General features: G+C 70.6%; 41 protein-coding genes. 16 read left to right on the top strand and 25 right to left on the bottom strand.

The annotated features are described in order from the left end of the window. Positions 1 to 450: 450 nt before the first annotated feature. From ACIREI_RS44390 to ACIREI_RS44375, 4 genes are read right to left on the bottom strand one after another with little or no spacing between them, the layout of a single operon-like run. Entirely contained in the window at positions 451 to 1,677 is a 1,227-nt protein-coding gene (locus ACIREI_RS44390; RefSeq protein WP_403345918.1) for an MDR family MFS transporter, read from the bottom strand. Continuing rightward, the gene (locus tag ACIREI_RS44385) at positions 1,674 to 3,509 is read right to left on the bottom strand and encodes an ABC transporter permease subunit (protein ID WP_403345916.1); all 1,836 of its coding nucleotides are present in this window, start codon (positions 3,507 to 3,509) and stop codon (positions 1,674 to 1,676) included. The genes ACIREI_RS44390 and ACIREI_RS44385 overlap by 4 nt, the downstream gene beginning before the upstream one ends. Before the next feature lie 3 nt (positions 3,510 to 3,512). After that, entirely contained in the window at positions 3,513 to 5,018 is a 1,506-nt protein-coding gene (locus tag ACIREI_RS44380) for an ABC transporter substrate-binding protein (protein ID WP_403345914.1), read from the bottom strand. Positions 5,019 to 5,021: 3 nt separating this feature from the next. Beyond that, positions 5,022 to 5,558 (bottom strand): GNAT family N-acetyltransferase, encoded by a 537-nt coding sequence (locus tag ACIREI_RS44375; RefSeq protein ID WP_403345912.1) that lies wholly within the window; start codon positions 5,556 to 5,558, stop codon positions 5,022 to 5,024. A 179-nt stretch (positions 5,559 to 5,737) separates the two neighbouring features. Between ACIREI_RS44375 and ACIREI_RS44370 the strand changes: the two genes are divergently transcribed. Continuing rightward, a complete protein-coding gene (locus ACIREI_RS44370; RefSeq protein WP_403345910.1) occupies positions 5,738 to 6,685 on the top strand; it encodes an ATP-binding protein in 948 nt (315 codons plus the stop codon). A gap of 58 nt (positions 6,686 to 6,743) precedes the next feature. Next, positions 6,744 to 7,136, top strand: coding sequence for an SCO5389 family protein (locus ACIREI_RS44365; RefSeq protein WP_403345908.1), 393 nt, complete (start codon positions 6,744 to 6,746; stop codon positions 7,134 to 7,136). A gap of 90 nt (positions 7,137 to 7,226) precedes the next feature. Here the strand turns inward: ACIREI_RS44365 and fusA are convergent, their stop codons facing one another. Continuing rightward, positions 7,227 to 9,284 (bottom strand): elongation factor G, encoded by a 2,058-nt coding sequence (gene fusA, locus ACIREI_RS44360; protein WP_403345906.1) that lies wholly within the window; start codon positions 9,282 to 9,284, stop codon positions 7,227 to 7,229. Positions 9,285 to 9,903: 619 nt separating this feature from the next. Between fusA and lanKC the strand changes: the two genes are divergently transcribed. The 4 genes from lanKC (at position 9,904) to ACIREI_RS44340 (ending at position 16,337) form a co-directional block, all read left to right on the top strand. Beyond that, positions 9,904 to 12,516 (top strand): class III lanthionine synthetase LanKC, encoded by a 2,613-nt coding sequence (gene lanKC / locus ACIREI_RS44355; RefSeq protein ID WP_403345905.1) that lies wholly within the window; start codon positions 9,904 to 9,906, stop codon positions 12,514 to 12,516. A 6-nt stretch (positions 12,517 to 12,522) separates the two neighbouring features. Beyond that, positions 12,523 to 12,642, top strand: a complete 120-nt coding sequence (locus ACIREI_RS44350) for a SapB/AmfS family lanthipeptide (RefSeq protein WP_403345903.1) — start codon at positions 12,523 to 12,525, stop codon at positions 12,640 to 12,642. A 93-nt stretch (positions 12,643 to 12,735) separates the two neighbouring features. Beyond that, positions 12,736 to 14,547: an ABC transporter ATP-binding protein gene (locus tag ACIREI_RS44345; protein ID WP_403345901.1), complete on the top strand. Its 1,812-nt coding sequence runs from the start codon at positions 12,736 to 12,738 to the stop codon at positions 14,545 to 14,547. Continuing rightward, the gene (locus ACIREI_RS44340; protein ID WP_403345899.1) at positions 14,544 to 16,337 is read left to right on the top strand and encodes an ATP-binding cassette domain-containing protein; all 1,794 of its coding nucleotides are present in this window, start codon (positions 14,544 to 14,546) and stop codon (positions 16,335 to 16,337) included. Before ACIREI_RS44345 ends, ACIREI_RS44340 begins: the two co-directional genes overlap by 4 nt. Positions 16,338 to 16,385: 48 nt before the next feature. Here ACIREI_RS44340 and ACIREI_RS44335 read toward each other — a convergent pair whose 3' ends face one another. The 4 genes from ACIREI_RS44335 to ACIREI_RS44320 form a co-directional block, all read right to left on the bottom strand. Then, a complete protein-coding gene (locus tag ACIREI_RS44335) occupies positions 16,386 to 16,991 on the bottom strand; it encodes a response regulator transcription factor (protein WP_403345927.1) in 606 nt (201 codons plus the stop codon). A 456-nt stretch (positions 16,992 to 17,447) separates the two neighbouring features. Next, positions 17,448 to 18,062: a succinylglutamate desuccinylase/aspartoacylase family protein gene (locus tag ACIREI_RS44330; protein ID WP_403345897.1), complete on the bottom strand. Its 615-nt coding sequence runs from the start codon at positions 18,060 to 18,062 to the stop codon at positions 17,448 to 17,450. Further along, the gene (locus ACIREI_RS44325) at positions 18,059 to 18,424 is read right to left on the bottom strand and encodes a succinylglutamate desuccinylase/aspartoacylase family protein (protein WP_403345895.1); all 366 of its coding nucleotides are present in this window, start codon (positions 18,422 to 18,424) and stop codon (positions 18,059 to 18,061) included. Before ACIREI_RS44325 ends, ACIREI_RS44330 begins: the two co-directional genes overlap by 4 nt. 82 nt (positions 18,425 to 18,506) lie before the next feature. Next, positions 18,507 to 21,545 carry an aminotransferase class III-fold pyridoxal phosphate-dependent enzyme gene (locus tag ACIREI_RS44320; RefSeq protein WP_403345893.1) on the bottom strand — a complete coding sequence of 1,013 codons (3,039 nt, stop codon included), beginning with the start codon at positions 21,543 to 21,545 and terminating at the stop codon, positions 18,507 to 18,509. A gap of 626 nt (positions 21,546 to 22,171) precedes the next feature. On the opposite strand from ACIREI_RS44320, the gene ACIREI_RS44315 reads away from it, so the two are divergent. From ACIREI_RS44315 to ACIREI_RS44295, 5 genes are all read left to right on the top strand, one after another. Continuing rightward, on the top strand, positions 22,172 to 23,389 hold the full coding sequence (locus tag ACIREI_RS44315; protein WP_403345891.1) for a helix-turn-helix domain-containing protein: 1,218 nt from the start codon (positions 22,172 to 22,174) through the stop codon (positions 23,387 to 23,389). Between the two features lie 619 nt (positions 23,390 to 24,008). After that, the gene (locus ACIREI_RS44310) at positions 24,009 to 24,677 is read left to right on the top strand and encodes a haloacid dehalogenase type II (protein ID WP_403345890.1); all 669 of its coding nucleotides are present in this window, start codon (positions 24,009 to 24,011) and stop codon (positions 24,675 to 24,677) included. Positions 24,678 to 24,750: 73 nt separating this feature from the next. Continuing rightward, positions 24,751 to 26,040, top strand: coding sequence for an NAD(P)/FAD-dependent oxidoreductase (locus ACIREI_RS44305; protein WP_403345888.1), 1,290 nt, complete (start codon positions 24,751 to 24,753; stop codon positions 26,038 to 26,040). Positions 26,041 to 26,412: 372 nt separating this feature from the next. Beyond that, positions 26,413 to 26,904 (top strand): aldehyde dehydrogenase family protein, encoded by a 492-nt coding sequence (locus tag ACIREI_RS44300; protein WP_403345925.1) that lies wholly within the window; start codon positions 26,413 to 26,415, stop codon positions 26,902 to 26,904. Between the two features lie 5 nt (positions 26,905 to 26,909). Then, on the top strand, positions 26,910 to 27,041 hold the full coding sequence (locus ACIREI_RS44295) for a hypothetical protein (protein WP_403345886.1): 132 nt from the start codon (positions 26,910 to 26,912) through the stop codon (positions 27,039 to 27,041). Between the two features lie 173 nt (positions 27,042 to 27,214). On the opposite strand, the gene ACIREI_RS44290 is transcribed toward ACIREI_RS44295, so the two are convergent. Beyond that, positions 27,215 to 28,384: an ROK family transcriptional regulator gene (locus ACIREI_RS44290; protein ID WP_403345884.1), complete on the bottom strand. Its 1,170-nt coding sequence runs from the start codon at positions 28,382 to 28,384 to the stop codon at positions 27,215 to 27,217. Between the two features lie 445 nt (positions 28,385 to 28,829). Here ACIREI_RS44290 and ACIREI_RS44285 point away from each other — a divergent pair, with 445 nt between their 5' ends. Both ACIREI_RS44285 and ACIREI_RS44280 read left to right on the top strand, forming a co-directional pair. Further along, positions 28,830 to 30,179 carry an aspartate aminotransferase family protein gene (locus ACIREI_RS44285; protein WP_403345882.1) on the top strand — a complete coding sequence of 450 codons (1,350 nt, stop codon included), beginning with the start codon at positions 28,830 to 28,832 and terminating at the stop codon, positions 30,177 to 30,179. A 22-nt stretch (positions 30,180 to 30,201) separates the two neighbouring features. Next, positions 30,202 to 31,281 (top strand): phosphotransferase, encoded by a 1,080-nt coding sequence (locus ACIREI_RS44280; protein WP_403345880.1) that lies wholly within the window; start codon positions 30,202 to 30,204, stop codon positions 31,279 to 31,281. Positions 31,282 to 31,416: 135 nt separating this feature from the next. Here the strand turns inward: ACIREI_RS44280 and ACIREI_RS44275 are convergent, their stop codons facing one another. After that, positions 31,417 to 31,665, bottom strand: coding sequence for a hypothetical protein (locus tag ACIREI_RS44275; RefSeq protein WP_403345878.1), 249 nt, complete (start codon positions 31,663 to 31,665; stop codon positions 31,417 to 31,419). Positions 31,666 to 31,999: 334 nt separating this feature from the next. Between ACIREI_RS44275 and ACIREI_RS44270 the strand changes: the two genes are divergently transcribed. Both ACIREI_RS44270 and ACIREI_RS44265 read left to right on the top strand, forming a co-directional pair. Then, positions 32,000 to 33,097 (top strand): extracellular solute-binding protein, encoded by a 1,098-nt coding sequence (locus ACIREI_RS44270; protein ID WP_403345876.1) that lies wholly within the window; start codon positions 32,000 to 32,002, stop codon positions 33,095 to 33,097. Between the two features lie 155 nt (positions 33,098 to 33,252). Further along, entirely contained in the window at positions 33,253 to 35,934 is a 2,682-nt protein-coding gene (locus tag ACIREI_RS44265) for a SpoIIE family protein phosphatase (RefSeq protein WP_403345924.1), read from the top strand. A 52-nt stretch (positions 35,935 to 35,986) separates the two neighbouring features. Here ACIREI_RS44265 and ACIREI_RS44260 read toward each other — a convergent pair whose 3' ends face one another. From ACIREI_RS44260 to solA, 14 genes are all read right to left on the bottom strand, one after another. Continuing rightward, positions 35,987 to 36,721: an SDR family NAD(P)-dependent oxidoreductase gene (locus ACIREI_RS44260; protein ID WP_403345874.1), complete on the bottom strand. Its 735-nt coding sequence runs from the start codon at positions 36,719 to 36,721 to the stop codon at positions 35,987 to 35,989. Between the two features lie 56 nt (positions 36,722 to 36,777). After that, complete coding sequence (aspA, locus tag ACIREI_RS44255; RefSeq protein WP_403345872.1) at positions 36,778 to 38,187, bottom strand: aspartate ammonia-lyase; 1,410 nt, start codon at positions 38,185 to 38,187, stop codon at positions 36,778 to 36,780. Positions 38,188 to 38,277: 90 nt separating this feature from the next. After that, positions 38,278 to 39,561, bottom strand: a complete 1,284-nt coding sequence (locus ACIREI_RS44250; protein WP_403345870.1) for an NAD(P)/FAD-dependent oxidoreductase — start codon at positions 39,559 to 39,561, stop codon at positions 38,278 to 38,280. A gap of 49 nt (positions 39,562 to 39,610) precedes the next feature. Continuing rightward, positions 39,611 to 40,276, bottom strand: a complete 666-nt coding sequence (locus tag ACIREI_RS44245; RefSeq protein WP_403345868.1) for a haloacid dehalogenase type II — start codon at positions 40,274 to 40,276, stop codon at positions 39,611 to 39,613. Positions 40,277 to 40,322: 46 nt separating this feature from the next. Continuing rightward, complete coding sequence (locus ACIREI_RS44240) at positions 40,323 to 41,261, bottom strand: aldo/keto reductase (protein WP_403345866.1); 939 nt, start codon at positions 41,259 to 41,261, stop codon at positions 40,323 to 40,325. Further along, positions 41,258 to 42,718: an aldehyde dehydrogenase family protein gene (locus ACIREI_RS44235; RefSeq protein ID WP_403345864.1), complete on the bottom strand. Its 1,461-nt coding sequence runs from the start codon at positions 42,716 to 42,718 to the stop codon at positions 41,258 to 41,260. Before ACIREI_RS44235 ends, ACIREI_RS44240 begins: the two co-directional genes overlap by 4 nt. After that, entirely contained in the window at positions 42,715 to 43,668 is a 954-nt protein-coding gene (locus ACIREI_RS44230; RefSeq protein WP_403345862.1) for a succinylglutamate desuccinylase/aspartoacylase family protein, read from the bottom strand. The genes ACIREI_RS44235 and ACIREI_RS44230 overlap by 4 nt, the downstream gene beginning before the upstream one ends. 23 nt (positions 43,669 to 43,691) lie before the next feature. Beyond that, positions 43,692 to 45,074: an aminotransferase class III-fold pyridoxal phosphate-dependent enzyme gene (locus tag ACIREI_RS44225; protein ID WP_403345860.1), complete on the bottom strand. Its 1,383-nt coding sequence runs from the start codon at positions 45,072 to 45,074 to the stop codon at positions 43,692 to 43,694. Then, entirely contained in the window at positions 45,071 to 45,937 is an 867-nt protein-coding gene (locus ACIREI_RS44220) for an ABC transporter permease (protein ID WP_403345858.1), read from the bottom strand. The genes ACIREI_RS44225 and ACIREI_RS44220 overlap by 4 nt, the downstream gene beginning before the upstream one ends. Further along, a complete protein-coding gene (locus tag ACIREI_RS44215; protein WP_403345856.1) occupies positions 45,934 to 46,830 on the bottom strand; it encodes an ABC transporter permease in 897 nt (298 codons plus the stop codon). Before ACIREI_RS44215 ends, ACIREI_RS44220 begins: the two co-directional genes overlap by 4 nt. A gap of 3 nt (positions 46,831 to 46,833) precedes the next feature. Continuing rightward, complete coding sequence (locus ACIREI_RS44210; RefSeq protein WP_403345854.1) at positions 46,834 to 47,973, bottom strand: ABC transporter ATP-binding protein; 1,140 nt, start codon at positions 47,971 to 47,973, stop codon at positions 46,834 to 46,836. Further along, complete coding sequence (locus ACIREI_RS44205; RefSeq protein WP_403345852.1) at positions 47,966 to 49,069, bottom strand: extracellular solute-binding protein; 1,104 nt, start codon at positions 49,067 to 49,069, stop codon at positions 47,966 to 47,968. The genes ACIREI_RS44210 and ACIREI_RS44205 overlap by 8 nt, the downstream gene beginning before the upstream one ends. A gap of 76 nt (positions 49,070 to 49,145) precedes the next feature. Next, a complete protein-coding gene (locus ACIREI_RS44200; protein WP_403345850.1) occupies positions 49,146 to 50,213 on the bottom strand; it encodes a succinylglutamate desuccinylase/aspartoacylase family protein in 1,068 nt (355 codons plus the stop codon). Then, the gene (gene solA, locus ACIREI_RS44195) at positions 50,210 to 51,349 is read right to left on the bottom strand and encodes an N-methyl-L-tryptophan oxidase (protein WP_403345848.1); all 1,140 of its coding nucleotides are present in this window, start codon (positions 51,347 to 51,349) and stop codon (positions 50,210 to 50,212) included. Before solA ends, ACIREI_RS44200 begins: the two co-directional genes overlap by 4 nt. Before the next feature lie 284 nt (positions 51,350 to 51,633). On the opposite strand from solA, the gene ACIREI_RS44190 reads away from it, so the two are divergent. Beyond that, a complete protein-coding gene (locus ACIREI_RS44190; protein WP_403345922.1) occupies positions 51,634 to 52,380 on the top strand; it encodes an IclR family transcriptional regulator in 747 nt (248 codons plus the stop codon). The last annotated feature ends 137 nt before the right edge of the window (positions 52,381 to 52,517 follow it).

Here is a 52,517-nt window from a genome sequence, read left to right as displayed (position 1 = left end):
GGGTGTCCGTCCTCGGTCCGGTGCTGGACCTTGCGCGAGAGGTGCCGTCCCTTGACACCGGACTCTGCGGGCGGACACCCCCCGACCCGTCCCCTCCCGCCGTACGCGACCGCGGGCCCACGGGGCTACATGCCATTGCCGGTCGGCCACAGCAGCCCGCGCAGCCGCATAGCTGCGGGCAGTCGTGCCGCTGGGGCGGCACGGGTGGGCGCAGCGGCACCCCGTCAGCGCCGGGCCGCGCGACCCGCCCCCGCATCACGGCAACCCGCTCAGCCGCGTAGCTGCGGGCAGTCGTGCCGCTGGGGCGGCACGGGTGGGCGCAGCGGCACCCCGTAGCGCCGGGCCGCGCGACCCGCCCCCGCCCAGTCCCACGCCGGGCAACCCGCGCAGCGAACGGCACCAGTGGCCCGACCCAGCCGACGCAGTCACCCCGCGCACCCTCCCACCCACTTATCTGCGCGGCAGCAGGGCTATCGCCGTGATCGGTACGGCCGCCAGCACCAGCCAGGGCACGGCGGCCGGCAGGCCGGGGTCGAGCAGCGTGCCGGTTGCCGAGCTGCCGAGCAGGACGATCAGGCCGGAGACCGAGGACAACGCGCCGGTGTAGAGGCCGAGTCGGCCCTCCTCGGCGAGGTCGGGGACCCAGGCGCGGGCGACCGGCGCGACGAGCATCTGGCCGAGGGTGAGCAGGACGACGAAGACGGCCGCGGGCAGCAGACCTGCCGTGCCCGTCCAGTCGGCGGGCCGCGCGGCGGCCACGACCGCGAACCCCGCCGCGATCAGCAGCAGTCCGGCGACCATGGACCGGCGCAGGGTCAGCCGCTCCCCCACCCAGCGGGTGACGGGCAGCTGGGCGACCACCACCAGCAGCGAGGACAGGGCGAACAGCCAGGCCAGCGCCGCCTGGGAGCCCGTGGCGCGCTCCACCTCGTCGGGGAGGGCGAGGTAGAGCTGGTTGTAGGCGAGCAGGTAGGCGCCGTACGCGCAGCACAGGGCGAGGAAGCGGCGGTTGCGCAGCAGCTTCCCCATGCCGCCGCGGAACCGGACGCCCCCTCGCCCGGGTATGTGCTGCGGCAGCAGCCACGCGTGCCCGGCGAGGACGAGTACGAAGATGCCGGCGCCGGCGAGGCAGACCGTACGGAAGTCCACCGAGAGCAGGAGTGCGCCGAGCAGTGGTCCGACGAAGGCGCCCGCCTGTCCGGCCACGGTCAGCAGCGCGAGGACGTGGGTGCGGGAGCCGCCGCCCGACTCCTCCCACACCACGGCCTGCCGGGCCACCTCGGACTCCACGGCGGGTGAGAAGAGCGCGGCGGCGAATCCGATCAGCAGGACGGCCGCGATGACCGCCCAGGTCTCCCGCGCGTACCCGAGCCATGCGAACCCCGCGATCCGCAGCACGCAGCCCGTGAGGACGACCGGCCGGATGCCGTACCGGTCGGCCAGCGCCCCGCCCACGACGAACAGCCCCTGCTGGCTGAAGGTCCGCAGCCCCAGCACGAAACCGACCAGCCAGCCCGCCATGCCGATGGCCTGTCCCAGGTGCTCGGAGAGGAAGGGCAGGACGGCGAAGAAGCCGATGTTGAAGGCGAGTTGGGTGAGGATGAGGAGGCGGAGGAGGGGAGAGAGGCGGGGGCGGTCCGGCGCCTTGCGGAGGCCGCGTGACAGCAGCGAGGTCATCCGGTCTTCACCAACTCCCTGGTGGCTGAGGGCTGTTCGGGCAAGGGGAGGGTGGGCTCGGTCCTCCGGCGCCGTCGCCGACCCCACCGCACCCCTCCCCCAGCCTTCGGCCGGGGGGACCCCCATCTCGCTCCGCTCGCCGCCGTCACCGCCAGCGCGCCCAGCAGGGCGAGTACGGCGGCGGGGGCGAGGACCGCCCAGGGGGCGCGCTCGGCGTAGGGCTGGTTCTCGGCGAGGAGGAGGCCCCATTCCGGGGAGGGCGGCTGGGCGCCCAGGCCGAGGAAGGCCAGCGAGGCGAGCGCGAGGGCGATACCGGGCAGGCGGAGCAATGCGTGGCGGGTGACGGGGGGCAGGACGGCGGGGAGGAGTTCGTGGCGCAGCAGGTACCAGGGGCCGGCGCCCATCGCGCGGGTGGCGGTCAGGTGGAGCGCGGCGCGTTCCTGCCGTAGCAGGGCGGAGGTGTGGGCGGCGAGCGGTGCCCAGGCGACGGCGGCCACGGCGAGCGCGGGCGTGGCGGTTCCGCTGCCGACGACCGCGGTGACGAGCAGGGCGACCAGGACCGGCGGCAGCGCGGTGACGGTGTCGACGAGCGGGCCGGACAGGCGGGGCAGCAGGCCGAGGGCGAGGCCGGTGAGCAGGGTGGCGGCGGTGATCGCGAGGGCGAGCAGCAGGGTGTCGAGGGCGCCGTGGGCGACGCGGGCGAGGACGTCCCGGCCGAGGGCGTCGGTGCCGAACGGGTGCGCCGGGGAAGGGGCCGCGAGTCGTTCGGTGGTGTCGAGGGCCAGCGGGTCGCGGGGCAGGCCGACGGCGATGACGGCAACGAGCAGGCCGCCGTAGAGGAAGGGGAGGAAAGTGTGGGCGGGCGGTGACGGCCGGTGCAGGGACGGCAGTGCGCCGTCGCGCAGGGCGGGGCCGATCAGCAGGCGGGCGAGGAGGTGGGCCAGTCCGGCGGCCACGGCGGCGAGCAGGATGAGGGCGAGCGTGCCGGCCTGGAGGACGGGCAGGTCCTGGGCGAGGGCGGCCTGAAGGGTGGTGCGGCCCAGGCCGGGGATGTCGAAGATCTGCTCGACGGTGACCGATCCGCCGGTCAGTCCTACGACGAACAGGCCGGTGTTGGGCAGCAGTCCGGGCAGGCAGCGGCGCAGGGCCTGGCGGGCGACGGAGCGGCCGGGCAGTCCGCGTGCGGTGGCGGCCAGGGCCCAGGGCTCCGCGAAGGCGCCGGGCAGCAGGTCGTCGAGGAGACGGCCGAGGACGGCCCCGGCGGGGAGGCCGAGGGAGAGAGCGGGGAGGATCGTCCACTGGAGGCCGTACCAGCCGAGGGCCGGGAGCCAGCCGAGTTGGACGCCTACGACGGTGGCGAGCACGGACGCGGTGAGGAACTCGGGCAGTGCCGCGAGGACGGCGGAACCGCTGCCGCCCGCGCGTCGCCCGTCGAGCCGCCGCTGCGCGCCGAGCCACAGAGTGCGGGCGCAGATCAGCGCGGCGGTGACGGCGGCGACCGCGAGGGCCACCGCCATCAGCAGCAGGGACACGCCCAGGGCCTGGAGTACGTCGGGCGTGACCTCGCTGCCGGAGATCCACGACCGGCCGGCGTCCCCGTGCCACAGCCCGCCCAGCCAGTCCCCGAGGAGGTGGAACGGTCCCTTGTCCAGGCCGAGTTGGGCTCGGATGTCCGCGAGCACCTCGGGGGTGGGGTCGCGGTCGGCCGAGCGGGCCTTGAGCACCGTGAGCGCCGGGTCGGTGCGCGAGAGCCAGGGCAGGACGCCGATGGCGGTGACGAGCGCGACCGCGATCCCGAGCCGCCACAGGAACGTGGCCGTGCGCTGCCGCATGGGTCAGCGCCGGGTGCCGATGCCGACGAGGGTGCGCTCGTACGGGTCGAGGAGCGCGCCCCGGACGTCGGTCCCGACGCCGGTGATGATGCGCTGGTGGACCAGCGGTACGACGGCGTCCGTGCCGAGGATGCGGGCCTCGGCGGCCATCGCCGCGTCCTGCCGCTCGGCGGTGTCGGCCGTGCCCTCGGCCTTGGCCACGGCCCGGTCCACGTCCTTGTCGCACAGCTGGGCGATGTTGTAGCCGCCGTCGCAGGTGTAGTCGCTGGCCAGGACGGAGACGGGGTCGCCGGTGTCGACGAGGGTGTTGCGGGCGAGGACGAAGGCGTCGAACTTGCCGTCCAGCGCGTCGCTCTCCAGCCGCGAGTACTCGCGCACCTCAAGCGTGACCTCGAACCCGGCCTTCTCCAGCTGCTGCTCGAGCACCTGGGCGACTTCCGGGAGTTCGGGCCGGTTGTCGTAGGTGGCGAGCGTGATACGGGCCCCCTCGGGCTTCGCGGGCGCCGTACGTCCGACCGGTTCGGTCCGCTTGCCGGCGGCCCAGGTGACGGCGGGCCCGTAGATGCCGACGCCGGCGTCGGCGTACCCCTCATAGACGCCCTTGGCGAACGCGGAGGTGTCGACGGCCTGCCGGGCGGCGGCCCGGAGCGCGGCGTTCTTGAAGGCGCCCTTCTCGGTGTTGAGGAGCAGGCTCGTGGTGCGGGTCGTGGCGGTCGCCTCGCGGGTGGCCTTGTCGAGGGTGGCGGCCTGGGCTACGGGGATCGCCTCGGCGAGGTCGACCTGGTTCGTGCGCAGGGCGGCGGCGCGGGCGGTGCCGTCGGCGACGAACTTGACGTCGATGCCGGTGGCCTGGGCGCGGCCGCCCCAGTAGTCGTCGTAGCGGTCGAGGGTGGCGGCTGTGGCGCCCGTGACCTTGGTGAGTTCGAAGGGCCCGGTGGCGGTGCCGACCGGGTCGACCTTGTCCTGGGTTCCGTACGCCTTGCCGGAGAAGACGGCGAGGGCGGGGCTGGACAGGCGCAGCGGCAGGACGGGGTCGGGGGCCTCGGTGGTGATCCGTACGCCGGTGCTGCCCTCGGGCTTCGCGGTGAGGGTGACGCCGGAGAGGGCGGCCGGGACCGGCTTGGCCTTCGTGGCGTGGGTGAGGGCGCCGGCGACCGCGGCCGGGGTGACGGCGGAACCGTCCTGGAAGGTGGCCTCACGCAGGGTGAACAGCCAGGTGCGGTCGTTCTCCTGCCGCCAGGAGGCGGCGAGGGCGGGAGCCGCGGCGCCGTTGGCGTCCAGCGCGGTCAGGCCCTCGGTGACGCCGAGGCGGCTGAGGATGGTGGAGTCGGCGCCGTACGGCGAGAGGTTCTCGGCGGGCGGGAAGGCGAGGGCGACGCGGAGGCGGGAGCCGTCCTGGGCGTCGCCCGCGGCGTCGGTGCCGCCACCGGAGGCGAAGCAGCCGGCGAGGACGGGGGCCAGCGCGAGGGCGATGAGCGGGCGGAGTCGGCGCCACACGTTCTGTCCCACGTTCTATCGCTCCATCGGTATCTCGAAGTGGACGACGCCGTTGCCGCCGTCGGTGTCCTCGCGCTCGTCGTGCACGACCTTGCCGAGCGAGCGCCAGAAGGCCTCGGCGCCGGGCACGTTCGGGTCGGTGTGCAGATAGACGGACCGGTAGCCGCCGTCCGTCGCCGCGAAGGCGAGCAGCTCGTCGACCAGTCGCCGGGCCAGTCCGCGCCTGCGGTGCTCGGGGCGGACGTAGACGCGGCGCAGCTGTGCGGTCTCGCCGCAGGGGTAGCGCTCGGCGAGGTGGCGCGGGTTCGGCGGGTGGGCCGGGCCGCGGGAGTCCAGGGCGGCGGTGGCCACGACACCGTTGTCGCGCGGGTCGAGCGCGACGAGGAGGGTGTGGCGGGGCGGGGCGAGGTAGGCGGCGGCCGGGTCGATGATGTCCGCGTGCCAGCGGGGCACATAGCCGGTGCCGAAGTCGCGGTAGACGGTGTCGAGCATCAGGGCTCGCGCACCGTCGAGGTCGTCCGGGCTCGCCGCCCTGATGCTGTAGTCGTGCACTTGCACATCATATGCATTAAGAGCAAGAGGTGATTACGGCCTCCCTGCCCTCACTCAACGCCCTTACAGCTCGGGTGATTTGACAGTGATCACGGCCGCCGACACCCTAGCCACATGACATCCATTTTCAACAAGGGTAGCCTGAAGGCCGCCTCGACCGCGAAAGCGGGCGGCTGCTGATGCGTATCGCTTTCGTCGGCAAGGGCGGCAGCGGCAAGACCACCCTGTCGGCACTGTTCTCCCGCCACCTCGCCCGCGCGGGCGCGCCCGTGCTGGCCATCGACGGCGACATCAACCAGCACCTCGCCGAGGCGCTGGGCCACGACGGCGACGCCCTGGACGCACCGCCCCTCGGCGCCCACCTGAGGGACATCAAGGAGTTCCTGCGCGGCACCAACCCGCGCATCCCCTCCGCCGACGCCATGATCAAGACCACCCCGCCCGGCAGAGGCTCCCGCCTCGTGAACCTGCTCGGCGACGACGAACTGCACGCGCGGCACGTCCGGCGCGTGGGGGACGTGCCGGTGATGGTGACGGGCGAGTTCGACGAGAGTGACCTGGGCGTGGCCTGCTACCACTCCAAGCTCGGCGCGGTCGAGCTCTACCTGGGCCACCTGGTCGACGGCCCGGGCGAATACGTGGTGGTCGACATGACGGCGGGCGCGGACGCCTTCGCGTCGGGCCTGTTCACCCGCTTCGACATGACGTTCCTGGTGGCGGAGCCCACGCGGAAGGGCGTCTCGGTGTACCGCCAGTACCGGGACCACGCGAAGGAGTTCGGCATCCGCATCGCGGTCATCGGCAACAAGGTGACGTGCGAGGACGACCTCCTCTTCCTCAAGGAAGAGGTCGGCGACGACCTCCTCACCCACCTGGTCCACTCCTCCTGGGTACGGGCGGCCGAACAGGGCCGGGAGCAGGGCGAGTTGGAGTCCCACAACGTCCACGCCCTCAACCTCCTGCGCGAGGCGGTCGACGTCCACCCCAAGGACTGGCCCACGACCCACCGCCACGCCGTCGAGCTCCACCTGCGCAACGCGCGCGCGTGGGCGGACGACCGGACGGGCCACGACCTGGCCTCTCAGGTGGACCCGGAGTTCGTGCCCGGCCCGACGGCACTGACCTGACGACGACGTATCCCCCAGCACCGAGCATCGCCACACCACCGGACAGGAACACACGCACATGTCTCTCGACGTCTCCCCGAAGCTCCTCGCCGAAGCCGAACACGGTGACATCCGCGAGGAGGACTTCGTGGACACCGTCCGCACCTCACTGCCGTACGCCTACGATCTGATCGCCTCCCTCGCCGAGGAACTCAAGGGCGGCACGGCCGAGTTCACCGACAACCAGACCCCTCCCCCGTCCGAGAAGGAGCGCGGCCAACTGCTGCGCGCCCTCGCCAGCGACGCGATCCGTGGCAGCCTGGAGCGCCACTTCGGGGTCGCCCTGGCCTTCCAGAACTGCCACCGGGTTGCGGCGTTCCGGATGGAGGGCCGGGACGGGGAGACGTACGCGCGGTTCACTTCGGTGCGGTCGCAGGTGCTGAACCAGTCGCCGGAGTTCCGGGACTGCTGAACTGACGCCCCCACTCGCATGGCATGGTCTACTCGACGCCGGTCGCGTCGAGTAGACCATGCCCCTCCCGAGGGGACGGGCCCCGCTGCGCTACCGCGGTGCGGCGGCCACCGGCGCCGCCGCGTACCCCGTCGGCCGAGCCGTGAACGTCCCCCGACCCTGCGTCCGGCTCCGCAACCGCGTCGCGTAGCCGAACAGTTCGGCCAGCGGCACGGTGGCCGTCACGACCGCCGCGCCCGCCCGTGTGGTCGAGCCCGTCACCCGGCCCCGCCGGGCCGCCAGGTCGCCGAGGACCCCGCCGACCGCGTCCTCGGGCACGGTGACCGTGACCTCGACGACCGGCTCCAGCAGGACCATCGCGCAGGTGCGCAGGGCGTCCCGGAGGCCGAGTCGGCCGGCCGTGCGGAAGGCCGTGTCGGAGGAGTCCTTCACGTGGGTCGAGCCGTCGGTGAGGGTGACGCGCAGCCCGGTCACCGGGTGGCCGCCGAGCGGGCCTTCGGCGAGGGCGTCCCGGCAGCCGGCCTCCACTGCGCGTACGTACTCCTGCGGCACGCGACCGCCGACGACGGTCGAGCGGAACTCGAAGCCCGCCTCCGTTTCCAGCGGCTCCACGTCGAGGACCACGTGCGCGAACTGCCCCGCCCCGCCGTCCTGTTTGACGTGCCGGAAGACGAAGCCGGACACCCCTCGGCCCACCGTCTCCCGGTAGGCGACCCGGGGGCGGCCGACGTTGACGTCCAGCCCGGCCTCCCGCCGGATCTTCTCCATCGCGACCTCCAGATGCAGTTCTCCCATGCCGGACAGCACCGTCTGCCCGGTCTCGGCGTCGGTCCGCGCGACCAGCGACGGATCCTCCTCGGCCAGCCGGGCCAGCGCCGAGGCCAGCCGGTCGGTGTCGGTGGACCTGCGGGCCTCGACCGCCACGGACACCACCGGGTCGGCCACGCTCGGCGGTTCGAGGACGAGTGGGGCGTCCGGCGCGCAGAGCGTGGAGCCGGGGCGAGCCGACTTCAGGCCGACCACGGCCACGATGTCCCCGGCGACCGCCCGGTCCACCTGGGCGTGGCGGTCGGCCTGGACCCGCAGGATCCGCCCGATCCGCTCACCGCGGCGCGCGCCCGCGTCGAACACCGTGTCTCCCTTCTCGACCGTTCCCGAGTACACGCGCAGGTACGTGAGCCTGCCGGTCGACGTGGCACTCACCTTGAACGCCAGCGCCGCGAACGGTGCCGACGGGTCCGCGGGCCGGTCCTCCTCCACCCCGTCGCGCAGACCGCGCACGGCCGGTACGTCCAGGGGCGACGGCAGATACGCCACGACCGCGTCGAGCAACGGCTCGATCCCGCGGTTGCGGTAGGCCGAGCCGCACAGCACGACCACGCCGTCGCCGCTGCCGGTCAGGTCACGCAGGGCGGTGACGAGGGTCTCCGGCGAGAGCGCCGACCGCGCGCAGAACTCCTCCAGCGCGCCGGCATGCAGTTCGGCCACCGCCTCCTCCAGGAGCCGTCGACGCCGGTGCGCCTCCTCCCGCAGATCGTCCGGCACATGCTCTTCCACGAAGGTCTCGGCGCCGTCGGCCCACACCAGTGCCCTCATCCGTACGAGGTCCACGACGCCGCGGAAGCCGTCCTCCGTACCGATGGGCAACTGCACGACCAGCGGCGCCGGATGCAGCCGTTCCCGGATCGATGCCACGGCCGTGTCGAGGTCGGCCCCGGCCCGGTCCAGCTTGTTGACGAAGGCGATTCTCGGCACGCCGTGCCGGTCGGCCTGCCGCCATACCGACTCGCTCTGCGGTTCGACTCCGGCCACGGCGTCGAACACCGCGACCGCGCCGTCGAGGACGCGCAGCGAACGCTCCACCTCGTCGGCGAAGTCGACGTGCCCCGGGGTGTCGATGAGGTTGATGCGGTGACCGCCCCAGGCGCAGCTGACCGCCGCCGCGAAGATGGTGATCCCGCGATCGCGCTCCTGCGGGTCGAAGTCGGTGACGGTGGTGCCGTCGTGGACCTCGCCGCGCTTGTGCGTGGTCCCGGTGGCGTACAGGATCCGCTCGGTGACGGTGGTCTTTCCCGCGTCGACGTGGGCGAGGATGCCGAGGTTGCGGACGGCGGTGAGGGTGGTGAGGGTGGTGAGGTCGGTGCGCACGGCCCTTGGCCTTTCGGATGATCCGGAAACGGAACGGAAACGGGGCAGCGCGATTCCCGGACGGCATGCAGGCGCACGTGAGCGTGACCTGCCGCCCCGTCGGACTGCGGGACGGCACAGAACGGCAAGGAACGGCAAGGGAGTTGACGTACCTCAGGCGCGCTCTCGGAGCTTCTCAGGTGCTCTCAGGCGTTCGTCGCGGGCATCCGGTGCCGGCCGCGCAGCGGGCACCGGGCGGACGAGGACACGAGGATCACCACGTACCGGCAGGGGGAGACGACGACAGCGGTGCGGTCACGCACGGCCCGGCTCCCCTCGACTCGTCACGGCGACGCGCCGCCGGGTGGTGGGCGGCGCGCGATTGCGTGGTGAGTCTAGGGAGCCGGGCCGGGTCGGAGCACGCGATTTTCCTGCCGGCCGCCATCGACGGCGCGCGGACGCAAGCCGGCGATGCAGGCGGCCCATGCGATTCGTACAGGCGCCCGGTGTGAATCTCATGGGCTTCCCGTGACAGACGAACGATGCCCCGCGGTCCCCTCTTCTGCCATCGTGGGAGGTCGGAGGCGCAGGTGAGGGGCCCGACCCCCGCCGTTCGCCCGTCCCCCGCGGGAGGCAGACCGTGGACAAGCGGTACGAGGTGTACTGCCTCACTCACCCGCACTTCTACGACACGCCGTCCCACGGCCGGACGCGCGGCCGCTTCCATCAGACGCTCCGCCCGCCCCCTGCCTCGTGGTCGCGCGAGGAACTCGGCGACTGGGTGGTCTGCCGCCCCGTAGACACGCAACTCCCCGCACAGGGCTGGAAGATCCACGCCTCGGCGTGTCCGGACAACGCGCAGGCGATCCTGGACGCGGTGTGGGACTACTGCGTCCAGCGTCGTATCGCCTTCAAGTTCCTGCCCGGCGTGGACACCCTGTTCCTCGCCAACGCCAAGTACGCGCATCGCGGGTCCAGCGGCAAGTTCGTGACCATCTACCCGGCGGACGAGGCCGAGTGCGAGCGTGTGCTCACCGAGCTCGGCGCCGCCCTCGACGGCCTGCGGGGGCCGTACATTCTGAGCGATCTGCGCTGGGGCGACGGTCCGCTGTACGTCAGGTACGGCGCCTTCGCCGACCGGTACACCATCTCGGCCGACGGTGTGCTGCAGCAGGCGGTGGAGGACCCTTCCGGACGGCTGGTCCCCGATCTGCGTGGCCCCACCTTCCAGGTACCGCAGTGGGTGCCGCTGCCCGCGTTCCTCGAACCCCACCTCGCCGAGAGCCGACGGACCACGGTCGCCGATCTGCCCTACCGGATCGAGAAGGCGCTGCACTTCTCCAACGGCGGCGGGCTGTACGCCGCGGTCGACACCCGCACCGAGGAGCGCGTCGTCCTCAAGGAGGCCCGGCCCCACGCGGGACTCACCGCCGACGGCGCGGACGCCGTCACCCGGCTGGAACGCGAGCGGACGGCCCTGGAGCGGCTGCGTGGCCTGCCCTGCGTCCCCGAGCTGCGCGATCACTTCGAGCTGGGCGGTCACCGGTTCCTCGTCGAGGAGTTCATCGAGGGAAGGGCCCTGCACGAGGTGTTCGTCGAACGCTATCCACTGACGGACCTGGACGCCGACGCGGCGGCCTTCGCCGACTACGCGTCCTGGGCCCTCGACATCCACCGGCAGGTGGAGGAAGCGGTCGCCGCGGTCCATGAGCGGGGCATCGTGATCGGCGACGTGCACACCTTCAACGTCCTGGTCCGCCCCGACGGCAGGGTGGTGCTGATCGACTTCGAGGGAGCGTCGGACGTGGCGCAGGCGGGGCGCCAGGTCCTCGCGGCCCCGGGATTCACCGCCCCCGGCGGGGCCACCGGCTTCGACATCGACCGGTATGCGCTGGCCTGTCTGCGGATCTTCCTCTTCCTGCCACTGACCGGCCTCATCGAGCTGGACGGTGGGAAGGCCGGGCAGCTCGCCAGGGAGGCCGCCCGGCTTTTCCCTGTTCCCCGGCCGTTCCTCGACGAGGCCGTCCGCACACTCACCGGCGACGGCGGCATGGCCGCGGGGGCGGACGAAGGCCCCCGCTTGGAGGCCGATCACTCCGGCTGGCTGCGCGCCCGCACCTCGATGACCGATGCCGTCCTGGCCTCCGCCACGCCCGAGCGCAACGACCGGCTCTTCCCGGGCGACATCGATCAGTTCCTGCTCCCGGGCGGCGGCCTCGACGTGGCCCATGGCGCTGCGGGCGTGCTGTACGCGCTGGACGTGACCGGCGCCGGACGGCGGCCCGACCACGAGGACTGGCTGATCCGGCACGCGCTGAACCCCCAACCGGGAACCCGCCTCGGCTTCTACGACGGACTGCACGGCGTCGCGTACGTCCTTGAACACCTCGGGCACCACGAGGAGGCCGCCAAGGTCCTCGACATGTGCCTGGGCGAGCACTGGGAGGCCCTCGCCCCGGACCTCAAGGGCGGCCTGTCCGGCATCGGGCTCAACCTGCTGCACTTCGCCACCACCCTCGGTGACGCCGCCTGCGGTGACGCCGCCGTGCGCGTGGCACAGACCGTCGCCGACCGCCTCGGCCCCGTCGACAGCGTGCCCGCGACCAGCGGCGGAGCCCATCCGCGAGCGGGGCTGATGTACGGCTCGTCGGGGCCCGCGCTGCTGTTCCTGCGTCTGTACGAGCACAGCGGCGACCCGGCGCTGCTCGACCTGGCCGCCACCGCGCTGCGCCAGGACCTGCACCGCTGCCTGGAGCGCTCGGACGGGTCGCTGGAGGTGAACGAGGGGTGGCGGACCATGCCCTATCTCGCCGACGGCAGTGTGGGCATCGGCATGGTCCTCGACGAGTACCTGGCGCACCGCGCGGACGAGGGGTTCTCGGCCGCCGCCGACGCGATCCGCAGGGCCGCGAGCGCGTCGTTCTACATCGAACCCGGGCTCTTCGACGGCGTGGCCGGAATGATCCTCCACCTCAGCCGCGCGCACCCGCCCGGCACTGCCGCCGCCCGCGACCCGGTGATCGCGGACCACGTACGCCATCTGGAGCGCCACGCCTGCCTGCTCGACGGCCGACTCGCCTTCCCCGGCGAGCAGTTGCTGCGGCTGTCCATGGACCTGGCCACCGGCACGGCGGGCGTCGTCCTGGCCCTGGGCGCCGCCTTCCACTCCCGGCCCGTCGGACTGCCGTTCCTGACGCCGGGCCTGCCCGCTCACGACCTCCCCGTCCCCACGCGAGTACGAGAGAGGAGGTGAGCACACATGTCGCTCCTCGAACTGCAGGGTCTGACCATCGAGTCGGAGACCGGTTACGCGCCGCCGCCTGGCAGCCGGGCAAGCAAGGGCTGTGGTGGCAGCCGCCTCAGCCTGCTGATCTGCTAGTCGTTCCGACTGGTCAGCACCGACACGGCGGGGGCAGGCACACCGCGCGCCCCCGCCCCATTCGCTGGAACCGTACGTCGACGGGAGCAGCCCGTGGACCGACGCGCGGCGGACCGTCTGCTGCTGACGACGGTCCGGCGAGGCGGTGTGTGGGCCGGGGCCCAGGCCGCCGTGGCACTGCTGCTGGCAGGCGTCCACGTTCTTCTGCCCGCCGTCGTGGGCCGCACGGTCGACGCCGTGCTCGGGCGCGGCGACACCACCCTCTGGCTGACCCTGTCCGCCGTCACCGTCGCCCTGCTGGTGGTGTGCGACGCCGCGGACGACTACGCGGGCGCCGTGGCCAACGCCCGCTGCACGGCCTGGCTGCGGCACACTCTGCTCGCCCATGTCCTGGACCTGGGCGCTTCCGCCGGCCGTCGGCACACCCCCGGCGACCTGGTGGCCCGTCTCGTGGGCAACACCGCCCGGGCCGGCAGCGCCCCGTCGGGCATCGTGTGGGCGGTGACCGACCTGGTCCCCCCGGTCGGGGCCGTGGTGGCCCTGGCCCTCATCGACCCCTGGCTGTGTCTCACCTTCGTGGCCGGACTGCCGCTGATCGCCCTCATGGTGCGCGCCTTCGTCCGCGACGTCTCCGACCTCAACGACCGCTACTTCGCCACGCAGGGCCGTATCGCCGCCCGGCTCGTCGACGCCCTCACCGGAATCCGCACCATCACGGCCGCCGGGACCATGACCGGCGAGACCGAACGGGTACTGCGGCCGCTGCCCGAGCTGCACCGCCACGGCCTGGGCATGTGGCGAGCGGTCGCCCGGGTCTCGGCGCGGGACGCGGCGATCGTCCCCCTGCTGGAGATCGCCGTACTGGCCGTCGCCGGGCTGGGGCTCGCCCAAGGCCGTATCACCCCGGGTCAGATGCTCGCCGCCGGCGGGTACGTGGCGCTGGCCACCGGCGTGAGTTCGCTGGTGGCCTCGGTGAACCGGCTGGCCTTCGCACGCGCCACCGCCGGCCGGATCGCCGAGGTGCTGGGCGAGCCCACGGTCGCCTACGGCGAGGCGCGCCTGCCCTGCGGGGGCGGCGGGCGGCTGGAGTTCCGCGGGGTCACGGTACGCACCGCCGAAGGCGACACCGCGCTGGACGGCATCGACCTGGACCTGCCGGCGGGCGCGCTGACCGCCGTCGTAGGACGCTCGGGAGCCGGCAAGTCCGTGCTGGCCGCGCTGGCCGGACGGCTGGCCGACCCCGACGAGGGCGAGATACGGCTCGACGGAGTTCAGCTGCGCGACGTGGACCGCACGGAGCTGCGGCACGCCGTCGCCTACGGCTTCGAACGCCCCGTGCTGCTGGGCGAGACCTTCGCCGACGCGATCGGATTCGGGCCGCGCACGCCCAGGGGCGGGGAGGTCCGCGCCGGGGCCACCGCGGCCCGCGCCGACGCGTTCATCCGGACCATGCCCGAGGGCTACGGCACCCGGCTCACCGGGGCGCCGCTGTCCGGCGGCGAGTATCAGCGCATCGGCCTGGCACGCGCCTTCGTCCAGTCCGCTCCCTCCGGTCGCCTGCTGGTGCTGGACGACGTGACGGCCAGCCTGGACACCGTCACCGAGCACCACATCAGCCAGACCCTCACCGGCACCGGGCCCCTCGCCGGCCGGTCCCGGCTCGTCGTGACCCACCGCGCCTCCACGGCCGCGGACGCGCAGGTCGTGGTCTGGCTCGACACGGGGCGGGTGCGGGGGGTGGGCACGCATCGGGAACTGTGGCTGGAGGAGGGGTACCGGGCGGTGTTCCGTCCGGAGTCGGGGGGTGACGGGGAGGCGGGTCCTGGGCTGGATCGGCACCGGGACATACATCCGGCACCGGGACCGGATCGCGACGCAGGGGTGTGGGACGGAGGCGTGTGGTGAGCCCGGCACCCGGGGCCCTGCTGCGCTCCACACTGCGCACGCGGCGCCGGGAGTACGTACGACTCACCGGCTGGTCGCTGGTCCAGGGCATCCCCGCGCTGCTGTCCGGCTGGCTGGTCGCCCGGGCCGTCGACGAAGGCTTCCTCGCCGACCGCACCGCGGAGGGCCTCGGCTGGCTCGGCCTGCTGGCCTGCGCCGTCCTCGTCGGTGCCTGGGGCACCCGGCAGGCCACACTCCAACTGGCCGCGGTCGTCGAGCCGCTCCGCGACGACCTGGTCACGCTCGTCACCACCGGCACGCTGCACCGCTCCGCCCGCGTGGGGCAGAGCGCCGACACGGCGGGCGTGGCACGGCTGACCGAGCAGGTGGAGATCGCCCGTGAGTCGTACGGAGCGGTCGTGATGTTCGTGCAGAGCTTCGCGGTCACGACGGTGAGCGTGCTGCTCGGGCTCGCCGCGCTGGATCCCGCGCTGCTGCTGTTCGTCGTGCCGCCCCTCATGGCCGGGCTCGTCCTCTTCCTGCTGGCCCTGCGGGCGATGGCGGCCCGGCAGCGGGCGGTCGTCCTCGCGGACGAGGCCATCGCCGAGCAGGTGAGCACGGTGGCCGGTGGCCTGCGGGACGTGATGGCGTGCGGCGCCGAGGCGACGGTACGTCGTCGAGCCGGCGCCCGGATCGACGAGGCGGCGCACGCTGCCCGCGCCCTGGCCCGGCTCACCGCGTTGCGCACGGCCGCGCTGGGTGTCGGCGGCTGGCTGCCGATCGTGCTCATCCTGGCCGGTGCGCCCTGGCTGGTACGGGGCGGGGTGACGGCCGGCGCGATCCTGGGCGCGCTGACCTACGTCGCGCAGAGCCTGCAACCTGCCCTGCGCGGCTTCGTCCAGGGGCTCGGGGGCAGCGGGCTGTGGCTGGTGGTCACACTCGGCCGCATCCTGGAGGCGGCGGGGCCTGCGGGGGTGGCGGGTACTGCAAAGGCAGCGGGGATGGTGAGGCCGGCGGGTCCGGCGGGGTCGTCGGCGGGGACAGCGACGGCGGAAACGTCGGACGACGGACTCCCCCGCGACGGCCGTGTCGAACTGCAGGGCGTCACCTTCGGCTATGCCCCCTCCGCCGAACCGGTCGTCCGGGATCTCGACCTGTCCCTCCCCTCGGGCACCCACCTGGCGGTCGTCGGCCCCAGTGGCGCGGGCAAGTCCACGCTCGCCGCGCTCATCGCCGGAATGCTCGCCCCGCAGACCGGCGACGTCCACCTGGGCGGCGTCCCGGTCCGCTCCCTGGACGTCGGCCGGCTCTCCCGGTCCCGCGTGCTGATCCCGCAGGAGGCGTACGTCGTCGCCGGCACCCTGCGCGAGAACCTCGCCTATCTGCACCCCGCGGCCACCTCACCCGACCTCGACGCGGCGGTCCACGCGATCGGCGCCACCGCCCTCGTCGAACGCCTCGGCGGCTACGACGCACCGGTGAACCCGGCCCTGCTGTCCGCCGGTGAGCGCCAGCTGATCGCCCTTGTCCGTGCCCTGCTCCCGCCCGCCCCGCTGGTCCTGCTGGACGAGGCCACCTGCCACCTCGACCCGGCCGCCGAGGCCGGCGCCGAACGGGCCTTCGCCTGCCGCCGGTCCACTCTGATCGTCTGCGCCCACCGGATCAGCTCCGCCCTGCGCGCCGACCTCGTCCTCGTCATGGACGGGCCGCGTTGCCGCCTCGGCACCCACGAGCAGCTGCTGGCCGACTGTGCTCTGTACCGCGACCTGATCGGCCACTGGGACCAGATGGCGAGTGACGTCCGACGCTGATGGCCGAGGTCCAGGGCAGCAGGCAGCAGGCCCATGCCGCCGGCCCGACTACAGCCAGCCCGACTCCCGGGCGATGCGGATCGCGTCGATGCGGTTGCGTGCGCCGGCCTTTCTGGAGACCGCGTTCAGGTGATTGCGGACCGTTCCCACCGACAGCGACAGCTGGTCGGCGATCTCACGCGTGGGCGTGCCGTCCGCCGCCAGCCGCAGCACCTCGAGCTCCCTCCCGGTCAGCGGGTTCTCCGCCGAGGAGAGCGCCAGCAGCGCGAGCCGCGGGTCGATGAACCGTTCGCCCGCCGCCACCTTGCGGACCCCTTGGGGCAGGATGTCGCAGGGGCTGTTCCGGCCGATGAGGCCCGCGACCCGACGCGCCAGCGCCTGGCGCAGATACTCGGGAGTCGCCGACCCGACCACCAGCAGGGTGCGGCACTGCGGGAGCCGCGTGGCCAGCTCCAGGGAGGTACCGAGGGCACGGTCCTCCTCGCCGTCGACGTCGATGACGATCACGTCGGGCCGGTACGACAGCGCCTGAACGACTGTCTGGCTGTGCTCCGGCGACGCCGGGACCACCTCGATGTCCTTCTCACGTGTGAGCAGGGCGGCGAGTGCCCCGCGCACCAGGTCTGCCTCCTCGACGAGAAGAACACGGATCAACATCGCTCCTACCCGGCCGAGCCCGGCCTCCATGACGCAGCGCGCCCCGGACACTCCGACGGCGCCATACGAAGTATCTCCACCTTTCCACCCATTCGCCGGGAGCCGCCCCGACCGGGCAATCCGGCCCACAAAACAGTTCATGCGGGGCGAGGTGACCCTCGACCCGCATGGACAGGAACTGAACTATTTGTGGGACATTCACGAGCTCCTTTGACCAGCCGCAACAGGGCTGATTGGCCAGGTTCCGCAAAACGGCCATCGCCCGCGGCGCGCTGCCAGTGTGGACGGTGGAGGCATCCTCGACGTACACCACATCTCCGACGGTCTCGGCGTCGAAGCCCCGTAACGTGCACCTGGCCGGCGGCGCGTCATGACAGATCTCATGGATGTAGCGCAATGGGGGCCCGCTCGGTGGGGTAGGGGGGTGGAATCAGTGGGCGGGCATGCGGCCCGTCAGTGGTGCGGGGCGGCGATGGCGGCGAGTTCCGTGCCGGGGCGGACGGAGAGCCCGTTCATGCCGTAGATGATCGTTCCGGTGGCAGTGGCGGTGACCTTGTGCTCGGCGCCGTCGACCGGGTCGATGATGCGGCCGATGGTCTGTCCTTCGGTCACCTCGTCACCGGTGACCGCGTCCGGGTACCACAGACCGGTGACCTGGGAGGCGACCTCGCCCGCCCAGATCCAGTCGCGTGGCTGCACGGTCGCCGGCTTGACGTGCTCCGACGCATCGACGACACCGAGGTGGTGCAGGATCCGGTACAGGGCGTCGAGCAGCCTGCGCACGGTGGCGGGGTCGCGGTCGCCGAGCTTTCCGGTCTCGACGAGGATCGCGGGGACACCCTGCCGGTTCGCCGCGGCGTGGCTGTTGCCGCCGTCCGGGCTGGTACCGAAGATGACCAGCTCGTATCCGACCGCGTGGGCCATTCCCCTGTTCTTCGCGTCCAGTTCGTCGTCGCCGGTCAGGCGGTAGCCGACGAAGTCGAGCAGATGCTGGTCGATGCCGCCGCTGTGCAGGTCCACATAGGCGTCGGCGCCGTCGATCAGGTTCTCGAACAGCCAGGCCGTCATCCGGTCGGTGGGGCCGCCCTCCTTGTCGCCGGGGAGACGCGGTTGATGTTGACGCCGTCCAGCGGGGAGATGTTGAGCCTGCCCCCGTAAACGGCCGGCGGATTGGCCACGGGGCAGATGACCAGCTGGCCGGCGATGTCGTCCGGTTCCAGCAGCCCGGCCAGGCGGGTGGCGGCGTCGACGCCGATGAACTCGCCGCCGTGGACGCCGCCGGTGATCACGACCCTGGGGCCCGGACGGGAGCCGTTGACGAGGTTCAGGGGAACCTCCGCCGTCGTGGTGCCGAGGTCGGCGGGGAGAAACCCGCGGGTCTTCTGGCCGGGCGCAGCCCTCAGCGGGCCGATGGTCAGGGTCATGGTCATGTCTTTCCTGTTTCTGGCTCAGTCCGCGGTGCGGCCGCTTGAGGTGATGAAGTCGGTCGGCTGGGAGGTGCGGTTGTCCGTCTCAGGGCTGAACGGCCGAGCGCAGCTCGGGCAGGGACAGGACCTCGTCCAGCGCGTCGACGTAGAGGTCCACGTGCTCGCGGCGGAAGGTCATGGGCGGTTTGATCTTCAGTACGTTGTCGTGCACACCATTGGGGAAGACGATGACGCCTCGCTCTTTCATGAGCTCGGTGACCATGAAGGCCTGCTCCGTGGCCGGCGTTTTGGTGGTGCGGTTACGGACCAGTTCGACGCCGAGGTAGAGCCCTTGTGCCCGCACGTCACCGATGAGCGGTTGGCGCCGCTGGAGTTCGCGCAGCGACTGGGCGAAGTACCCGCCCACGCTCACGGCGTTCTCCCTCAGCCCGTCCTGCTCGACGATGTCGAGCACGGCCTCGCCGATCGCGCAGGAGACCGGGTTGCCGCCGAAGGTGTTGAAGTACTTCATGCCCGTGTCGAACGCGTCGGCGATCTCCCGGCTCGTGACCACCGCCGCGAGGGGATGCCCGTTCCCGAGCGGCTTGCCCATCGTGACGATGTCCGGGACCACCCCCTGGAGCTCGAAACCCCACCAGGGTCCGAGACGTCCGACGCCGACCTGGACCTCGTCGGAGATGCACAGGGCGCCCGCCCGCCTGGCAGCGGTGAACACGCCATCGAGGTAGCCGTCGGGGAACACGATGTTCCCGCCTGATCCCATCAGCGACTCGGCGATGAAGGCGGCCGGGGGTCGGCCGTCGGCCGCGATCCGCTCGATGACGGCCGCGGCGTCGCGCGCGTACTTGGCTCCGGCGTCCGCGTCGTCGTACCCATAGGTGCCGCGGTAGCGGTCCGGGATGACGACCTCGTGGGTGGTGGGGGGTGCACCGGCGCCGCCGGGGCCCTTGTAACGGTTCGGGCTGATCCCGGTCACCACGCCGGTGTTGCCGTGGTACGCGCCGTCGATGTTGACGATGTGCTGACGACCTGTCACCTGGCGGGCGATCCGCAGCGCCAGGTCGTTCGCCTCGCTGCCCGTGCACACGAGGAAGACGACCTCGAGGGGGTCGGGCAGCGTGGCTACCAGCTTCTGCACGTAGCTGGCGATCTGCGGGTAGACGAAACGGCTGTTGGTGTTGAGCTTGCGCAGCTGCCGGGTGGCGGCGGCCGTCACCCGTGGCTCGGCATGGCCGACGTGGGTGACGTTGTTCAGCGAGTCCAGATAGGCCAGGCCGTCCTCGTCGTGGAACCACACGCCCCGCCCACGCACCAGGTTCATCGGGTCGCGGTAGTAGTTGCGCTGGGAGCGGGCGATGTGGCGACGGCGCACGGAGACGACGTCGTCGATCGTGGGGACTGCGGCGGGGGACTCGGTGAACCCGAGGAGCCGGGCGGGGTCAGGTGACAGGTGGCTCCACACCTGCCGTGCGGAGGGCGGCACGGCGCGAGGCGGCGGCCACGTGGCCATCCGTGCCGTGCGGTGGACCTGCACCTGGATGCAGGGCCCGAGGGGGTCCGTCTCATCGCTCGCTCCGGCGCGTCCCAACGGCGCCCCGGCCGGGACTCTCGCCGCAACGGGCGGCGAGCCGTCGAGTCCCCACCAGCAGGTCCAGAACTCCACGCCCTGGACCGCATGTCGCAGCACCAACGGCATACCGGGCCCGCCCTGGGCCTCGACGACGCCGGACAGCGGACTGGCGACCTCCTCGGCGTCTGCCACGATCACCGAGCCGCCGACCTGAACCGTCGCGGGCTCGCCGGCCCCTGGGCGGCGCCGGCCCCCCAGGAGCAAGGAGGCGCCGAGGTGAGGCAGGTAGCCCCGCCGTCGCCGTCCGTCGAGGGCGTCGTCGATGCGCGCGCGCACCGCCCTCGCGTCGTGCCAGTCGACGTCGTCGTAGAGATCACTTGCCGGTCGCAGGTCGAGCAGCCGCGGGGCCGGTGTGTGCGGGGCACCGTCTCGGGCCGCCTTTGCCAGGACCTCTGCCAAGACCTCTTCCAAGCCCTCTTGCTCCGGTGTCCGGGGGAGCCCACAGGCGACCCGGAACGTCGCCTCGGCGACGTCGGGGCAGACCTCGGCCACCTGCGCGATCGCCGGCCAGGTGTGTTGCACGCGGGTCCGCCCGTACGGCGTGTCGCTCTCGGCGACCCGGCGCGTCCACGTCACGGCGTTCATGCACAGCCGGGCGGCCGCCAACGGATAGACCGCCGCCAGTTCCTCCGCCGTGAGGGGGAGCACCGAGTGGAAACCGGCCACCACTTCGGCCGCCGCGGCGAGCGGGTCGGCCTTGCGGACCATGGCGTAGCCCGCCGCGATCGCCACCTCTGCCGCGCGCACACCGTAGAGCGAGTCGCCCAGGTCGACGATGCCCGAGATCCGCAGCATCCCGTCCTCGTCGGCGTCGGCCATGACGTTGGCGTCGTTGAGATCCTGATGCAGGACGCTCCGCGGCAGTCGGTCCAAGGCCGGCAGGAGATCGTCGTACCAGCCCATGATCGTGCGCACCGACTCCCGCCGGTCCGCGTCCTGTACGGCGTGCAGCGACGCCTCGACGATCTCGGCGGCCCGGCGCATGTCCCAGTCGTGCGGTTCCAGGCCCACCGGTGGCTCCATGCTGGAGAGTCCGAGGCTCAGCCGCCCAGCGGCTTCTCCCAGCTGACGCAGAAGCGCCGTGGGATGGTCGTCGAGCTCCGCCAGGACCCGGCCCTCGAGCCAGCTCATCACGCGGACCACATGCGTTCGGCCCTCGTGGACGACGCCGGCAAGGTACTTCCCCTCGCGTGTCGGGACGAGTCGTGGCACCGGAAGGTCGGGAACGGTGGCGGCCAGATGCTGGAGGAGTGAGTTCTGCCAGAGGACGTCGACTGAGTCCGGCTCCGCGCGGGTGACCCGTACGAAGTAGCGCGTGCCGTCATCGCCGGTGATCCGGACGTTCTGGTCGACCTCCCCTCCCAGTGGGTGCTGGACATATCCCTGGAGTCCGAAGGACTGCCGCAGTACGTGGTCGAGGAGCGAGCCCGGCAGTTGGCCGGTGTGACCGGGGATGGTCGTTCCGTCCTGGCCGGTGGTGGTCGCTGAGGTCATCGGTGCGTTTCTCTCTCTCGTCGTCAGGTCGCTCATTACTCACCGTGGGCCTGCGTCACGACGCTCGGGCGTGGCCGACCGACAGGTCCAGGCGAACTCCCGAACTCCCGAACTCCCGAACTCCCCCGTTCGGTACTCCTCGATGTACGGCGGCAGGGGCCCGTGACGTTCTGGTCCTCGCCCCTCGCCCGGAGCTCGGCGTAGTCTCTGGGCGAGTCCTGGGTGATCTCGATCCCGCTCTGCCTGGTGAACCGGTTGGCTCGGCAGCCTTGGTCATCGCCTCCTGGTGGGCCCCGTGGCGGAAGGCTGAGACTGACCCGAGGGACGCGGCGCCGCTCAGCAGCGCCCACTCAAGGTGACGGAATGGGGATCAGGTACTTACGGAAGCGCCATAACTGCCCCAAGTGCTTGGTCATGTCACGAGCCCTCTCCAGCCCGAGGTGACGCGTCAAAATGAAACCCCGCGGAGAATCCGGCAACAAGGGACGCGAGGCCGCGACATCGACCCCGTATTTTGTGCCTGTGCACAATTTCTGTCAGGGAGCCCCACCGGCATGTCAGCGGCGTCTCCCGGAGACGGCCCCGTATCCGGCCGGTGACGGCTGTCGTCGGAAAAGGTGGTCCTCATGAGCGGCCCGGGACGCCGCCGGGGTGGTGCCCGCCACGACGCCGTGCAGGCGATCGCGCGCCAGCTCCTCGAGGAACGACTCGACGAACTGACCTCTCGTGCTCTCGAACAGCTGGAAGCCGAGGAGGCCGCCTACGCGTCGGCGGACTGGGACCCGGTCCAGAAACGGGAGGGGATGCGACGAACCCTCGAACTCGCCCTGACCCGGCTGGCCGGCGGTCCCGTGCCCCGGGAGGTCTCGCGCGCCACCGAGGACGTGGGACGTGAGCGAGCGGAACAGGCGTTTCCCCTGACCGCTCTGATGCACTCCTTCCAGCTGGACCTCAGGACCCTGTGGGAGGCCGTGCTCGCGGAGGGTCGAGCACGGGGCATCAGCGCCGATCCCGACTTCCTCGACGGATTGATCCGCGTCTGGGAGGCGACGGACGCCAACAGCGTCGAGGTCGTCGACGCCTACCGCCGCACCGAGCGCGACCTGGCGAGCCGTCGTACGGAGGTGCGCAACCGCGCCTTCAGCCGCCTCGTCCTGGAAGGGGAGCAGGATCCCTCGACGGTCGCCGAGGCCTCGACGTTGCTGGGCTTCTCCGAGCACGTCGCCCTGACCGTGGTCGTGGTCGAATCCGTTCCTACCGGGGACCCGGCTCTGTCCCAGGTCGACGATGCGTTGCGTCGTGGTGGCCTGCTGCGTCACTTCGGATGGATGGGCGACGAGCTCCTCGGCATCATCCGTCACGGACGGTGCGATCAAGAGACCATGCTCGCCATGCTCCGGCCGTTCGCTCCGTGGCGCTGCGGCGTCGCGGAAGTGCCCGGGCTGGCGCTGACGGCACGGGGCATCCGGTTCGCACGTGCCGCGATCCGCAGCTCCGCGCGGCCCGGAGTGCGGCATGTGGAGGGCCACTGGGTCGGGGCGATCATGTCGGCGCAGGAGGAGCTCACCGGTGCGATGGCCACCGGCGTGCTGCGCCCACTCCTCGGGCTGCGCGACAGCGACAGCATCATCGAGACCCTGCGCTGGTACCTCGACCTGGGCTCGGTCGCCGAGGTGGCCGCACGCACCTACCGTCACCGGAACACGGTGGGCAATCGCCTGCAGGCCGCGGAAGAGGCGACCGGGCTGAAGCTGTCCAGACCGAACGACGCCGCCCGGCTGGTCCTCGCCCTGGCTTGGCTGGAGACGGACGCGGGCGCCCGCTTCCGGGCGACGGTGTCCTGATCCACCGATTGCTGGACGGGTTGCGGCAACCGGCCGGGGACCGCGACGGAAAGAGCCGGAGCCAAAGCGTGACGGTCAGAGGCCACACGCCCCTCATGAGGACGGCGGCCTTGGCGGCCGACAATCCGGTCACGCCGCCGGGCGACAGCGCGAAGCGGCCGCACTACGCGCCGGAGCCGCTCGCGGTGCTTCTCGCGGTGCCTCTCAGAGACTCAGCCGGTTCGGGCCGGAACCGCACCGAGTCCCTGACCGGAAATTGTGCACAGGCACAAAATACGCGGTCGATCTCGCGGCCTCACGTCCCTTGTTGCCCGATTCCCCGCGGTGCTTCACTGACGCATCACCTCGGGTCGGAGAAAGGCTCATCGCACTCGGAGCAGCAATGGTGCTGCCGCCGACGACCTGATCAGCATTCACCGTCCCCGGCCCTGTCCGGGGGCTCGTCCTCTAGCGGCGGCCCCTCGGGCACCCCCTCAAGCCCCCCTGCCCCCCTGAACAGGTCGCCGCCAACGCCGCGGCAGCCTCCTGAACCCCGATGCGGCGGACCTGGCCGCACTCGACGAGACCGTGACTCCCGGCGAACAGAGTGTCCGATATGCCCGGAAAGAGGTTGAACGCCATGCGTCAGATCGTCACCTTCGATGCCTACGGCACCCTGGTCGACTTCCAGCTCGGCCCCACCACCCTGAAGGTCCTGGCCGACCGCCTGGACCTGGACGGCCTGAACGTCGACGAGTTCCTCGACGACTTCCGCGTCATGCGGTTCCAGGCCGTCCTGGAGGCCTACCGCCCCTTCCGCGAGGTGCTGCCCTCCAGCCTGGAGGCGGCCATGCGTCTGCACGGCCTGGAGTACCGGAAGTCCGACGGCGAGGCCCTGGTCGCGGCCGTGCCCACCTTCGGCCCCCACCCCGAGGTCCCGGCCGCCCTGCGGGCGCTGAAGTCCCGGTACGAGATCGCCATCATCTCCAACACGGACGACGACCTCATCGCCCAGAACGTGGCCAACATGGGCGTCGAGTTCGACCATGTCATCACCGCCGAGCAGGCCGGCGCCTACAAGCCGGATCGTCAGGCCTTCGAGTATGCCCTCCAGACCATGGGCGTCGAGCCGTCGCAGGTCATCCACGTCGCCCAGGGCTGGGAGTACGACCTCATCCCCACCCGCGACCTCGGCCTCGCTCGCCGCGTGTGGATCAACCGCTACGAATTCCACAGCGGCAGCGCCGACTACCAGCCCTACGACGAACTGCCCGACCTGTCCGGCCTGCCGGCCCTGCTCGGCTGCTGACCGCACGGCGACACGGCGCACGGCGACACGGCGACACGGCGAAACAGGATTGAGAACGCAAAGGACGCACGCCATGAAGCAGATCCCCTACTGGCTCGACACCGCTCCCGCCCTGCCCGACCGGTCCGGAAAGGACCTGCCGGACGAGGCCGACGTGGTGGTCATCGGCGGCGGCCTCACCGGACTGTCCACCGCCTACCACGCCGCCCGCAAAGGCGCCCGGGTCGTCCTCGTCGAGAAGGACAAGGTCGGCTCGGGTGCCTCAGGGCGCAACGGCAGCCACTGCAACCCCGGCATCACCATCAGCCCGGCCGAGGCTCGCAAGCGCTACGGGATGGAGCGCGCCCGTGAGATCTACGACGCGTTCCGCGACGCGGTGGACCTCGTCGAGGAGCTCGCGGTCAAGGAGAAGATCGACTGCGACTTCCACCGTGCCGGGCGCCTCGGCGTCGCCTTCAAGCCCCAGCACTTCGACGCCATGCGGGCCAAGCAACGCGATCTGGCCGAGAACTACGGCCACGACACGGTATTGCTGACCAAGAACGAACTGCGCGCCGAACTCGGCTCAGACTACTACCACGGCGCCCTGCTCGACCCGCTCGGCGCGGCCCTGCATGTGGGCAAGTTCGTCCACGGCCTGGCCGAGGCCGCCGAACGCGCGGGTGCGGAGATCCACGAACGGAACGCCGCCACAGGCCTGACGAAGACCCCCGGCGGCTTCCTCGTCGAGACCATGCACGGCGCCATCCGCGCCAAGCAGGTCATGGCGGCCACCGACGCCTACAGTGACAAGGCGCTGCCCTGGTTCCGGAAGCGGTTGATCAACGTCGGCAGCTTCATCATCGTCACCGAGCCGCTCGGCGAGGCACGCGCTCGCGAGATCATTCCCAACGGGCGCCTGGTGGTCGACTCCAAGAACGTCGGCCATTACATCCGCCTCACCCCCGACAACCGCCTCGCCTTCGGCGGCCGGGCCCGCTTCGCGCCCTCCAACCCGGCCTCCGACGTGAAGAGCGGGGACGTCCTCAAGCGGGAGATGGCGGAGATCTTCCCGCAGCTGGCGGGCGTCCGCGTCGACTACGTCTGGGGCGGCATGGTCGGCTTCTCCTGGGACCGCATCCCACACGCGGGTGAGGCCGAGGGGGCCAAGGGCCTGTACTACTCCATGGGTTACTGCGGCCACGGCGTCCAGATGGCCACGTACATGGGGCGGGCGGTCGCCGAGATGATGGACGGCAAGCCGGGGGCCAACCCCTTGCGTGACCTTGGCTTCCCCAAGGTTCCCGTCCCCTTCTACAACGGCACCGCCTGGTTCCTGCCGTTCGGCGGGGCGTACTACAAGGCCAAGGACCGGCTGCGCTGACCAACAGCCACGCATCATCGGAATGGCCAGTGGCGCTGTCCGCCCGCCACTGGCCCTTGCCATGTCGTTTCGGCACTCGAAAAACGCGGTCGCGGTCGCGGATCTCGTCACCGGGCACGACGGCTGCCGCCCAGAACGAGGCGGGGTGTGAAAGCCCGAGGCCAAGGGCGCACATCGAGGCAACGGCAACCCGTCCGGCGTCTTCGCGCGGTCCGGGCTCCAGGCGAAGGCACGGACGGGTGCCGACCCGAGCGAGGGAAGGAGCCCGCCCGCGTCTTCACCGGCGGATTCACCCCCCGGCGAGGCCATCTCCCGCACGGCCGGCCTGAAAAAGCTCGCTCCGGCGCGTTCTGAGCCGCGGGACAGAACCGCATCGGCACCCAGCGGATCCTCATCGCGGCCGAGCTCTACGAGCGCTTCCGCGACGCCTTCGTCGCCCGCACCAAGCTGCTCCGCGTCGGCGACCCCCTCGACGAGCACACTGACGTCGGCCCCATGATCACCCCGGAAGCCGCGGCCGCCACCCGGGCCAAGGTCGACACGGCGGTGACCGAAGGCGCGGTGCTGCTGTGCGGCAACCACGCCACTGGCGCCCTGTACACGCCGGCCGTCCTGGAAGACGTCCCGGCGACCTGCTCGATCCGGCAGGAGGAGGTGTTCGCCCCGGTCGTCATGCTGCAACCGTTCACGTCCTTCGAGGACGCCACCGAGCAGGCCAACGCCATCGACTACAGCCTCCACGCGGGCATCTTCACCTCGCGCCTGGACCGCGCCCTGACCGCGGCCCGGCTGCTGGAAGCCGGTGGAGTCATGATCAACGACTCGTCCGACTACCGCTTCGACGCCATGCGCTGGACAGGGTGAGCGCGGTGACCGTGTCCCGTACACCGGGCATCTGGGCGATGTCCTCCCAGATGCCCCGTACGCGTTCCAGTGGGGCCGACCTCGCCACCGGGGGGCGGGCCTCCGTACCGGCCGACATGACGCTCTTCGGCCGCTAGTTCAGAACGGCGCCCTTCACCCGACGCCGGGCCACCGACGCCTGCAGCCCTGCGGGTTTGCACGGACCGGGCGGCCAGGGTCGGCACAGGCAGAGTCGTCACCACGAACAGCCACCCCAGCGCAGCGGGGGACCCCGCTTCGACATGAAGCGTGGGTTGGTTTGGTGGCCGAGTCAGAAGGCTGGTGCGGATCGCTCGGTAGGTTGGCTCTGGCGACGCGCCCCGAGCACAGCGTCTCGTAGCCGGCCCTGAGCCATGGTCAGGCACGCGTACACCGCTCCTTCTGCCGTCGACAGGCCGATCACCTGCGTCACCGCCTTGATCTCTGGGACGGCCGGAAGGCTCTGGTCCAGTCGCCTGCGCACCTCGGGAAGCACGTCTTCGACAAGCGGGCGCAATCGACCCACGAAATAGACCGATTCAGGGTCCAGCATCACGGCGACGACGCTGACAGCAGTCGTGATTGCCGTGGTGAACGCTTCCAGCACCTCGGCGTGCGCCATCTCTTCGTGCGGTTCCAGCCAGAGGTCTTCGATGCGTTCCAGGTCGAGTCCGCGCCCACGAGCAAAGCGAAGAAGACCTCTTGTGCTCAGCAGCTCATCGAGGATCTCATCGTCAACCCCGGAGGAGAGCACACCGATGTCCCCGAAGGCAGGCGTCCGCCCGCGGGCGAGTTGGTGATCTGTGCAGCTGGCGAAGCTCAGGTTGGTGCTGAGACCGAAGAGCGCGGCGTTCCTGACGGTGGCGTCGTTGGTGAGGATCCCGAGCAAGGACGCATTGGCGTCACTGTCGAGGAGGACGGGAGCATTGACCAGGTCCTCAATGGCTCGCTGAAGATCAGAGCCGGTGAAGATTTTCATCGACTCCGCCGGACCGAAGATCTCCTTGCCGTTCCGGACCCGGCCCGGCACCGCGGCGACGACCTGGCGCAGTGGCCCCTGTGCGGATTCGCCGGCCTTCGCAAGCAAGCCGACCAGCCATTCGGCGCCGGCCCTGACCTCGTCGTGGTCCTCGGTGGGAACCGTCACGTGGTGGACCTCGCGACCCCTCAGATCGGTCACGAGGACGCAGGTGGTCTGCGCGCCGAAGCTGATACCCACGACGTGCCCGGCCGTGCCGGGCACGTCCAGATAGGTGGACCGGCGGCCTCGGCCCACAACCTCATCCACTCCGCCGTCAATGACGAAGCCATCCGCCCGAAGCTCCTCCACGGCTCGGGACACCGTGGCCTTGCTCAAGCCCGTGAGCTCGATGAGCTCGTTCCGCGTCAAGGGCGCCCGGGTCAGGACTACATCAAGAACCGAGGCCTTGTTGTAGTCGCGCGATGTGGGGTTGCTGGTCACGTCATGACCATAGCGAGCCCGATACACCGAGCGAGCCGGGCCCGGTTTGGACGCGACAGCCAACGGTCATGCAAGCGACTTGACCCTATGTCGCCGAGCCGACGCTCACGGTCAGCGCCTTGACGCCCGCAAGTCGGACCGCCTGAGCCGCAGGAGCTCGGGGTGCTTTGCGACGGGCGGGCTCGGTTTTGCCTGACGGACGCGGCAGTGATCAGGCCGAAGGGCGGGACGGGCGCCGGCGAAAAGCCAGGGGGCGAGTGAGGCCATGGTCGACATGACCGCGAGGAGACCTCACGAGCGCCGCACCGGCTCGCCGAGCACCCTGCAGCCCCCGTCGGGTTCTTGTTTCAGGTTGGAACTGAAACAAAAAAGGGGTAGGGTCTCAGCCACAGCAGGCCACAGCAGCGAGCAACTTCCGACGGAACCAGGCCGAAAGGTGTCCACGATGACTTCGACGCTGAGTCGGGCCCTCGCCCACTACCCCAACCGGTTCGACCCGGGCGGCCTGAGCGAACTCCCCGAACACCTCCAGGAGACGATCCGACGCCGCAACAAGGTGCTCGGTCCTGGTTACACGCTCATCTACAAAGAGCCGGTCGAGTTCGTCTCCGGTCACGGAGCCCACCTGATCGACCGCGACGGCCACGACTACCTCGACGCGTACAACAACGTTCCGTGCGTCGGGCACGCCCACCCGCACGTGGCCGAGGCCGTCTCCCGCCAGATGACCGCAGTCAACACCAACACCCGCTACGTCCAGGAGTCGCTGGTCGACTATGCGGAGCGGCTTCTCGCGACCTTCCCCGAGGAGCTGTCGAAGCTGAGTCTCGCGTGCAGCGGGTCGGAGGCCAACGACCTCGCGGTGCGGGTGGCGAGGTTCCACACCGGCGGTGAGGGCATCATCGTCACCCGCTGGGCCTACCACGGCCTCACTCGTGAGGTGGCGAGCTTCTCGCCGACTCTGGGCACAGGATCGCCGCTGGGACCGAACGTCCGGCTCATCGATCCTCCTGACCCGCGCCTCGTCGCGCCCGGATCCACGCTCGCCGAGCACATGCGCAACCAGGTGCGCGGCGCGATCGACGACCTCGAGCGCCACGGTTACCGGCTCGCGGCGCTGATCACCGACTGCGCCTACTCCAGCGATGGAATCTTCACGGACCCGGTCGGTTACATGAGGGCCGTCGTGGAGGAGGTGCACGCGGCCGGCGGTGTCTACATCGCGGACGAGGTGCAGTCGGGATTCGCCCGGCTCGGGGATTCGATGTGGGGCTTCACCCGCCACGCTGTGCTGCCGGACATCGTCACCATGGGTAAGCCGATGGGCAACGGATTGCCGATCTCCGGTGTGGTTTTCCGCCCCGAGGTCTGCGAGGAGTTCGGACAGAACGTTCGCTACTTCAACACCTTTGCCGGCAGCTCGATCCCTGTGGCCGCCGGCGCCGCAGTCCTGGATGTCTTCGAGAACGAGAACGTGCAGCAGCGCGCTCTCGAGAACGGCACGGCTCTGCGCGCAGGGCTCCAGGAGATCACGAAGGATTCCCCCTACGTGGCTGAGGTGCGCGGCAGTGGTCTCTACGTTGGTGTGGAGCTCGTCAAGGACCGGGAGACGCTCGAGCCCGACCGCTCACGCACCGAAGACGTCATCAACGACATGCGCGACCGTCGGATCCTCATCAGCGGCACGGGCAAAGCGGCGAACGTTCTGAAGATCCGTCCCCCGCTGGCCTTCACCTCCGCCGATGTGACCCGATTCCTGGAGACCTTCTCGGAGATCGCGAAGGTCCGTCTGTAGCAGGCTGGCCAAGGAACTGACCATGAAGAACTCACCGGCAATGAGAATCGCTCAACGGCTCTTCGAGGAGAGCGGCCTGGCATCGTCTCACGAGCCCATCGACGTCATGCTGGTGAGCGCCCTCCTTGAGCGGCATTACCACGTCGGCGGACGCCTCGATCGACTGGCGACGGAGAAGGACGACACGTTCAGGCTCAGGACCGACTCGAACGACTACCTCGTGAAGGTTTCCCACCCTGACGAGGCAGAGATGACTGTCGCTCTGCAGACCGCCGTGATGCGTTTTCTCCAAGGCGCCGCTCCGGAATTGCCGGTCCAGCGGGTGAAGCCGACCGTCGGCGGAGACGACCGTGTGGCCATCGAAACGAACGACGGCAGGACTCGAGTCCTGCGGGTGTTCGACTTCGTCGAAGGTCCGGTCCTGGCACGAACGAATCCAACCGTGGAACAGCTCGCCCAGGTGGGCGAGATGCTGGGACGAGTCGACGTGGCGCTGAAAGCATTTGAGCACCCCGCGGACCGACGAGGGCTGGTATGGGACCTTCGGCATTTCCACCAGCTGACCGGACTTGTCGAGCACACGCCGAATACCGAGCACCGTCAGTTGGCTCAGGAGGTCTTCCGGCTTTTCGACAGAGCCGTCGTCCCGAGGCTGAATGATCTCGAAACGCAAGTGATCCACGGTGACTACAGCCCTTACAACGTTGTGGTGGATCCGCACAGCGACGACTTTGTCACCGGCGTCATCGACTTCGGTGACACCATGCGCAGTGCCGTGATCTTCGACCCTGCTGTCTCCCTGGCGAACCTGCTCGGCCGGGCGCCGGATCACCCTTGGCGGGATGCCTGCGCCTTCGTCGCCGGCTACGAACGGGCACGCCCCATCGAGGACTGGGAACTTCCGCTGCTGCCGATTGCCGCGCTGGCACGACTCACGCTGCGCGCGCTGATCACGAGCTGGCGCGCGGAGCGCGTACCAGAACGGCGCGACTACCTCCTCGGCCACGCCAAGGACGACTGGATCAACGTCGGGCGGGCCATGGCCGTACCGCTGGGCGACGTCATTGCGCATCTCCGGGAAGGCCGTCATGACCTCGCCTGAACGAGGAGCGCCCCCGTCGTGCGCAAGCTCGACGGCGCCCGGCCCGACCAGGGCGTACTGACGTCGAGCCCCTGCACACCCATTGTCCCGACAGCATCCTCGACGGAGAGGCCGGTGCTGAAAGGACTACCGCCCCTACGACGAGGTGCTGCGCTCCAGCATGGAGAAGTCCATGCGCGGCACGGACTGCGCTCCCAGGTCCGACGGTGCGCGTCCAAGGAGATCGAGGCCGCCCCGGCACAGATCGTCCATGTCGCCCAGGGCTGGGAGTACGACATCATCCCAGGGCCACGACTTGGGCTTGGTCTCGGCGGCGCCCGCGTGGTCGAGCGCGTTGACGACGGCGCCGTTGCTGCACGGCGACAGGGCCTGCACCGGCGGCACGGCGAGCGCCACCCGCAGTCGGGCCCACGGCGAGCCCTACTTGACCTACCTCGACAGGTGAAACCTCCATCAATGGACGGCTCGTGAAGGGCCGTTCGGCATACCTGCGGCCAGGACCGTCCATCGCCTCGATGCATCCGCCGACGTTCTGTCGCCGCGGTGTAGTGCCAGGTCATGGCGTCCGTGACCGCATGGTCCTACCATGGCGTGACCCGGCTCACCGTGGCCCCGGCTGCCCCATGGTCCGGCGTCCGGCCAGGCGACGAGCGTCGGCGGCGTCCCGCGAACAGCCCGCGCCGACGGGCCTCGCACCCGGCTTCGCAGGAGGCATACGGTGATGGACGTCAGGATCGACCGCAGAGTGTTTCTACGCGCGATCGGCGGAGTCGCGGCAGGCGCCGCCGCCACTTCGTTCACCGCGTGCGGAGACGGCGCCGACCGGAAGACCAAGGGCGCCGGGAGCGGCAAGACGCTCGTCGTCCGTGACATCGGCGGCGCCTACGGTGAAGCGAACCGCAAGGCGGTCTACGAGCCCTTCAGCAAAGAGACCGGCATCCAGGTCAGCGTGGTCAACATTCCCTTGTACGCGCAGATGCTCGCGCAGATCAGGGAAGGTCGCCCTCAGTTCGATGTCATCGACATCGATATGAGCGCACTGGCACGCTTCGAGCGGGACGAGGCCACACAGGAGCTCGACTACGACCGGCTGAAGAGCACGAGAAACGCCGGCATCGCCGAGTCGCTGCTCACCTCCCACGGTGTCGGCAAGAACTACTGGGCCAGCGTCATGGCGTTCCGCACCGACGCCTTCGGCGGGAAGACGCCCCAGTCCTGGGCGGACTTCTGGGACACCGGTGCGTTCCCGGGCCGCCGTGCCCTGCAGAGCCCGGACGCGGGCCCACCGGAGCTGGAGTTCGCCCTCCTCGCCGACGGTGCGGACCGGGACAGGCTCTATCCCCTCGACGTCGACCGCGCCTTCCGAGCCCTCGACGAGATCAAGAGCGCCGTGCGCGAATTCTGGGCCGACGGCGCTACGCCGGGACTGCTGCTGCAACGCGGACACGCCGTGGCCTCCAGCGTCTGGCACGGCCGCCCCAACCAGCTCATCAAGCGGGGCGCACCGATCGCCTACCAGTGGAACGGCGCCCGTCGGCAGAGCAGCGGCTTCGGCATCCCCATCGGCGCCCGGAATGTCGACGCCGCTTACAGGTTCATCGACTTCGCCCTGCGGCCCGAGGTACAGGCCGGCTTCGCGGAGGCCTACCCCATGGGCCCGGTCGTGCCCGCCGCCTACAAGCACCTGCCCAGGGCCGCCGCGGACCTGGCCAGCTCCCCGGAGCACCTTTACACCGGCTTCGACCTGGACGTCGACTGGTGGGTGGAGAACAAGGACGCCGTCACCAAGCGCTGGCAGGAATGGGCGCGGTCCTGAGACGACGCGGAAGGGGCCGGTCCGGTCCTGTCTCTCCGCCACCGATTCCTGTCGGGCGACGGGAGGGACATTCCGTGAACATGACCAGCATCTTCGGTCGGCACGAGCGGCCCCACGGGCCCCCTGCCCAGCCGCCCGGAACCCGTGTGCGCTCCATGCTGAACGTGCGCAGCGTCGCAGGCCAGGTGTTCCTCTGGCAGCTGGTTCTGGTGCTCCTCTTCGCCGCTGCCGCGGGGGTGGCGCTCGTCCTGCAAGCCCGGCACTCGAGCACGCAGGAGGCCCGCCAGCTGTCGTTGGGAGTCGCCCAGACCTTCGCGCGTGCCCCGGGCACGGTGGACGCCATGAAGTCCGCCGATCCGACCGCCGCCCTGCAACCCCGCGCGGAGGAGACGCGCAAGCTGACGGGCGTCGACTTCGTCGTGGCGATCGATCCACGGGGCTACCGCTGGACCCACCCGGACCCGAAGCTGATCGGGGAGCACGTCTTCGCGCTCCGCAAGGAGGCGGCCGCCGGCCGGCCCTTCACCCAGGACTTCGAAGGCAGCCTGGGCCTCGCCGTGGAATCGACGGTCCCCGTCTTCGACACCGACGGAGAGAGGATCGTCGGCCTGGTGTCGGTCGGGGTCACGGTCAAGAACGTGAACGCCGTGGTGCAGCGCCAGATGCCGCTCCTGCTCGGTTCCGTCGGCGGCGCGCTGGCGCTGGTCATGGGTGGTACGGCACTGGTGTCGGGGCGGCTGCGACGGCAGACCCACGGTCTGGGCCCGGCCGAGATGACCCGGATGTACGAGCACCATGACGCCGTGCTGCACGCGGTGCGTGAGGGGGTACTGATCATCGGCGGTGACGGCCGGCTGCTGCTGGCCAACGACGAGGCACGGCGACTGCTGAATCTGCCCGCGGACGCCGAGCAGCGCCACGTCACCGATCTGGGTCTGGAGACGGGCATCGCCGAACTGCTGCTCTCGGGCCGGGCCGCCACCGACGAGGTCCACCTGGCCGGCGACCACCTGCTGGCGGTCAACCTCCGGCCCGTCGACCAGCACGGCGGAAAGGGGGGCAGTGTGGCCACGCTGCGCGACACCACCGAGTTGCAGGCGCTGACGGGCCGGGCGGCCGTGGCCAGAGAGCGGCTGCGCCTGCTGTACGAGGCGGGCGTGCGGATCGGCACCACGCTGGATGTGGTGCGTACCGCCGAGGAACTGGCCGAGGTGGCTGTCCCCCGGTTCGCCGACGTCGCCACGGTCGACCTGCAGGATCCGGTCCTGGAGGGTGACGAGCCGGTCAGGCAAAGCGCCGAACTGCGCCGCGCGGCGGTTCACGGCGTGGGCGGGGCATGGCCCTTCTTCCCCGTGGGGGAACTCATCCGCTTCGTTCCGGGCAGCCCCGTGGCCGTCGGCGTCGAGCGCGGCCACGCCGTCCTGGATGCCGACCTGACCGCGTCCCACGGCTGGCGGGCCCAGGACCCCGAACGCGCCCGGCGCATCCTGGACCGCGGCCTCCACTCGCTGATCACCGTGCCGCTCCAGGCGCGCGGCGTGGTACTGGGTGTGGTCAACTTCTGGCGTGCGGAGCAGGACGCCTTCGAGGAAGAGGACCTGGCCTTCGCCGAGGAGCTGGCCGCCCGGGCCGCGGTGGCCATCGACAACGCCCGGCGTTACACCCGCGAGCATGCCCTGGCCGTGACCCTGCAGCGCAGCCTGTTGCCCCGCTCCCTGCCCGACCAGTCCGCCGTCGAGGTCGCCCACCGCTACCTGCCCGCCCGGGCCGGGGTCGGCGGCGACTGGTTCGATGTCATCCCGCTGCCCGGGGCCCGGGTCGCCCTGGTGGTGGGCGATGTGGTCGGCCACGGCCTGCACGCCGCGGCCACCATGGGCCGGCTGCGCACCGCGGTGCGCACCTTGTCGTCCCTCGATCTGTCCCCGGACGAGCTGATCAGGCACTTGGACGAGTTGGTCACGCGGGTCGACAGCGAGGGCGACGACAGCGAGGGAATCACAGGGGCGACGTGCTTGTACGCCATCTACGACCCGGTGGCCGGCCTGTGCTCGCTGGCCAGATCCGGGCATCCAGGGCCGGCCCTGGTGCACCCGGACGGCACGGTGCAGCAGTTGGACGGGCCCGTCTCCCCGCCGCTGGGTCTGGGCGGCGGGCTGCCCTTCGAGGCCGCCGAGTTCACGCTGGCCGAGGGCTCCCAGTTGGTCCTGTACACCGATGGACTGATCGAGGACCGCAACCGGGACATCGACACGGGCCTCAAGATGCTGCACGACGCCCTGACAGGCCCCGGCCGGACCCCGGAAGAAACCTGTCAGGCCGTCCTCGACGCCCTGCTGCCGGCCCGCCCGAGCGACGACATCGCCGTGCTCGTGGCTCGGTCCCGGCTGCTCGATCCCTCCCAGGTCGCCCACTGGGAGGTGCCCGACGATCCCGCCGCCGTCGCCGGAATCCGTGCCGATGTCGCCCGCCGCCTGGAGGAGTGGGGGCTGGAGGAGCTCGCCTTCTCCACCGAGCTGGTGATCAGCGAGTTGGTCACCAATGCCATCCGCTACGGCACCGGCCCGAGACGGCTGCGGATACTGCGCGACGGCACCAGCCTGATCTGTGAGGTCGCCGACGGCAGCAGCACCTCACCGCACCTGCGCCGGGCAGCCGACACCGACGAGGGCGGGCGGGGATTGTTCCTCGTCGCCCAGTTCACACAGCGGTGGGGTACCCGCTACATGCCTCGCGGCAAAGTGATCTGGACCGAGCAGTCGCTGCACAGCACGACGGCCGAACCTGACGCAGACACGACCGAAGCGCTGCTGGACCAATGGAGCGACGCGGACTGGTGAGGGCGGTGCCGCGCTTCGGGTCCGGGCTGGACCGGCGCCCGTACCGTGGGGTTCAGAACGCCGTGTAGCCCCCGTCCACGGGAAGCACGGCACCGGTGATGTAGGACGACTCCGGGCAGGCGAGGAAGAGAACCGCGTCGGCGACCTCCTCGGGTGTGGCGAGCCGGCGCAGCGGTATGGAGTCCTCTCTCGTCCGCCGGTAGGCGTCGGGGTCAGGACGCCGCTGGAACGAGGCCTCGATGATCGGGGTCACGGTCAGACCGGGCGCGACCACGTTGACGCGGATGTTGCGGGACGCCCATTCGATGGCAGCACCGCGGGCCAGCGCGATGAGGCCGCCCTTGGCGGCGGAGTACAGGGTCTGGTTCGGCATGCCGACCATGCCCAGGCGAGAGCTGACGCACACCATCGACGCTCCTGACTCGGGGGCCAGCGGCATCAGGTGCTTCATGACCAGGAAGGCGCTCAGCAGGTTGCTGTGGAGCAGGTCGCGGGCGTCGGCGGCAGTCGTCTCCGCGAGCGGACTGGACCGCTGGAGTCCGTGGCAGAGAACGACCACTCCCACGTCCCCCAGGTGATCCGCTGCTCGGGCGGCGAGCTCGGCGACGAAGGTCTCGTCGTTGAGGTCCCCCGCGAGGTACAGATCGTCCGGGTGGCTCTCCGGCAGCTCAGGTCGCCGTCCGGTCAGCAGGAGGTTGGCGCCTTCGCGCCGGAAGTGGGCGGCGACCGCCTGACCGATCCCGCTCGATGCTCCGGTGATCACGGCGTTGACGTCCTGCAGTCTCATGTGCGTTCCTCGTCGGTCGTCGGGCCGGGACTTCCCCTGCGAAAAGGGCGGGCGCGTCAGGCCAGTACCTGACCACTGCCGGCCACAGCCTCGGGGCGAAGCAGGCCGGCGAGGGTCTCGGCGGGCAACAGGCCCTTCTCCAGGACGAGTTCGGCCACGCCCCGGCCGGTGACGAGGGCCTCCTTGGCGATGTCGGTGGCCGCGGTGTACCCGATGTGCGGGTTGAGGGCGGTGACCAGGCCGATGGAGTTCTCCACGGTCAGGCGCAGCGCCTCGGTGTTGGCGGTGATGCCGTCCACGCAGCGCTCGGCCAGGATCAGGCAGGCGCTCTGCAGGTGCGTGATGCTCTCCGACAGGGAGTGCAGGATGATCGGCTCGAACGCGTTGAGCTGGAGTTGTCCGGCCTCGGCGGCCATGGTGATGGCCACGTCGTTGCCGATCACCTCGAAGGCGACCTGGTTGACGACCTCGGGGATCACCGGGTTGACCTTGCCGGGCATGATCGACGAACCGGCCTGCACCGGCGGCAGGTTGATCTCACCGAGGCCCGCGCGCGGCCCCGACGACAGCAGCCGCAGGTCGTTGCAGCTCTTGGACAGCTTCACCGCGATCCGCTTGAGCACGCCGGACATCTGGACGAACGCCCCGCAGTCCTGGGTCGCCTCGACCAGGTTGGCGGCGGTGACCAGCGGCAGCCCGGTGATCTCGGCGAGATGGCGGCGGGCCGACTCGGCGTATCCGGCGGGGGCGTTGAGGCCGGTCCCGATGGCCGTGGCGCCCAGGTTGATCTCATGGATCAACTCGACGGCCTCGGCAAGACGGGACCGGTCCTCCTCGATCATCACGGCATACGCGGAGAACTCCTGTCCCAGCGTCATCGGCACCGCGTCCTGCAACTGCGTACGGCCCATCTTCAGCACGTCACGGAACTGCACGGCCTTGCGGGCGAAGGCGTCCTGCAGGACAGCCATCGCCTTGAGCAACCCGCGCACCGCGAACACCGTCGCGATCTTCACGGCCGTCGGGTACACGTCGTTGGTCGACTGACCCAGGTTGACGTCCTCATTCGGGTGCAGGTACCGGTACTCGCCCTTGCCATGGCCCAGCAGCTCCAACGCCCGGTTCGCGATCACCTCGTTGGCGTTCATGTTCGTCGAGGTGCCCGCGCCGCCCTGGATGACGTCGACGACGAACTGGTCATGCAGCTCGCCGGACCGGATCTCCCGGCACGCGGCGACGATCGCGGCCGCCTTCCTCGCCTCCAGCAGCCCCAGCTCCTCGTTCGCGAGGGCGGCGGCCTCCTTCACGGCGGCCAGGGCGTCGATCAGGTGCGGGTAGGCGGAGATGGGAGTGCCGGTGATCGGGAAGTTCTCGGTGGCACGCAGGGTGTGAACACCCCAGTACGCCTCGGCGGGAACCTCCCGGTCGCCGAGAAGGTCGTGCTCGCTACGGGTGACGGCGGTCATGGGTGTACGGGCCTTCTCTCTGGGGGCGTCGCGGGGGCCTCCCGCACGTGCGCGAAAGGCCCCCGCTGTGTCACCGGTGTCGGTACCTGCTCAGAGCAGGCGGTCCTTCGCCTTGTAGTAGGCGCCACCGAACGGCAGGAACCAGGCGGTGCCGTTGTAGAAGGGGACGGGGACCTTCGGGAAACCGAAACCGCGCAGCGGGTTGGCCTCCGGCTTGCCGTCCATCATCTCGGCGACGGCACGGCCCATGTACGTGGCCATCTGGACGCCGTGGCCGCAGTAACCCATGGAGTAGTACAGGCCGTTGACCTCGCCCGCGTGCGGAATGCGGTCCCAGGAGAAACCGACCATGCCACCCCACACGTAGTCGATGCGCACCCCCGCCAGCTGCGGGAAGATCTCGGTCATCTCCCGCTTGAGGATGTCACCGCTCTTGATGTCGGAGGCCGGGTTGGAGGGGGCGAAGCGGGCCCGGCCGCCGAAGGCGAGGCGGTTGTCCGGGGTGAGGCGGACGTAGTGGCCGACGTTCTTGTGGGCAACGAGCAGGCGGCCGTTCGGGATGAGCTCCTTGGCGCGCGCCTCCCCCAGCGGCTCTGTGACGATGATGAAGCTGCCGACGTTGATCAGCCGCTTGCGGAACCACGGCATCGACTTGTCGGTGTAGGCGTCCGTCGCCGCCATGACCTGCTTGGCACGGATGGTGCCGTGCATGGTCTCCACCACGAAGCCACCGCCGGGGAGGCGGGTGAGGCCGGTGGCGGCGTTGCGCTCGTGGATGTCGGCGCCGGCCCGCTCGGCGGCGTCCGCCAGGCCGCCGACGAACTTGCCCACGTGCAGGCCCGCACTGTCCGGGTCGAGCAGGGCGCCGTGGTAGTAGTCCGTGCCGAGCTCGGCCCGCAGCTCGCTCTTGCTCAGGACGACCGTCTCGTGGCCGAAGTTGTCGGCCAGGTCACGCTGCTTGGCCCGCAGGCCGTCGAAGTGGCCGGGCTTGCAGACCGCGCCGAGGCGTCCGGAGCGGTTGAAGTCGCAGTCGATGTTCTCGGTCTTGGTGAGGTCCTCGACGACGTCGACCGCCTCGCGGAAGGCGTCGTACAGCTCACGCGCCCGCTCCTGCCCGAAGCGCCCCCGCGCCTCGGCGGGGCTGATGGTGATGCCCTGGGTGCACATGCTGCCGTTGCGCCCGGAGGCGCCCGAGCCGACCTTGTCCTTCTCGACGAGGACGACCCGGGCGCCCTTGCGGGCGGTGTGGTAGGCGGTGGACAGGCCGGTGAGGCCGCCGCCGATCACCACCACGTCCGCCTCGTCGGGCAGGTCCTTTCCGGAACGGTCGGGCAGGGCGGGGGCTGTGTCCAGCCAGTAGGGGATCTGCTTCATGGCGTGCGTCCTCTGTGTTCTCAGTCCTGTGTCGCCGGTGTGCCGTAGGTCAGCAGCCGAGCAGCTTCGGCAGGCCCGTCAGGTCGGGCAGCTCGTCGTAGGGCTGGTAGTCGGCGCTGCCCTTGCGGCCGTAGCGGTTGATCCACACCCGGCGCTTCAGGCCGAGGTCGCGGGTCGGGATGTGGTCGTACTCCCAGCCCTGGGCGACGTGGATGACCTGTGACGACTCGACACCCATGGTCCGGAAGGCGTGCTTGAAGGTCTGGCGGTCCGGCTTGTAGGCACCGGCCTGCTGGGCGGTGATGACATAGTCGAACTCGACGCCGATGTTCTTGACGTTCCGCGCGATCAGGTTGTCATCGGAGTTGGAGATGATGGCGATCTCGTACTTGGTCTTCAGCTTCCGCAGGGCCTCCGGGACCTCCGGGAAGGGACCGAAGGTGGGGACGGCGTCCACGAGGGCCTCGCCGTCGGTCTCGCGGTACTCCAGGCCGTGCAGGCGCATGGCGTTGCGCAGGCTGGAGTGCAGGACCTCGTGGTAGGGGCGGTAGGCCTCCAGGACGGCCTGGAAGCGCATGACGCGGAAGTCGTCGAGGAACTCGTCGACATCCAGGTTGTCCAGATCCAGCCGGTCCTCCAGGACCTTCAGGGTCGTGGGGCCGAGCTCGAAGTTGATCAGGGTCGCATAGGCGTCGAAGGTGACGATCTCTCGCATGGTGTCCAGCCTTGGTCTCTCGCGGTTTTCAGAGGGGGTGGGGGCTTCAGACGACGCGTTCGCCAGGGGCGACGATCGCGTCCAGCACGGCCAGGTCGGCCGGGCTCGGTATCCAGTCGGCCGCCGCCGCGTTGGCGGTGACCTGTTCGGGGGTCATGGCTCCGCAGATGACGGAGCCGACGGCGGGGAGGGCCGCCAGTGCGCCGACAGCGACCTGGAGGAGGGTCAGGCCGCGGTCGGCGCCGTATGTGGTGAGCGCCTCGACCCTGTCGAGGGCCGCGTCGGTGAGCCAGCCCTGCCGCCAGGAAAGGCGGCTGCCGGGCGGGGACTCCTCGCCGCGGCGGTACTTCCCGCTGAGCAGGCCGTTGGCCAGCGGGTAGTACGGCAGCAGGCCGACGCCGTGGTGCAGACAGGCCGGGATCAGGTCCCGTTCCGCACCGCGGTCGAGCAGGTGGTAGGGCGCCTGGGTGGACACGAAGGCGTCCGTGACCTGCTCGGCCGGGAGGTTGGAGCAGCCGATGTACCGGATCTTGCCCTCGGCGACCAGCTCCCGGAGCGCGGCGACCGTCTCCTCCAACGGCGTGACGCCGTCCGGTTCGTGGTACTGGTACAGGTCGATCCGGTCCGTGCCGAGTCGGCGCAGTGACGCCTCCACCGCGTACCGGATGTAGGCGCGGGATCCGCGCGGACCGTACAGGTCGGCATCCCGGTTCATCTCCATGCCGAACTTGGTGGCGAGCACGATGTCGTCGCGGTGGCCCTTGAGGGCGGCGCCCAGCAGGCGTTCGCCGTCGCCGCGCGAGCCACCCCGCTCACCGGACCCGCCGTACATGTCGGCGGTGTCGAACAGGGTGATCCCCGCGTCGAGGGCGGCGTGGACGACGGCCTTCGTGCCGTCCTCGTCGAGACGGCTGCCGAAGTTGTTGCCGCCCACGCCGACCACCGAGACGGCCGGACCGCGTGCTCCGAGCGGACGGTATCTCATGACCGGTTGCCGAACCCGATGCAGACGTTCTTGGTCTGCAGGTAGCTGGCCAGGCCCTCAAGGCCCTTCTCCCGGCCCCAGCCGCTGTGCTTGTAGCCGCCGAAGGGGAGCTCGACGCCGGTGCCGACGCCGGTGGCGTTGACATAGACCTGGCCGGCCCGGATGCCCTCGGCCATGCGCATCGCCTTGTCGATGTCGCGGGTCCACACGTACGAGGCGAGGCCGTACGGACTGTCGTTGGCGATCTCCAGCGCCTCGTCCGCGTCGTCGAACTCGATGACCGTGACGACCGGGCCGAAGATCTCCTCGCGGGCACAACGGGCCTGGTTGTCCAGTCCGGTCAGGACGGTCGGCTCGACGAAGTAGCCGTCGGCCAGCGCCGGATCCGAGGGGGCGCCACCGCCGGCCCGTGCCACGGCGCCCTCCTCCCGCGCCAGCTCCAGGTACCCGAGGACCCGGTCCCGCTGCCGTGCGGCGACCAGCGGGCCGACGTCCGGGTCGGTGAGACCCGGGCCGACGCGCAGGGACGCGGCGTGCGCGACGAGCTTGTCCAGGAACTCCTCGGCGCCGCGCTGGAGCAGCAGCCGGGTGCCGGCCGAGCAGGTCTGCCCGGCGTTGCCGAACGCGGAGGCGGCGACCGCGCCGAGCGCCAGGTCGAAGTCGGCGTCCGCGAAGACGACGACCGGCGACTTGCCACCCAGTTCGGTGACCGAGGGCACCACGTTCGCGGCGGCGGCCTGCGCCACCTTGATGCCGGTCGGCACCGAACCGGTGAAGGTGACCTGGTCGATGTCCGGGTGGCCGGCGAGGGCCGCTCCGGTCTCGCCGTCACCGGGGACCACGTTGAGCACGCCCGGCGGAAGACCGCACTCCAGGGCGATCCTGCCGATCTCCAGCGGGGTGAGCGGCGCCTCGGGCGACGGCTTGAGCACCACCGTGCAGCCGGCGGCCAGCGCCGGGGCCGAGCCCCTCGCGGTGTTCTGCAGCGGGTAGTTGAACGGGATGATCTGGCCGGAGACGCCGATCGGCTCACGGACGGTGTAGTCGATCAGGCCGGGACCGAGCGGGATCGTCGAGCCGCCGAGCTTGTCGGCGACGCCCGCGTAGAACTCGAAGTAGCGGGCGGCTGCCTCGACATCGGCCTTCGCCTGGCGCAGCGGCTTGCCGACGTCCTGGCTCTCCAGGCGGGCCAGCCGTTCGCCCTGGTAGCGGATGGCCTCGGCGATCCGGTACAGGATCCTGCCCCGGTCGGCTGCGCGCATCCGGGCCCAGGCGGGTGCCGTGAAGGCCGCACGGGCCGCCGCCACCGCCTGGTCCACATCGGCCTTGCCGCCCAGCGCCACCTCGGCGATGGCCGTGCCGTTCGACGGGTCGAGGACGGTGAAGGTACGGCCGTCGGCGGCGGGGACCTGCTTGCCGTCGATCAGCAGCTCGCTCAGTTGCAGTTCGCCGCTCATGGCTGGATCTCCCCCAGCACCTCGCCGAAGATGACGACCTCGTCGCCGGGACGGACCGTGCGGATCCGGCGCACCCAGAGCACGATGCCCTCCTGCGGGGCAGTGACCTCCTCCAGCGTGTTGCCGTAGTGGTCGGTGATGGTGGCGATCAGGTCGCCTTCCTTGCAGGTCTCCCCCGGCTCGGCGCGGGCGACGAAGAAGCCCCCGGCGGCGGAGCGGGCGAAGGTGCCCGAGACGGTCGTGTAGGTGTCCCGCAGCTCCGCCTCGCCGTCGGTCATGCCGAGGCTGCGCAGGATGTTGCGGATCGAGTTCATGTGGTGCTCGACGTTGGTCTCGCGGTACGTGGCGCCGCCGCACTCGATGGTGATGGCGGGCTTGCCGGCTTCGAGGACGGGGTGGCGGACCGTGCCGCCCCACTTGCCGCCCTTCCATACCAGCTCGTGCCCGGCGGCCAGGGCCAGGTCCGTCGCCAGGTCCTCGTAGCCGCCCTGGAGGATGACCAGCGGGGCGATCTCGCCGTAGGCGCCGCCGGTGTGCAGGTCGACCACGGCGTCGACGGCGGGGACGACCTGCTCGACGAAGGTGGCGGCCAGGCGCTGCGAGTAGGAGCCCTCAGCGTCACCGGGGAAGATGCGGTTGAGGTTGAGGTGGTCGATGCCGCTCGCGCGGGCGGCGGCCTCGAAGGCGGGGGTGTTCAGGCAGGGGATGCCGACGACGGTGCCGCGCAGGGTGGCCGGGTCGATCTCGGCGAGCACGCGGCGGATGGCCTCCTGGCCGTCGTACTCGTCACCGTGGACGCCCGCGTCCACACACAGGACAGGGCCGTCCTGGACGCCGTTGACGACGATCAGCGGAATGCCGAGCTCCACGCCGTAGCTGCTGGTGCCGACCGGGATCAGGCCTTGGGCGCGCTCGCCCGGGGCGACGGTCAGCGGACCGATGGAGTACATGTGGATCCTTTCCAAGAGGTGGATCAGATGCGGGCCGATGCCTCGGCGAGGACGCCCGCGATGATCGCGGCGATACGGTCGAGGACGGCGCGGTCGCTGATCAGCGGGGGCGCGATCTGGACCAGTGGCGCGGAGCGGTTGTAGACGCGGGCCAGCAGGCCGGCCTCGCGCAGCCGACGCGGGATCAGGTCGCCGATCAGCTCGGTTCGGGCCTTGGCGCTGAAAGCGCCGTCGCCGAGGTCGCCGACGAGTTCGCAGGAGTAGAAGAACCCGGTGCCGCGGACGTCGCCGACGATCGGCAGGTCCTTGAGCGCCGCCATGCGCCTGGCCAGGTCGCCCTGGAGACCGCGGACGTTGTCCAGGATGCGGTCCCGCTCCATGATCTCCAGGTTGCGCAGGGCGATGGCCGTGCTCAGTGGGTGCCCGGCGAAGGTGTAGCCGTGGTTGAGGACCGCGCCGGGCCGGTTGATGACCTCCGTCACCTTGGTGCCGACCAGGGTCGCGCCCAGGGGGGCGTATCCGGCGGTGATGCCCTTGGCGACGGTGACCATGTCCGGGCGGGCACCGTAGCGGTCACCGCCGAACCACTCCCCGAGCCGGCCGAAGGCCGTGATCACCTCGTCGGCGACGAGCAGGAAGCCGTACCGGTCGGCCAGCGCCCGCAATCCCTGCCAGTAACCCTGGGGCGGGGTGATGCAGCCGCCCCGGTTCTGCACCGGCTCGGCGATGAGCATCGCGACGGTCTCGGGGCCCTCGGTCAGGATCGCGGCCTCCAACTCCGCGAGCAACCATGCCGTGTAGACCTCGTCGTCCGCGAACTCCGGTGCGAGGCCGAGGCGGTTGGTGTTCGACACGAACCGGGTGTCGATCGCCGGCGGGCCGTACGGCTCCGTGAGGCCGGGGTCGTCGTTGAACGACAGGGTGCCGATGGTCAGGCCGTGGTAGGCGCCGCGCCGGGCGATCGCCTTGGTGCGGCCCGGCTCGCCGCGCAGGGCGTGGTAGCGGCGGGCTATCTTCCAGGCGGTCTCGACGGCTTCGGCACCGCCGCTCGAGAAGAAGGTGTGCTCGATGTCGACGGGAGCGATCCGGGACAGCCGCTCGGCGAGTTCGATGGCCGAGGGGTGCGCGGAGCCCGTCCACAGCGGGCTGTAGCACAGCTCGCGCAGTTGCCGTTCGGCTGCCTCGGCGAACTCGCCGCCGTAGGAGTAGCCGAGCTGGCAGCAGTACAGCCCCGACAGGCCGTCGATGTAGCGCCTGCCGTCCGCCTCGTCGACGTACGGGCCGTCCCCTCGCTGAACGACGAGGAGGTCCTCGCCCTGGTCGCCGAGCGATCCGTTGGCGGTCATGTTCAGCAGCAGGTGCCGCTGAGCGGTGGCCGCGGTCAGCTGGGCGGTGGTGGTGGTCATACGGCGTCGCCTCCGGGGTTGGCGACGCCGACCGTGTTCTCGACCGAGAGCAGGGAGTCCTGGCGTCCGGAGCCGAGCCAGCGCACCAGGGCGACGAGGCCGAGGGCGAGGATCGCGAAGGCGATGAGGATCGCGCTGACCGCGGTGACGCTGGGGTCGATCTCGAAGGTCAGTGAGTTGTAGACCTGCACCGGCAGGGTGACGGTGTCGACGGAGGACAGGAACTGGGAGATGTAGAACTCGTCGAAGCTGGTGATGAAGGAGAAGATCGCGGCCGCGATCATGCCGGGGGCGGCAAGCGGGAAGGTGATCTTCCGGGCGATCGTCAGCCGGCCGGCGCCCATGCTGGCGGCGGCGTCTTCGAGGCGTTCGTCGATCCCGCGCAGGGTCGCGATCAGGATCAGTACCGCGATCGGTGAGGCGAGCACGGTGTGGCCGAGCGCGATGGCGATGGGGCTGCCCAGCATCGCGGCCGGTTCGAACAGCAGGAACAGCCCGAGCGCGGTGACGATCTGCGGGATGACCAGCGGTCCGAGGACCAGGGCGAAGACCGCCGAGCGCAGCGGGAGTTCGCTGCGGACCAGGGCGGTCGCCGCGGTCACCCCGATGATCAGGGAGAACACGGTGCTCAGGGCGGCGACCAGGGCGCTCAGGGAGAGCGCGGCCGGCCATTTGCTGCCGTCGGCGAACAGGGCCTTGTACCAGTTCAGCGTCCACGCCTCCGGGGGGAAGGAAGCGAAAGCGTTGTTGCTGAAGGAGGTGACGAGGATGACCACGATCGGCAGCGCCAGGAACAGCAGGATCAAGGTGGCCACTGCCGTGAGGGCGATCCGTCCGGCGAGCGTCTTACGCAGTTCCATCATGTGGCGCTCCTCTTCTTACGGCTGGCGCCGAGGGAGCTGACGACCTTGACGAGCAGCAGGCCGGCCAGGGTGAGGACCAGCAGGATGACGCCCTGGGCGGCAGCCCCGTTCCACTGGTTCTCCTTGGTCACCTGCTGATTGATGAGGGTGGCGATCATCGTCTGGTTCGGTCCGCCCATCAGGGCCGGGGTGATGTAGTAGCCCAGCGACAGGATGAAGCTGAGCAGTCCGGCACTGGCCAGGCCCGGGGCGACCAGCGGCAGGTAGATGCGCCGGAAGATGGTCACCTTGCCTGCGCCCATGCTCGACGCGGCGGCCAGCAGGCGCCGGTCCACACCGCGCATCACCCCGTACAGCAACAGCACCGTGTACGGGAGCATCATCGAGGTCGTGCCGATCACGACACCGAGCTCGTTGTAGAGCAGCTTGAACGGCGTCCCCGGTACGGACATGGCGGCCAGGGTCTCGTTCACCAGGCCCTTGTCGCCGAGCATGATGATCCAGCCGTAGGTGCGTACCAGGGCGCTGACGAAGTGCGGCACGACCACGACCAGCATCGCCAGACCCGCCAGGATGGGCTTGAGCCGGCAGATCGCCTGGGCCAGGACGAACCCGAAGACCAGGCTGAGCACGGCTGTTTCGGCGGAGATCCGCAGCGTGGTGATCAGCACCGACAGGTTGACGCCGGTCAGTGCGTCGGCGTACCAGTGCAGCGTGAACGAGCCGTCGGTGTCCTTCAGACTCAGCAGCAGGGTGCTGAAGATCGGGTAGACGAACAGCACCAGCAGATAGACGACGACCGGCAGCGCGTACAGGATCCCGACCCGCGTCCGGCGCGAAGCCAGCAGCTTGCGCGGACGGGCGGGAGCCCCCGCGGTGAGGGTGGCGGCCATGACTCACCCGCCCTGTTCGTCGGCGAAGAGGTTGATGTCGTCCGGGTCGGCGGTGATCCCGACCCGCTCACCGGCGACGGGGCCGCGTCCGGCGGGTACTTCCAGGCGCAGCAGCGGCGCCTGACCGCCGTCGATCCGAACTCCTGCGCGGACCAGGGTGCCCACGTAGGTGGCGGTCTCGACCGTGCCGGTACAGAACCCGTCGTCGGTGGCGCTGGCCCGCAGCCGGCCCGGCTGCACAGCGACCTTCACCTGGGCGCCGGAGGGCAGCTGGTGACGGCGGGCCTTCAGCAGGGCGCCGCTGTTGTCCAGGCGGACGAGGGTGTGCTCGTCGGTGTGCTGCTCGATGCGGCCGGGCAGGAAGTTCGCCGCGCCCAGGAAGTCCGCCACGAACGGCGTCTTCGGCCGCTCGAACAGCTCCCTCGGGGTGTCGAACTGCTCGATCAGGCCGTTGCGCATCACCGCGATGCGGTCCGACATCACCAGCGCCTCTTCCTGATCGTGCGTCACATAGATGACGGTCAGGCCGAGTTCCTGCTGGATGGTCTTGATCTCGACCTGCAGCTGATCACGCAGCTTCTTGTCCAGAGCACCGAGCGGCTCGTCCATGAGAATCACCGGCGGGCGGTAGACCAGCGCCCGGCACAGCGCGACACGCTGCTGCTGACCACCGGACAGTTCACGCGGCTTGCGGCCGCCGAAGCGGGACAGGCCGGCGATCTCCAGGGTCTCCCCCACCCGCCGGCGGATCTCGTCCTTCGACACGCCGCGCAGCGTGAGCGGGAAGGCAACGTTCTCAGCGACGGTCATGTGCGGGAAGAGCAGGTACTGCTGGAAGACGAAACCGAGGTTCCGCTTCTGCGGGGCGAGCCGGGTGACGTCGCGGTCCCCGACGGTGATGGTGCCGGAGTCCGGTTCGCAGAACCCGGCGATCATCATCAACGTCGTGGTCTTGCCCGACCCCGAGGAGCCGAGGAAAGTGACGAACTCCCCGGCCGCGATCTCCATCGACGCCTCGTCGACAGCGACCACGTCCCCGTAGGTCTTGCGCAACGCCACGACCGACAGCGACTTGCCGGTCGCGGTGGCCGGCTTGTTGCCGGACACCTTCACCGACGGTGCGGCGATACCGAATTCAGCCACGAGCCCACTCCAACCAGCGCTTGGTGACGGCCGATTCGTTCTTCAGCCACCAGTCGATGTCCGTGTCGAAACCCTTGTCGTAGTACTCGGGCGCACCGGCGAGTTGGGAACGCTCCTCGTTGGTGAGCATCGTGTAGGCCTCCGCAGAAGCCGGGTTCGACGGGAAGGCCTTCGCCAGGGCGGCCTGGCTCTCCGCCCGCAGCGAGAAGTCCATGAGCTTGTAGGCGGCGTCTATGTTGGCCGCGCCCTTGGCGATGGCGTAGCCCTGGAACTGCCGGCGCATACCGTTGAGCTGCCGTGCTACCGGGACGCCCTGCTTCTGCAGGTCGGCGATACGGCCGTCCCACACGGTGGACATCGTCACTTCCTGACGGCTGAGCAGCACACCCGGCAGCGGGCCGCTGTCCCAGAACTTCTTGATGTCACCCCGCAGCCGGGTCAGCACGTCGAAGGCGCGGTCCACATCGAGCGGGTACAGCTTGTCCATCGGGACACCGTCGGCCAGCAGCGCGAACTCCAGCTCCGGCAGGTCACCGTCCGGGTTGCACATCGAACGGCCGCCCTGGAAGGCCCCGGTGTCCCAGAAGTCCGCCCACGACTCCGGCTTCTTACCCCCGAAAGCATCCGTGCGGTACGCCATACACGCGCCGTAGAAGCTGCTGCCGACGGCATGGTCGGTGATCTGGTTCTCGGGGATCTTCGCGCTCTTCAGACTCTTGATCCGGTCGAGGTCCAGCGCCTCCAGCGCGTCCTGCTTCACGTACTTGGTGTGGGACATCATCGAGTTGTTGATGAGGTCGCACTGCGGCCGGCCCTGCTTGATCTGCGCCAGCAGCGGGGCGTCGTCCAGGTTGAGCACCTTCACGCTGATGCCGGTCTCCTGCGTGAACGGCGTGTAGATCGCCTTCTGCAGCGCCGCACCGTAGGAACCGCCGCTGTCACGGACGACCACGGTCTTGCCGCCCTTGCCGCCACCGGCCGAAGCGCGGCTGGTGCCGGTACCGCAGGCGCTGAGGGTGGTCGCGGCGGCGACACCCGCGGTGATCCCGCCTATTCCCCTCAGGAACAGTCTGCGGTCTATTCGGGCATCTTTCATTTGGTGCCTCCTGGTGGTACTGGCCGTGAGAAGGGGCGGCTTGGGACGTGGAAAGGGGGGCGGCTGAGATGGGGGTCTAGGGGCGGGGGTCCGCCTCGTCGGATCCGGCACCCAGACCGGGAGCCCGGAAGGTGTCGGCCCGTGCGGCCGTGTCGGGGTCCCACGGGACGGCGAGGGCGGCGAGTTCGGCGCCGGTGGCCACCATGAGGGCATGCATCCCGTAGAAGATCCGTCCGTCGGCCGGGGCGTGGACGGTGTGCTCCGTGCCGTCGGTCGGGTCGACGATGCGCCCGAGGAGGTCTCCCTCGGCGACCTCGCCGATGACGTCGGCATCGAAGGAGAACTCCGGGTACCACAGGCCGGTGGCCTCGGCGGTGACGCCGGCGGACCAGACCCACTCGCGGATCGGTGCCGGAGCGGAACCGTCCTGGTCGAGGACGCTCAGATGGCGAAGTGCCTTCAGCAGGCCGTCGACCCGGCGGAGGGCCGTGGCCTCGTCCCGCTGGCCGAGCTGACCCACCTCGACGAGGACCGCCGAGACGCCCCGGCGGGCGGCGGCCGCGTGGCTGTTGCCGCCCTCGGGCGTCAGCCCGAGGATGACGTCCTGGATGCCGAAGGACCCTGCCAGTTCGGCCGTCGCCTTGTCCAGGTCCGGGTCACCGGTGAGGCGGTAGCCGACGAAGTCGCGCAGGACCTGGTCGATGCCGCCGCAGTGCAGGTCGATGTAGACGTCGGCGCCGTCGACGAGGTGGGTGAAGAGCCAGGCGGCCAGCCGTTCGGTGGGGCCGCCGGCCGGGTCGCCGGGGAAGACACGGTTGAGGTTCACGCCGTCCACCGGGGAGACGTTGAGCCGGCCCTGGTACACGGCGGGAGGGTTGGCGACCGGACAGACGATCACCTGCCCGCTCACCTCGCCGGGCTCCAGCAGGTCCGCCAAGCGGGCGGCGGCTTCGATGGGCGTGAACTCGCCGCCGTGCACACCGGCGGTGATGACGACCCGGGGGCCCGGGCGGGTTCCGTTGACCAGGGTCACCGGGATGTCCGCGGTGAGGGTGCCGAGGTCGGCCTGGACGGTGCCGCGCGCCTTGGTGCCGGGCCGGGCCTGAAGGGAGCCGACACAGAGGGTGGTGGCCTGCATGGTCATGCCTCCGTACGGCCGACGGTGGACAGGAAATCGATGGGCTGGGGCGAGGCACCGTCCAGCGCGAGGTCCGCGGCGATGTCGCCGAAGGCGGGCGACAGTTTGAAGCCGTGACCGGAGAATCCGGCGAGCAGGATGACGTTCTCGGCGCCGGGCAGCGGGCCGACCAGGGGGCGGCTGCTCTCGGTGTAGCCCTCCATGTAGACGGAGAGGCGGGTGGGGTCCGGGTGCAGGTCGGGCAGGTAACGCCCGATCAGCTCGGAGAAGACCTCCAGTTCGTTCGGCCGCACGGTGCGGTCCAGCTGGTTGGGGTCGTCGGCGAGCCGGTGCAGCGCGCGGGACAGTCCGAGCTTGACCGAGATGCCGTCCGGGGAGGGCAGGCCGTAACAGTGGGTGGGTGCCGTACGGATGAACGCCGGGCGCTCCTCGCCGAACCAGGCGTCGGGGGCGGTGGGCACGTACCAGGCGCTGACGATGCGGCGGACTTCCACCTCCCACGGCAGGTCGGGCAGCAGGTCGTTGACCCAGGGGCCGGGCGTGACGACGGCGGTGTCGAAGCGCTCGCTGCCTGCGTCGGTGCGGATCTCCACGCCGCCCGCGACGGGGACGATCTCGCGGACCGTGCTGTAGCGGTGGATCACGGCGCCCAGTTGCTCGGCGCGGCGGGCGGCGGTCTGGATGGTCAGCTCCGGGCGGATGAACCCGGCGCGGCGGTCGAGCACGGCCGCGTCGCCGTCCTCGATGCGGTACTGCGGGAAGCGCTTGGCGAGCGTCTCGGCGTCCAGCACCTCGTGGTCCAGGTCGTGCTCGGCGATGGACTGCAGGACGGTGGCCATCTGCTGGTGGTCGGTCGGCCCCATGAGCAGGCACCCGGTCAGGCGCCGCAGCTCACGGCCGGTTTCCTGCTGGAGCTGCTCCCAGAGTGCGTCTGCGTGCTTGAGGAGCGGGACGTACCGGGAGTCCTCGAAGTGCGCGCTGCGGAAGATCCGGGACTCGCCGCCGGCGGCGCTGCGGTCGTGGCCGGGTGCGTAGCGGTCGTATCCGACGACCTCGGCGCCGCGGGCAGCCAGCCGCCAGGCGGCCTGGCTGCCCATCGTTCCGACGCCGACCACCGCGACGCGCTTCCTGGCAGCTGACACAGGACTTTCCTTTCGTATCGCCGAGGCGCATGCTGGGCCTTCGACGTGAGGATTGTTCGATTCGAGATGGTTTGGGCGGGAGCCAGGTCCTCCTTGTGGACCTGCGGCTCGCAACCGCCGCGTCTCGCAGTCCGGCTCACTTCCGGGGGATCTCTCCGCAAGCCGTGCCACTATGTGGAATGCTGTGCTAGAATCTGGCACAGAGAATGACAGTGGCTTCAGGGAGGAGTCAAGAGGGTGTTCAGCAGAAATTTTGAGGATTAACAGGGGGAAACCGGATGGAAATGAAGAGCGTCACCAGGTCGCTTCGGATCCTGGAGGCGGTCGCCCAGCATCAGCCCGTGACCGTTGGGGAGTTGACGAAGCTCTTCGGGCTGCCGAAGTCCACCGTGCAGCGCACCTTGGTCACGCTGGCGGAGGCCGGCTGGCTGCGCGCCAACCGCAAGGACACCACCCGCTGGGAGATCGGCGCCCGCGTCCTGGCCGTACGCCCTGCCGCACTGCAGGGCTCCAGCCTGTTCGCCGCGGCCCGTGAACCCATGGTTCGCCTCCGGGACGCGGTGAACGAGACCATCCACCTGTCGGTGCCGGACGCCCTGCAGTGCATGGTCGTGGTGGACCGCGTCGACTGCGACCACCCCGTGCGCACCTTCCACACGATCGGCGACACCTCACCTCTGCACGCCACCGCGGTCGGGCGCGCCGTTCTCGCCCACCTTCCGAGGCGGGACGTCGAAGAGCTCGTCGCGGCCGGGCTGGAGCGGTTCAGCGACACGACGCCCGTCGAGCCCGACGAGCTGCGCGCCGAGCTGGACCGGATCCGCACCGACGGCTACGCGGTCAACCGCAACCAGTACCGGCCGGGCGTCTGCGCCGTCGCCGCCGCCGTGCTCGACGAGGACGGCACCCCGCTGGCAGCGGTGGCAGTCTCCATGCCCGAGGCGCGGTACGACGGCGAGCAGACACCCAAGTGGGGCCGCCTCGTCGCAGACACGGCCGCGGAGATCTCACAGCGCCGCCTGGGCGCCTGAACGGCGGTAGACCGCCGCAAACGCTCGACCGAGGGTCGGGGGGGGGGGGGGGCGGCCGGGGGGGGGGGGGGGCCCCCCCCGGGGGGGGGGGGCGCCCCCCCCCCCGCCCCCCCCCCGGGGGGGGCGGGGGCGGGGGC

The sequence above is a fragment of the Streptomyces sp. NPDC093591 genome (genome assembly GCF_044764885.1).
In the GTDB taxonomy this organism is placed as follows: domain Bacteria; phylum Actinomycetota; class Actinomycetes; order Streptomycetales; family Streptomycetaceae; genus Streptomyces.
The sequence above is the reverse complement of the archived record's forward strand: the minus strand, read 5'-3'. Positions and strand labels throughout refer to the sequence as shown.

Excerpts from the sequence above, each read along its gene's own strand:
- ACIREI_RS44220 (WP_403345858.1), bottom strand. The coding sequence starts at position 45,937 with ATGATGGAACTGCGTAAGACGCTCGCCGGACGGATCGCCCTCACGGCA.
- ACIREI_RS44320 (WP_403345893.1), bottom strand. The coding sequence starts at position 21,545 with ATGACCTCAGCGACCACCACCGGCCAGGACGGAACGACCATCCCCGGT.
- ACIREI_RS44370 (WP_403345910.1), top strand. The coding sequence starts at position 5,738 with ATGCGTATCGCTTTCGTCGGCAAGGGCGGCAGCGGCAAGACCACCCTG.
- ACIREI_RS44190 (WP_403345922.1), top strand. The coding sequence starts at position 51,634 with ATGAAGAGCGTCACCAGGTCGCTTCGGATCCTGGAGGCGGTCGCCCAG.
- ACIREI_RS44215 (WP_403345856.1), bottom strand. The coding sequence starts at position 46,830 with ATGGCCGCCACCCTCACCGCGGGGGCTCCCGCCCGTCCGCGCAAGCTG.
- ACIREI_RS44280 (WP_403345880.1), top strand. The coding sequence starts at position 30,202 with ATGAAGAACTCACCGGCAATGAGAATCGCTCAACGGCTCTTCGAGGAG.
- ACIREI_RS44200 (WP_403345850.1), bottom strand. The coding sequence starts at position 50,213 with ATGACCATGCAGGCCACCACCCTCTGTGTCGGCTCCCTTCAGGCCCGG.
- ACIREI_RS44305 (WP_403345888.1), top strand. The coding sequence starts at position 24,751 with ATGAAGCAGATCCCCTACTGGCTCGACACCGCTCCCGCCCTGCCCGAC.
- ACIREI_RS44225 (WP_403345860.1), bottom strand. The coding sequence starts at position 45,074 with ATGACCACCACCACCGCCCAGCTGACCGCGGCCACCGCTCAGCGGCAC.
- ACIREI_RS44205 (WP_403345852.1), bottom strand. The coding sequence starts at position 49,069 with ATGAAAGATGCCCGAATAGACCGCAGACTGTTCCTGAGGGGAATAGGC.
- ACIREI_RS44365 (WP_403345908.1), top strand. The coding sequence starts at position 6,744 with ATGTCTCTCGACGTCTCCCCGAAGCTCCTCGCCGAAGCCGAACACGGT.
- ACIREI_RS44385 (WP_403345916.1), bottom strand. The coding sequence starts at position 3,509 with ATGCGGCAGCGCACGGCCACGTTCCTGTGGCGGCTCGGGATCGCGGTC.
- ACIREI_RS44325 (WP_403345895.1), bottom strand. The coding sequence starts at position 18,424 with ATGACCATGACCCTGACCATCGGCCCGCTGAGGGCTGCGCCCGGCCAG.
- ACIREI_RS44390 (WP_403345918.1), bottom strand. The coding sequence starts at position 1,677 with ATGACCTCGCTGCTGTCACGCGGCCTCCGCAAGGCGCCGGACCGCCCC.
- aspA (WP_403345872.1), bottom strand. The coding sequence starts at position 38,187 with ATGACCGCCGTCACCCGTAGCGAGCACGACCTTCTCGGCGACCGGGAG.
- ACIREI_RS44265 (WP_403345924.1), top strand. The coding sequence starts at position 33,253 with ATGCTGAACGTGCGCAGCGTCGCAGGCCAGGTGTTCCTCTGGCAGCTG.
- ACIREI_RS44245 (WP_403345868.1), bottom strand. The coding sequence starts at position 40,276 with ATGCGAGAGATCGTCACCTTCGACGCCTATGCGACCCTGATCAACTTC.
- ACIREI_RS44310 (WP_403345890.1), top strand. The coding sequence starts at position 24,009 with ATGCGTCAGATCGTCACCTTCGATGCCTACGGCACCCTGGTCGACTTC.
- ACIREI_RS44250 (WP_403345870.1), bottom strand. The coding sequence starts at position 39,561 with ATGAAGCAGATCCCCTACTGGCTGGACACAGCCCCCGCCCTGCCCGAC.
- ACIREI_RS44240 (WP_403345866.1), bottom strand. The coding sequence starts at position 41,261 with ATGAGATACCGTCCGCTCGGAGCACGCGGTCCGGCCGTCTCGGTGGTC.
- ACIREI_RS44330 (WP_403345897.1), bottom strand. The coding sequence starts at position 18,062 with ATGACGGCCTGGCTGTTCGAGAACCTGATCGACGGCGCCGACGCCTAT.
- ACIREI_RS44260 (WP_403345874.1), bottom strand. The coding sequence starts at position 36,721 with ATGAGACTGCAGGACGTCAACGCCGTGATCACCGGAGCATCGAGCGGG.
- ACIREI_RS44235 (WP_403345864.1), bottom strand. The coding sequence starts at position 42,718 with ATGAGCGGCGAACTGCAACTGAGCGAGCTGCTGATCGACGGCAAGCAG.
- ACIREI_RS44350 (WP_403345903.1), top strand. The coding sequence starts at position 12,523 with ATGTCGCTCCTCGAACTGCAGGGTCTGACCATCGAGTCGGAGACCGGT.
- ACIREI_RS44285 (WP_403345882.1), top strand. The coding sequence starts at position 28,830 with ATGACTTCGACGCTGAGTCGGGCCCTCGCCCACTACCCCAACCGGTTC.
- ACIREI_RS44315 (WP_403345891.1), top strand. The coding sequence starts at position 22,172 with ATGAGCGGCCCGGGACGCCGCCGGGGTGGTGCCCGCCACGACGCCGTG.
- ACIREI_RS44230 (WP_403345862.1), bottom strand. The coding sequence starts at position 43,668 with ATGTACTCCATCGGTCCGCTGACCGTCGCCCCGGGCGAGCGCGCCCAA.